Annotated in this window: 49 protein-coding genes and 1 pseudogene (1 of these 50 running past the window's edge); 26 read left to right on the top strand and 24 right to left on the bottom strand. The window is 42.0% G+C overall.

The annotated features are described in order from the left end of the window. Positions 1–133 precede the first annotated feature (133 nt). Both rlmD and GNF10_RS01930 read left to right on the top strand, forming a co-directional pair. Positions 134–1540 (top strand): 23S rRNA (uracil(1939)-C(5))-methyltransferase RlmD, encoded by a 1407-nt coding sequence (rlmD, locus tag GNF10_RS01925; RefSeq protein ID WP_185585003.1) that lies wholly within the window; start codon positions 134–136, stop codon positions 1538–1540. Between the two features lie 391 nt (positions 1541–1931). Then, complete coding sequence (locus GNF10_RS01930; protein ID WP_114084571.1) at positions 1932–2381, top strand: anti-sigma regulatory factor; 450 nt, start codon at positions 1932–1934, stop codon at positions 2379–2381. Positions 2382–2458: 77 nt separating this feature from the next. Here the strand turns inward: GNF10_RS01930 and GNF10_RS01935 are convergent, their stop codons facing one another. After that, positions 2459–2734: a DUF6439 family protein gene (locus GNF10_RS01935; RefSeq protein ID WP_041565907.1), complete on the bottom strand. Its 276-nt coding sequence runs from the start codon at positions 2732–2734 to the stop codon at positions 2459–2461. A 44-nt stretch (positions 2735–2778) separates the two neighbouring features. On the opposite strand from GNF10_RS01935, the gene GNF10_RS01940 reads away from it, so the two are divergent. From GNF10_RS01940 to GNF10_RS38270, 3 genes are all read left to right on the top strand, one after another. Then, a complete protein-coding gene (locus tag GNF10_RS01940) occupies positions 2779–3141 on the top strand; it encodes a hypothetical protein (RefSeq protein WP_185585002.1) in 363 nt (120 codons plus the stop codon). A 2-nt stretch (positions 3142–3143) separates the two neighbouring features. Beyond that, positions 3144–4535 (top strand): asparagine--tRNA ligase, encoded by a 1392-nt coding sequence (gene asnS / locus GNF10_RS01945; RefSeq protein ID WP_185585001.1) that lies wholly within the window; start codon positions 3144–3146, stop codon positions 4533–4535. A 276-nt stretch (positions 4536–4811) separates the two neighbouring features. After that, positions 4812–4940 carry a hypothetical protein gene (locus GNF10_RS38270; protein WP_260445956.1) on the top strand — a complete coding sequence of 43 codons (129 nt, stop codon included), beginning with the start codon at positions 4812–4814 and terminating at the stop codon, positions 4938–4940. Between the two features lie 30 nt (positions 4941–4970). Here the strand turns inward: GNF10_RS38270 and GNF10_RS01950 are convergent, their stop codons facing one another. After that, the gene (locus GNF10_RS01950; protein ID WP_185585000.1) at positions 4971–5432 is read right to left on the bottom strand and encodes a hypothetical protein; all 462 of its coding nucleotides are present in this window, start codon (positions 5430–5432) and stop codon (positions 4971–4973) included. 400 nt (positions 5433–5832) lie between these two features. Here GNF10_RS01950 and GNF10_RS01955 point away from each other — a divergent pair, with 400 nt between their 5' ends. After that, positions 5833–6465: a triacylglycerol lipase gene (locus tag GNF10_RS01955; protein WP_185584999.1), complete on the top strand. Its 633-nt coding sequence runs from the start codon at positions 5833–5835 to the stop codon at positions 6463–6465. A 76-nt stretch (positions 6466–6541) separates the two neighbouring features. On the opposite strand, the gene GNF10_RS01960 is transcribed toward GNF10_RS01955, so the two are convergent. After that, positions 6542–6973 carry a VOC family protein gene (locus tag GNF10_RS01960; RefSeq protein ID WP_185584998.1) on the bottom strand — a complete coding sequence of 144 codons (432 nt, stop codon included), beginning with the start codon at positions 6971–6973 and terminating at the stop codon, positions 6542–6544. 604 nt (positions 6974–7577) lie between these two features. On the opposite strand from GNF10_RS01960, the gene GNF10_RS01965 reads away from it, so the two are divergent. The 5 genes from GNF10_RS01965 to GNF10_RS01985 all read left to right on the top strand — a co-directional run bounded on the left by GNF10_RS01965 (position 7578) and on the right by GNF10_RS01985 (position 18440). Continuing rightward, the gene (locus tag GNF10_RS01965) at positions 7578–8399 is read left to right on the top strand and encodes a TIGR00297 family protein (protein ID WP_185584997.1); all 822 of its coding nucleotides are present in this window, start codon (positions 7578–7580) and stop codon (positions 8397–8399) included. 425 nt (positions 8400–8824) lie between these two features. After that, positions 8825–9607 carry a peptidylprolyl isomerase gene (locus GNF10_RS01970; protein ID WP_185581210.1) on the top strand — a complete coding sequence of 261 codons (783 nt, stop codon included), beginning with the start codon at positions 8825–8827 and terminating at the stop codon, positions 9605–9607. Next, positions 9556–12258: a type I secretion system permease/ATPase gene (locus GNF10_RS01975; protein ID WP_185581211.1), complete on the top strand. Its 2703-nt coding sequence runs from the start codon at positions 9556–9558 to the stop codon at positions 12256–12258. Before GNF10_RS01970 ends, GNF10_RS01975 begins: the two co-directional genes overlap by 52 nt. Before the next feature lie 276 nt (positions 12259–12534). Further along, the gene (locus tag GNF10_RS01980; RefSeq protein WP_260445955.1) at positions 12535–16245 is read left to right on the top strand and encodes a CARDB domain-containing protein; all 3711 of its coding nucleotides are present in this window, start codon (positions 12535–12537) and stop codon (positions 16243–16245) included. Positions 16246–16541: 296 nt separating this feature from the next. Further along, positions 16542–18440, top strand: coding sequence for a S8 family peptidase (locus tag GNF10_RS01985; RefSeq protein ID WP_185607105.1), 1899 nt, complete (start codon positions 16542–16544; stop codon positions 18438–18440). Between the two features lie 182 nt (positions 18441–18622). Here the strand turns inward: GNF10_RS01985 and GNF10_RS01990 are convergent, their stop codons facing one another. Both GNF10_RS01990 and GNF10_RS01995 read right to left on the bottom strand, forming a co-directional pair. Then, positions 18623–20104, bottom strand: a complete 1482-nt coding sequence (locus GNF10_RS01990) for an HlyD family efflux transporter periplasmic adaptor subunit (RefSeq protein WP_185584049.1) — start codon at positions 20102–20104, stop codon at positions 18623–18625. 94 nt (positions 20105–20198) lie between these two features. After that, a complete protein-coding gene (locus tag GNF10_RS01995; protein WP_185584047.1) occupies positions 20199–21074 on the bottom strand; it encodes an SDR family oxidoreductase in 876 nt (291 codons plus the stop codon). A 761-nt stretch (positions 21075–21835) separates the two neighbouring features. Between GNF10_RS01995 and GNF10_RS38275 the strand changes: the two genes are divergently transcribed. Further along, positions 21836–22153: a toll/interleukin-1 receptor domain-containing protein gene (locus tag GNF10_RS38275; RefSeq protein ID WP_260445953.1), complete on the top strand. Its 318-nt coding sequence runs from the start codon at positions 21836–21838 to the stop codon at positions 22151–22153. A 58-nt stretch (positions 22154–22211) separates the two neighbouring features. Then, positions 22212–22748, top strand: coding sequence for a GUN4 domain-containing protein (locus tag GNF10_RS38280; protein ID WP_260445954.1), 537 nt, complete (start codon positions 22212–22214; stop codon positions 22746–22748). A 266-nt stretch (positions 22749–23014) separates the two neighbouring features. Here the strand turns inward: GNF10_RS38280 and GNF10_RS02005 are convergent, their stop codons facing one another. Continuing rightward, positions 23015–23917 carry a S1 RNA-binding domain-containing protein gene (locus GNF10_RS02005; protein ID WP_185584045.1) on the bottom strand — a complete coding sequence of 301 codons (903 nt, stop codon included), beginning with the start codon at positions 23915–23917 and terminating at the stop codon, positions 23015–23017. 122 nt (positions 23918–24039) lie between these two features. After that, the gene (locus tag GNF10_RS02010; protein WP_185584044.1) at positions 24040–24780 is read right to left on the bottom strand and encodes a dienelactone hydrolase family protein; all 741 of its coding nucleotides are present in this window, start codon (positions 24778–24780) and stop codon (positions 24040–24042) included. A 266-nt stretch (positions 24781–25046) separates the two neighbouring features. Here GNF10_RS02010 and GNF10_RS02015 point away from each other — a divergent pair, with 266 nt between their 5' ends. Then, positions 25047–26030, top strand: coding sequence for a GntR family transcriptional regulator (locus GNF10_RS02015; RefSeq protein ID WP_185584042.1), 984 nt, complete (start codon positions 25047–25049; stop codon positions 26028–26030). Between the two features lie 305 nt (positions 26031–26335). Further along, entirely contained in the window at positions 26336–27532 is a 1197-nt protein-coding gene (locus GNF10_RS02020; RefSeq protein ID WP_185584040.1) for an FAD-dependent monooxygenase, read from the top strand. A gap of 14 nt (positions 27533–27546) precedes the next feature. Here GNF10_RS02020 and GNF10_RS02025 read toward each other — a convergent pair whose 3' ends face one another. From GNF10_RS02025 to tig, 4 genes are all read right to left on the bottom strand, one after another. Then, entirely contained in the window at positions 27547–28467 is a 921-nt protein-coding gene (locus tag GNF10_RS02025; protein WP_185584038.1) for an alpha/beta fold hydrolase, read from the bottom strand. Between the two features lie 104 nt (positions 28468–28571). Beyond that, entirely contained in the window at positions 28572–29912 is a 1341-nt protein-coding gene (gene clpX / locus GNF10_RS02030; RefSeq protein ID WP_185584036.1) for an ATP-dependent protease ATP-binding subunit ClpX, read from the bottom strand. Positions 29913–29921: 9 nt separating this feature from the next. Continuing rightward, on the bottom strand, positions 29922–30620 hold the full coding sequence (clpP, locus tag GNF10_RS02035; RefSeq protein WP_185584035.1) for an ATP-dependent Clp endopeptidase proteolytic subunit ClpP: 699 nt from the start codon (positions 30618–30620) through the stop codon (positions 29922–29924). Between the two features lie 310 nt (positions 30621–30930). Then, positions 30931–32376, bottom strand: a complete 1446-nt coding sequence (tig, locus tag GNF10_RS02040; RefSeq protein ID WP_185584033.1) for a trigger factor — start codon at positions 32374–32376, stop codon at positions 30931–30933. 892 nt (positions 32377–33268) lie between these two features. Between tig and GNF10_RS02045 the strand changes: the two genes are divergently transcribed. The 4 genes from GNF10_RS02045 to GNF10_RS02060 all read left to right on the top strand — a co-directional run bounded on the left by GNF10_RS02045 (position 33269) and on the right by GNF10_RS02060 (position 38634). Next, a complete protein-coding gene (locus GNF10_RS02045) occupies positions 33269–34312 on the top strand; it encodes an aspartate-semialdehyde dehydrogenase (RefSeq protein ID WP_185581837.1) in 1044 nt (347 codons plus the stop codon). Between the two features lie 133 nt (positions 34313–34445). After that, on the top strand, positions 34446–35330 hold the full coding sequence (dapA, locus tag GNF10_RS02050) for a 4-hydroxy-tetrahydrodipicolinate synthase (RefSeq protein ID WP_185581836.1): 885 nt from the start codon (positions 34446–34448) through the stop codon (positions 35328–35330). 279 nt (positions 35331–35609) lie between these two features. Beyond that, the gene (locus GNF10_RS02055) at positions 35610–37379 is read left to right on the top strand and encodes a ribonuclease J (protein ID WP_114085542.1); all 1770 of its coding nucleotides are present in this window, start codon (positions 35610–35612) and stop codon (positions 37377–37379) included. Between the two features lie 877 nt (positions 37380–38256). After that, the gene (locus tag GNF10_RS02060; protein ID WP_185581835.1) at positions 38257–38634 is read left to right on the top strand and encodes a Mo-dependent nitrogenase C-terminal domain-containing protein; all 378 of its coding nucleotides are present in this window, start codon (positions 38257–38259) and stop codon (positions 38632–38634) included. 116 nt (positions 38635–38750) lie between these two features. On the opposite strand, the gene GNF10_RS02065 is transcribed toward GNF10_RS02060, so the two are convergent. Next, positions 38751–40619, bottom strand: coding sequence for a caspase family protein (locus GNF10_RS02065; protein ID WP_185581834.1), 1869 nt, complete (start codon positions 40617–40619; stop codon positions 38751–38753). Between the two features lie 200 nt (positions 40620–40819). On the opposite strand from GNF10_RS02065, the gene GNF10_RS02070 reads away from it, so the two are divergent. The 3 genes from GNF10_RS02070 to GNF10_RS02080 all read left to right on the top strand — a co-directional run bounded on the left by GNF10_RS02070 (position 40820) and on the right by GNF10_RS02080 (position 42524). Then, a complete protein-coding gene (locus GNF10_RS02070; protein ID WP_185581833.1) occupies positions 40820–41302 on the top strand; it encodes a hypothetical protein in 483 nt (160 codons plus the stop codon). 167 nt (positions 41303–41469) lie between these two features. Beyond that, positions 41470–41643, top strand: a complete 174-nt coding sequence (gene rpmF / locus GNF10_RS02075) for a 50S ribosomal protein L32 (RefSeq protein WP_012407602.1) — start codon at positions 41470–41472, stop codon at positions 41641–41643. Positions 41644–41918: 275 nt separating this feature from the next. After that, positions 41919–42524 carry a sulfite oxidase-like oxidoreductase gene (locus GNF10_RS02080; RefSeq protein ID WP_185581832.1) on the top strand — a complete coding sequence of 202 codons (606 nt, stop codon included), beginning with the start codon at positions 41919–41921 and terminating at the stop codon, positions 42522–42524. An 89-nt stretch (positions 42525–42613) separates the two neighbouring features. On the opposite strand, the gene GNF10_RS02085 is transcribed toward GNF10_RS02080, so the two are convergent. Beyond that, positions 42614–43996 carry an aldehyde dehydrogenase gene (locus GNF10_RS02085; protein ID WP_185581831.1) on the bottom strand — a complete coding sequence of 461 codons (1383 nt, stop codon included), beginning with the start codon at positions 43994–43996 and terminating at the stop codon, positions 42614–42616. 194 nt (positions 43997–44190) lie between these two features. Continuing rightward, positions 44191–45330, bottom strand: coding sequence for a hybrid sensor histidine kinase/response regulator (locus GNF10_RS02090; protein WP_185607106.1), 1140 nt, complete (start codon positions 45328–45330; stop codon positions 44191–44193). A 523-nt stretch (positions 45331–45853) separates the two neighbouring features. On the opposite strand from GNF10_RS02090, the gene GNF10_RS02095 reads away from it, so the two are divergent. Beyond that, positions 45854–46162 (top strand): NIL domain-containing protein, encoded by a 309-nt coding sequence (locus GNF10_RS02095; RefSeq protein WP_185585217.1) that lies wholly within the window; start codon positions 45854–45856, stop codon positions 46160–46162. A gap of 77 nt (positions 46163–46239) precedes the next feature. Here GNF10_RS02095 and GNF10_RS02100 read toward each other — a convergent pair whose 3' ends face one another. After that, positions 46240–46917, bottom strand: coding sequence for a response regulator transcription factor (locus tag GNF10_RS02100; protein ID WP_012407592.1), 678 nt, complete (start codon positions 46915–46917; stop codon positions 46240–46242). A 329-nt stretch (positions 46918–47246) separates the two neighbouring features. Next, positions 47247–47702, bottom strand: coding sequence for a ferredoxin (locus GNF10_RS02105; protein WP_185585216.1), 456 nt, complete (start codon positions 47700–47702; stop codon positions 47247–47249). Positions 47703–48081: 379 nt separating this feature from the next. On the opposite strand from GNF10_RS02105, the gene groES reads away from it, so the two are divergent. The 3 genes and pseudogenes from groES (at position 48082) to GNF10_RS02120 (ending at position 51023) form a co-directional block, all read left to right on the top strand. Then, positions 48082–48393 carry a co-chaperone GroES gene (gene groES / locus GNF10_RS02110; RefSeq protein ID WP_012407590.1) on the top strand — a complete coding sequence of 104 codons (312 nt, stop codon included), beginning with the start codon at positions 48082–48084 and terminating at the stop codon, positions 48391–48393. Between the two features lie 99 nt (positions 48394–48492). Continuing rightward, positions 48493–50127 carry a chaperonin GroEL gene (gene groL, locus GNF10_RS02115; protein ID WP_012407589.1) on the top strand — a complete coding sequence of 545 codons (1635 nt, stop codon included), beginning with the start codon at positions 48493–48495 and terminating at the stop codon, positions 50125–50127. Positions 50128–50209: 82 nt separating this feature from the next. After that, a pseudogene (locus tag GNF10_RS02120) lies at positions 50210–51023 on the top strand (Rpn family recombination-promoting nuclease/putative transposase). A 175-nt stretch (positions 51024–51198) separates the two neighbouring features. Here the strand turns inward: GNF10_RS02120 and ureC are convergent. The 8 genes from ureC to sir all read right to left on the bottom strand — a co-directional run. After that, positions 51199–52914: an urease subunit alpha gene (gene ureC, locus GNF10_RS02125; RefSeq protein WP_185585215.1), complete on the bottom strand. Its 1716-nt coding sequence runs from the start codon at positions 52912–52914 to the stop codon at positions 51199–51201. 9 nt (positions 52915–52923) lie between these two features. Continuing rightward, positions 52924–53466, bottom strand: coding sequence for a DUF1349 domain-containing protein (locus GNF10_RS02130; protein WP_221643490.1), 543 nt, complete (start codon positions 53464–53466; stop codon positions 52924–52926). A gap of 2 nt (positions 53467–53468) precedes the next feature. Further along, positions 53469–53774: an urease subunit beta gene (locus tag GNF10_RS02135; RefSeq protein WP_185585214.1), complete on the bottom strand. Its 306-nt coding sequence runs from the start codon at positions 53772–53774 to the stop codon at positions 53469–53471. Positions 53775–53795: 21 nt separating this feature from the next. Continuing rightward, on the bottom strand, positions 53796–54098 hold the full coding sequence (gene ureA / locus GNF10_RS02140; RefSeq protein ID WP_109007733.1) for an urease subunit gamma: 303 nt from the start codon (positions 54096–54098) through the stop codon (positions 53796–53798). A gap of 65 nt (positions 54099–54163) precedes the next feature. Beyond that, positions 54164–55003: an urease accessory protein UreD gene (locus GNF10_RS02145; RefSeq protein WP_185585213.1), complete on the bottom strand. Its 840-nt coding sequence runs from the start codon at positions 55001–55003 to the stop codon at positions 54164–54166. Positions 55004–55083: 80 nt separating this feature from the next. Next, positions 55084–56148, bottom strand: a complete 1065-nt coding sequence (locus tag GNF10_RS02150; RefSeq protein ID WP_185585212.1) for a tetratricopeptide repeat protein — start codon at positions 56146–56148, stop codon at positions 55084–55086. Positions 56149–56216: 68 nt separating this feature from the next. Continuing rightward, on the bottom strand, positions 56217–56966 hold the full coding sequence (locus tag GNF10_RS02155) for a 16S rRNA (uracil(1498)-N(3))-methyltransferase (RefSeq protein ID WP_185585211.1): 750 nt from the start codon (positions 56964–56966) through the stop codon (positions 56217–56219). Positions 56967–57183: 217 nt separating this feature from the next. Continuing rightward, a protein-coding gene (gene sir / locus GNF10_RS02160; protein ID WP_185585210.1) for a sulfite reductase, ferredoxin dependent crosses the window boundary here: on the bottom strand, positions 57184–57671 show its final stretch. It continues 1429 nt past the right edge of the window; 488 of the gene's 1917 nt are visible here — the last part of the coding sequence; the start codon falls outside the window, past its right edge; the stop codon is at positions 57184–57186.

Consider the following 57671-nt stretch of genomic DNA (forward strand, 5'->3'; position numbering starts at 1 on the left):
AGGGGAGCAGGGGGAGCAGGGGGAGAATTCGTAACTCCTAACTCTTCATGGGCTAAACCTTAGCTATCCGCTAACAGCACTCTGAACTGTTTTGCCCAATGCCCCATGCCCAATAACAAATGACAAATGACAAATGACTAAAATAATTTGGCAACAGGGTGAATTAATTGAAGTGACGATCGCTAACCTGAGTGATACAGGTGATGGGGTGGGACGCGCTGATGAGCGTGTAGTGTTTGTCCCAGATACTGTACCGGGCGATCGCGCCATTATCCGCTTGGTTCATGTGAAACCAAAATACGCCCACGGGAAGCTCCAGGAGCTATTAGAGCCATCTCCCCACCGTATCCGACCCAATTGTATTGTGGCGGATAAATGCGGTGGTTGCCAGTGGCAGCATGTTAATTATGACTACCAGCTAGTAGCCAAGCAAAATCAAGTTATCCAAGCTTTAGAACGCATTGGTGGTTTTGTCCAACCACCGGTAAATCCGGTACTCGCCGCCCCTTCTGCTTTAGGCTATCGTAATAAATCTACATATCCTTTGGGCATATCGGCAACAGGACAGGTACAAGCTGGTTACTACCAAAAAGGTAGTCACCAATTAATTAATTTAAATCAATGTCCAGTTCAAGATGCGCGATTAAATCCCTTACTTGCCGAAGTTAAGCAAGATATTCAACGACAAGGTTGGCAAATTTATGACGAACAGCGCCATCGGGGAAAAATTCGCCATCTGGGTTTACGCATTGGCCGACACACTGGAGAAATGTTGTTGACTTTGGTGGTGAAAGACTGGAATTTATCAGGAATTGAAACCCAAGCACAGGAATGGTTAAAGCGTTATCCGCAGTTAGTGGGAGTGTCGCTCAATCGCAATGGCGATCGCACAAATGCTATATTCGGATCAGAAACTCGTTGCATTGCTGGAGTCCCCCACCTGCGTGAAAACTTTGCTGGACTGGAATTTCAAGTACGCCCAGATACATTTTTCCAAGTGTATACAGAAACAGCAGAGGCACTATTGCAGATAATTCAATCAGAACTCAATCTTCAAGGGCATGAGTTGCTAGTTGATGCCTATTGTGGTATTGGGACTTTAACTTTACCCCTCGCCAAAAAAGTACGGATTGCTACAGGATTAGAAGTGCAACCAGCAGCAGTAGAACAAGCTATTTTGAATGCCCACCGCAACGGAATTGATAATGTGACATTCCAAGTTGGGGCAGTAGAGAAATTGCTTCCCAAAATGGGCACAATACCAGAAGTAGTAATACTCGATCCGCCACGTAAGGGGTGCGATCGCGCTGTCATTGACAGTTTACGGCAACTGAAACCATCTCGGATAGTTTACGTCAGCTGTAAGGTATCTACCCTCGCCCGTGACCTGAAATTGCTTTGTGAAGATGGGCAATATACCATCACACGAGTACAACCTGCTGATTTTTTTCCTCAAACTGCTCATGTTGAAGCTGCCGCATTTCTTGTGCTATCAGATTTGCACAAGGATAGTAATTCCTTTACAAAAACTGAAATTTGAAAATTTTAGTCTAGTGCATACTAAAGATGCTAAAATTGAATTAAGCTGAAAATAAAAATTCCTTTTCGTTTAAATAAATTCAAGTTGCATAGGTTCTTATAAATATGAATTGGATTGTGTAAATGACAAATCGGCAATTAACTAGAGTATCCCAATACTCGGTCAAATTACTAGCATCTTTTTAAGTTGCTAACATCATTATCAAAACTATTGCAGCCGTTATATATCCAAACAATCTCAACTCATACTATAGGGCTAATGCTCCCTAGCATTTTCAAAATTTAGTTTTAAAGACGCAAGTTTGAAGGCAGCATGACCACCTCAAGTTTTATCAGGGTGCCTGTAATAGCAAACTGATGTCTAGCTAACTGAAAGCTATGGGGTTTCTCTTGTGATTACAATTTCACTCCGTCCAGTTGCACGTTATTGGGGTACTATTAGTTTTGCCTCAACCCTCTACCTTTGTCCAATCTTAGATTTACTGTTGGCAGAAATTCCAGCAAAATTACAAGCAGAACTGCGTCTAGGACTTCAAGAAGCTCTAGTAAATGCAGCTAAACATGGCAATAATCTTGACCCAAGTAAAACAGTTGTAGTCCGTTTTTCCTTAATTGATAATCAATATTGGTGGATCATATCAGACCAGGGTAGTGGCTTTACTCCTTCATCTGCTATTGAAGAAGAGCCAACAGACTATTTACCACCAGATGAATCAGAAAGTGGTCGTGGTTTATGTCTTTTGCACCAAATTTTTGATCAGGTAGAGTGGAACCGCAAAGGCACAGAATTAAGGCTTTGTAAACAAATGGAAACTCGCCGTGGACTATCTCTGCGACGATAAAAAGGGAGTGGGGAAAGTTATTAATTGATTGTTTTTTACTAACTATTCCCTATTCCCTATTCCCCATTCCCAATTCCCTACTTCCCGTGAGTTGGACAGGGAGGCGCGGAAATGGAGCGATCTAACCAACCAATTGCCTGTTCTAATCTAGCTTGAGCTTCTTGTGGCTGATTCTTTAAAAGATACACAATTGCTGCTGCCACTTGTTCATTAGCGCGGGAATTGCGGTTAGACTTGAGGCGATGCCAATCGTTAGGGGAAATACTCAGTCTTTCCATGAGAGCTTGAGCTAGTTCCAGAGTACTAAGTTCATTCAGTTGACTGGTTTTCGGCAGCTGGGTAGATTGGGACATAACTATTGGCACATTTGCATTTACTTCTACTTTACTACTTGTAAATGAAGCCGCCAAAACAATCACAGTCGTCAGCAGAAAATCAAGAACCAGATTTTGAACAAGAATTAGAGGAAGTAGAGCGATCGCTCCTATCCTTAAAAGAGCGTTACGATCAAGTGCAACGTGATCGCCAACAACAGGCACAATGGCAACAGCGCTGGGATCAACTAAAGCATAATAAATCTCAGACACCAGAAATCAAAGCAGAGTTACGGCACATCCAACAGCAGTTAGAAAGGCTAGAACTAAACTTAGAAAGCCAGTTATTTTCTTGGCGTAGCCTCAAAAAACCTTTCTGGCAAGTCGTCCGCTTTGGTGGAATGGGCGTTATCATAGGCTGGATATTAAAGTCTTATGCTGGGTAAATATGGTAAATCGACGGATTGCAGAAATATTGCGAAGTGGCCAACCTGATGAGTCTCTCCTAGTTCAAGGCTGGGTGCGGACGAAGCGCGAGTCCAAAGGGTTTGCTTTTATTGAAGTCAATGACGGCTCATCACTAGCTAATTTGCAAGTCGTCATTAATCAGGATTTGCCAGATTACGAAGCTATATTGAAAAAACTGAATACAGGTGCTGCTGTTGAGGCTACAGGGGTACTGGTGGCTTCTCTTGGTAAAGGACAACGAATTGAGTTGAAAGCCGAGTCTGTGAAAGTTTACGGTGAAGCTGATCCCGATACATATCCCCTGCAAAAGAAACGTCATTCCTTTGAGTTTCTGCGAACCATTGGACATTTGCGATCGCGGACTAATTCTTTTGGTGCAGTTTTCCGCGTCAGAAATGCTTGTTCAGCAGCAATTCACCAATTCTTCCAACAAAGAGGGTTTTTATGGGTACACACCCCCATTATCACCGCTAGCGATTGTGAAGGCGCGGGTGAACTATTTAGCGTTACCAGTTTAGATTTAAAGAATATCCCCCGCACAGAAAACCAAGCAGTAGATTACAGCCAAGACTTTTTTGCGAAACCCACATATTTAACAGTTAGCGGCCAGTTGGAAGCGGAAGTCATGGCAATGGCGTTTAGTAACGTCTACACCTTTGGCCCTACCTTCCGTGCAGAAAATTCCAACACCTCCCGCCACCTAGCAGAATTTTGGATGGTTGAGCCGGAAATGGCTTTCTGTGACTTAGAAGGCGATATGGATTTAGCTGAGGCGTTTCTGAAACACATTTTTAAATATGTGTTGGAAACTTGCCCAGAAGATATGGAATTTTTCAATGAACGCATTGATAAGTCTGTATTGGCGACAGCCGAAAATATTATTAATAATCAGTTTGAGCGCTTAACTTATACAGAAGCCATCAAAGTTTTAGAAAAAGCTGATGTTAAATTTGAATATCCTGTGAGTTGGGGTTTAGATTTACAATCAGAACACGAACGCTACCTAGCTGAACAACAGTTTAAAAAGCCAGTAATTGTTACAGATTATCCAGCGCAAATCAAAGCATTTTATATGCGCTTGAACGACGATGAAAAAACCGTCCGCGCAATGGATATTCTCGCACCCAAAATTGGCGAGATCGTAGGTGGTTCACAGCGTGAAGAACGCCTAGAAGTTTTAGAGCGCCGCGTGTTAGCACAAGGATTAAAGCCAGAAGATTTGTGGTGGTATCTTGATTTACGTCGTTATGGTACTGTTCCCCACGCTGGTTTTGGACTAGGTTTTGAACGACTCGTGCAATTTATGACAGGTATGGGAAATATCCGCGATGTGATTCCTTTTCCGCGTACACCACTAAGTGCTGAATTTTAGTTTAAATTGTAGACCTGGCCATTTATAATCCAATACAGTTCAGATAAGACAATACAGTTCAGATAAGACCAAAATACTTGTAGATACGGCGATTTATCGCGTCTCAAAACCCACGATTTTGTACAAGTAGCGCTTTGAACCGTATTGATTTATAATCGCCAGGTTTTTAAATTTTGGGGATCAACAAAAATCCAGTTAAAAACATTTATCATCAACCTACAAAACCAAACAATTGGTAAAATCCGGCAAAATGCCAGAATCTCAGGAAGAGTAGTTTTGAATGAAAAAGCCTCTACCTTAAAAGATGAAGTTGTAGTGGAGAAAATTAAGCGATCGCTCCTAATTGGGAGAGTTCCTCCATCTACAACTGGCAAAGCTATTTTAACCTTGCGGATTCAGATTTAACTTGTAGATACGGGCAATTTCGCATCTCTATCAATTGTTAGACGTGTTAGGCGTTTTAACCTGACGTGCCATGTCTAGGTAAGCACTCATATTCGCACCTGGACGACGACGACCATTAGAGCTAGTAGTCGAAGGAGCAAGATATTTTGGTGCAAAGGTGGTTTCAGCAGGTGTTTTTGGGCTAGCGGTGGCAGCTGCTTTAGCGGGTTCAGCTTTGACAGCTTTACCATTCTGAGATGCTTCTACTTTGGTCTTTGTCGCAGTTGTGGTTGCTTTAGCAGTCTGAGGTTCAGGGCTTTTTGCAGCCGGAGATATTGCTGGTGTCGCAGCCTTACCGTTTGATGCTGCTGGTTTCGATTGACTGGTTGCTTCGTCCAGTTCTAAGAAGTAACCATTGCTTTGTTTTTTACTGGGTAACAACCCAGTCACGAAACCAAGAATCCCAGTCACGAAACCGAGAATCCCTGAAATTAACTTTTTGATAAAATCCATTACAATTACTCCTGCCTTTTATATTTGGAACTCGACCGTAATTGTTAAAAATTACGAAAAAATGTAACATTTTCTGCTTTGGTGTCAACTCGTTCTGCTGACAACCCTTATAGATTTGTGCTTAATCAACATTGTAGTAAAACTATAGGGCAAATGTTCTTTATGCAAGCACTTGCGACCTTTATACACCGAGAACTAATTATTAAATTTTACTGTAACTAAGAGCAAGATTCTGAAAGCAAGCTTTATAAAAATTAACACTTCTTCGTTTGAAAATTATTGATTGGAAAAAAGCAAGCGGTTTACTTTTAACCAGTGGGAGGAGTGTCATAGATTGTTCGCAGATAGCAACAGCATTCAGTTACATTTTGTACAGACTTCATTCAGCCAGATTTGAGAGATGAATACTGAAAATCAGCAGCGCAATCCTGTGCTATTGGTACACGGCATTGACGATAAGGGGGCGGTTTTTCATAAAATGGCAGGTTACTTAGGATTACAGGGGTGGTCTGTATATTCTTTGGATCTGGTTCCTAATAATGGTGATGTGGGTCTTGATGAATTGGCAAAACAGGTAGCTGATTATGTTACAGACACCTTTGCACCAGAACAAGGGCTAGATTTAATAGGCTTTAGCATGGGAGGAATTGTCAGCCGTTACTATATCCAGCGACTGGGAGGAATTAACCGCATTCAGAGATTTATTACGATCTCTTCACCTCATCATGGAACTGTTGTTGCTTATGGTTCCCAGCGTCCTGGTTGTGTACAAATGCGCCCTGACAGCATTTTTCTCAAGGATTTAAATTCTGATGCTGTAATATTGGAGCAATTAGATTTTACTTCGATCTGGACACCTTATGATTTGATGATTGTCCCAGCGAATAGTTCACAAATGCCCGTAGGAAGCGAAGTAATAGTACCAGTTCCCCTACACCCTTGGATGCTAACAGACCCAAGGAGTTTAGCAGCAGTAAAAGCAGCTTTAACAAAGCCTATTAAGCTGCCCTTTCTCAAAAAAGCATCCAGTTAGTAGCCAAGATACTTACTTACCACCCTGAATCTATTCATCTTTAATTACGAATTACGAATTACGAATTACGAATTACTTAAGTTCTATCCCCAATTTGCGTATGTTCGTAACTCCCAAAAATTGCCTCTGGGTGACGATAATACTTGAATTCCATAAGGTTATAAAAAGGATCTTCTAAAAAGAAAGTGCGATGTTCAAGAGGAGAACCGACAAAGCGATTTTTGGTTTCTTCACGAAAAAGTAGCTGTTGTTGTTGTGCCCTTTCTAGTAAGTCTTGCCAGTCACGTTCTTGAGTAAAAATTAGTCCAAAGTGTCTGGGATATATACTGTGTTGCGGTATCAAGGGTTCTTTGGTTACGTGAGCCACTAGTTGATGACCATAGAGATTTAGAATCAGCGCGTGATGGTTTTCACGACCAGGAATACAGCCCAATCCATCCACGTAATATGCTTTTGTTTGGGCAATATCAGTCACAGGGAAAGCAAGATGGAATAAAGTTTGGCTCATAGCTTCGGGGAAATATGTTAGTAGTTGATGCTATCTACAATTTATTCTGTTAAGTTTTGATTGTCGTCAACTTGAACACAGTTTTAGCTGACAATAATTTATATCCTTGATCTTTATAACTAAAACTAGGAACTGAGTACCATTCAGTCACTGCAACTTGTGGCTAAAGACTTCGCCCTATATTTATATAATTTACACTTAATTCTTTAGGTGACTCCTTTCTCTTGTGCAGGTATACTCATTTATGTTTGCCTGGGCAGACACTCAGTAACGGAGATTTCCAAGCTGACAACTTTATGATAGATGGTGTGTTGAAAACTTAATGCACCATAATAAAGTGCTTTGTATCAGTTACTAGAAGAGTCCACTCAACTAAACAAAATTTTTGCATTTTGTTTAATCCACCTCCTTTAATAAATATTGCAGTCTATATGTAAAACGTTGTTTGTAGTTTTACACTCAGCTTTGAGGGTGATGGGATGCAATTTAGTTAACAATACAAACATATTACTTTAACTAGAGAGGTTTCAGGAACTAAGCACTAAGCATGACAAATTCGTTATTCTGTTCATGTTAAGACAAAATTACTCATGATTAATTGCTGATGTCATCCTTAATTGATTCTGTTAATCCCTGGTTGGTGGCAGTAGTATTAAACACAATTCTATTGGGTTTAGCTTGGATTGCCCCGAAAAAGCTACTTACGCCTGCTGGATCATTTCATGCGTGGTTTCTGGCCATCCTAATTTGGGTAACTCTAGGCTGGCAAGGATATACAGTAGTAATGTTTTATTTTCTGGTTGGTTCTGGTGTTACCCGCATCGGTATGGCGCAGAAAGAGGCTGAAGGAATTGCCGAAAAGCGTTCTGGGGCAAGGGGCCCGGAGAATGTCTGGGGTTCAGCTTTGACCGGGGCGCTGTGTGCCTTGGGAGTAGGGATAATAAATTCGGGATTTCTCGTACCTAGTTCCCAATCTTTAGTTCCCAATACTTCGGCAACGCTCAGTACAAGTCTCCAGTCTCTATTATTACTAGGCTATGTAGCGAGTTTCAGTACCAAACTGGCTGACACTACTGCAAGTGAAGTTGGTAAAGCGTATGGTAAAAGCACCTTTCTAATTACCACACTCAAACCGGTGCCTCGCGGTACAGAAGGAGCGGTCAGCTTGGAGGGGACTTTAGCTGGTATTGTGGCTTCTGTAGCGATCGCATTTGTTGGTTGGGGAGTTGGTTTAATCGATCTATTAGGAGTCGCTTGGTGTATACTGGCAGCATTTATTGCCACTAACTTAGAAAGTGTGATTGGGGCAACACTGCAATCTAAGTATACCTGGCTGACCAATGAGGTAGTAAATATTTTTAATACATTAATCGGTGCGATCGCGGCTGTGCTACTTTCCTGGACATGGGTAAATATCATTAAGTAGATTGAGCATTGGGCATTGGGCATTGGGCATTGGGAATTGGGTAAAACGGTTCTTCTTCTCCGAGTTCTGAGTAAAGAAGTGAGATTCTCAACTCAGCACTAAGAACCGGTCTAAACGCCCCGCTACTGCTAACAGCACTCAATACCTAATACCCAATACTCTTGAGGGTCAGTGGCAGAAAATAAGCAATCTGCTTTACTACTGCACTACCTCTGAAATTTTCAATCCTGTTTTGTCCTCGCTAGACTGTAAACATAATCATGGAAAATTATTGTATTGAGTAGCTATATAATTTTTTGACCATTTAGATGTAATTAGTTCATGGAATCTTTATCATTTTTATTTATCAACGACCAGATGATCTCTATATGATGATTTAATTTAAAAGTCCTATAAGTGTTTAACCATTTTCACATAATTAATTCATGGAATCTTTATCATTTTTGACAATTAATGACCAAATAATTTCTATTGAGGAAGCTGTAAAGTACCTACAAGCCTCTGGAAAATTGGGGCAGTTCATTGGAGATATTCTCCGTCAGCACGTAATTGAGGAAGAAATCCGAACACGAGACGATATTGAAATTGGTACAGCGATAACCGAACAGTCCATTATTGACTTTAGACTGAAAAATCAACTAACTGACCCTAAAAGTTTTCAAGAATGGTTAAAGAGCAATAACACAGATTACGCTGCATTCCATACATCAGTTACTTTTGGTTACAAGTTAGAAAAGCTGAAAGCTGTAGTCACGGAAGCAAAAATCCAAGAATATTTTATTGAACGCAAAATCTTTTTGGATCGGGTGGTACTTTCTCGGATAGTTGTTAATAATCGAGAATTGGCAGACGAACTACAAACCCAAATTGAAGAAGGAGGTAGTTTTGAGCAACTAGCTAAAGAGTATTCACTTTCAGATGACCGAATTGTGAACGGCATGATGGGAATAGTCAGCCGAGGAAGTATGCCGGATATATTACGAGCAGCTATTGATGTGGCAAGTCCTGGACAATTAATAGGACCAATAGAAATCGTTGGCAAAGACTCTCCCCAAGGAGAAGGACCTTATGGTTTGTTTCGAGTAGAACAATTTCTGCCAGCGTCTTTAGAAGATACTCAACTCAAGCAAGCACTACAAAATGAGTTATTTGAGAAATGGCTAGCAGAGAAAATTCAAAAACTGACAGTCAAGCTACAAGTGAGTTAAAAATTCTGGATAATGAATCTTTACGGTTAAAAGTGCTAGCTTCTTTGCCTTGGAATCAGCCGCCGCTATGCTGGCTGACTCCCGAACAACAATCCCAATTGGAAAATGAGTGTCAAACTCGTCAGTATCGTTTGGGAGAAAAAATTTGGTCTAACGATGTCGGTCGTTACCAATTCTTAATTGTGGCTGGAAAAGTTCGCTTACGAGAAGAGGGAGTTGGCAAACCTTTGGCAGCCCTAGAAGTGGGGGATTGGTTTGGTGATTTACAAAAGTTGTCTGCGGATTTTAAAGCTGTAGCTGCTAGCAAAGAAGTAATAGTAGTGTGTTGGGATACAGCCCTGTGGACAGAATTTTCTAACCCACAAATTCAGGAATTTTGGCAAGTCTTACCAGTGGATATGGAGGAAGAAAGAGAGACATTTTCCTTCTCTTCCAATCCTTCAGTAACATCATTTTCAGATGGGACTTCCAGCCCTCATAGCCTCCAGCCCCAAAAACGACTCCCAGCCGCGAATTTAATCATCTCAAATTATCCATTTGTTGCTAGCTGGAACACTGCTGCTGCTTGTTTAACAATGGTGGCGCAACAGCTAGAAAACTCTGTGCAACTGGAATGGGTGCAACGTCAACTCAGAGGACAACGCCCAAAACAGGTTGTGGAAGCAGGAGAAAAGTTAGGGTTAGTGTTGCGGCGGTTACAAGTGAGTTGGGGTGAGTTGCGACAACTGTCATTTCCAGCTTTACTGTTGTGGAATTCTGACTCACCCCAGAGTCCATCCTGGGTGGTAGCTTATGGAGTTAAGGGCGATCGCTTAATTATCGCTAACCCTCTAAATCCCGATCGCATTTGTGAAAGCTTACCGCAATCCATAGTTGAGGCATCGTGGGATGGACAATTGTGGCAAGTAGAACTCATATCTAAACAAGAAACATTTAACCTCAGTTGGTTCACCCCAGCAGTTTGGAAGTATAAGGGATTACTAACAGAAGTATTATTAGCATCTTTTACCTTGCAGCTTTTGGGGTTAACAACACCACTAATTACGCAAGTAGTTATTGATAAAGTGATGGTGCAGGGGAGTTTGCCGACTCTTGATGTCATGGCGATCGCACTTCTTTGTGTAGCCATATTTGAGTCCGTACTTGGCATTCTGCGCCTATTCATCTTTACCCATACAGCCCGTCGTCTGGATTTAAGTTTATCAGCACAGCTATTTCGCCATCTGATGCGCCTGCCTTTGGCTTATTTTGAGTCGCGGCGCGTCGGAGACACAGTAGCACGAGTCCAGGAACTCGAACAAATTCGTCAGTTCCTCACAGGTACAGCATTAACTGTGATTCTAGATAGCATCTTTGCTGTGGTGTACCTAGCATTGATGTTTTACTACAACGTCCCACTCACCTTTGTGGCTTTAGCAGTACTGCCACTGTTTGCGACTTTGACGATAGTTGCAACACCAATTCTGCGTAACTGGCTCAACGAAACTTTTAACCGGAGTGCCGATAGTCAATCCTTTTTAGTAGAGACAATCACGGGGATTCATTCCGTTAAAGCCCATGCAGCAGAACCAGTAGCCCGCGATCGCTGGGAGGGCTTATTTGCTCGCTTCATCCGCACAGGTTTTAAAGCCTCTACCACCTCCAATATCAGCAGCAACATTGGTGACTTCCTCACTAATTTTTCCACCATGCTGATTCTCTGGTTTGGAGCCAAATTAGTTATCGAACAAAAGCTCACAATTGGACAACTAGTTGCCTTTCAAATGCTATCTGGCAGAGTCACGGGCCCACTTTTGCGCTTAGTACAGTTATGGCAAACCCTCCAACAAGTGCTACTTTCTGTAGATCGCATTGGTGATATTCTCAACGTCTCCCCAGAAGCTGAACTAGGAACTGGTCTAGTTTTACCACCTCTGAAAGGACAAGTCACCTTCGAGCAAGTATTTTTCCGCTACCGGCCGAACTTTGAAGCAATTCTGCGGGGAATATCTTTCAATGCCGAACCAGGGCAATTTGTCGGTATTGTCGGACGTAGCGGTTCTGGTAAAAGTACCTTGTCTAAGCTATTGCAACGCCTCTATCAAATTGAATCAGGACGCATCCTCATTGATGGTTTTGATATAAAAAGTGCTGATTTAGCCTCACTGCGGCAACAAGTTAGTGTAGTTCTCCAAGAAGACTTTTTATTCAACGGTTCTATTTTGGAAAATATCACTCTCGGTACTCCCGACATTACCGCAGAACAAGTGGTAGAGGCGGCAAGACTAGCAGTAGCACACGACTTCATCAGTCAATTACCCTACGGTTACGAAACCAATGTGGGTGAACGCGGTACAGCTTTATCTGGCGGACAAAGACAACGTATTGCCCTCGCAAGGTTATTTCTTTCCCAAGCGCCGATTTTAGTTTTGGATGAAGCTACCAGCGCTTTGGATAGTGAAACCGAACAACAAGTACTACAAAACCTGCAAAAAGTTTCCGCTAACCGTACTGTGTTTCTGATTGCTCACCGCTTTGCCCCTCTCAAACGCGCCGATTTGATTTTGGTATTAGAACAAGGTGTGATTGCCGAACGTGGTACTCACTCAGAGTTATTGCAACAAAAAGGTTTGTATTGGTCACTATATCAACGCCAGCAAGCAAACATTTAGTAGCTTTAACAAGCTTTTAACTTGTGTTTATTTGATGCCTAAAAAGCAGTTTAAATATAGTCTTTGGTGAATGAAGTTATACTTCATTCGCCTTTTTAATTTCTTAAGTATGCAGAAAACTGTAATCTTACTTGCTAATTACGTGATTTTATAGTTAAGTGTATTTGTAGCACCTGTCTTACAAATAAATATCTCCCGGCTCAATCCCTTATATATCAAGGATTTGAGTACTTTTTTTGGTGCGAATTCACTTGAATATACGAGGTGAAACTACTAATGTTTTTTACCAAAAACTGTAATTCTATTAATGAAAATTCTGGTATAAAAGCCACCCTTATATCATCAAATAAATCTCATGTTTTTGATAATCAGAATAATGACTCTAGCTTCAGTCTGAGTAGTGTAAATAGTTTTAGAGCCAGCGATCACAGTAGTTATATTTCTACGGAAATCGACCCTTTCGGAGGTAAAAAAAATTATGCCAAGAAGAGTAGTCTAAGCAACGGAAATCAAGCGATCGCTGCTATTCAGCCAGACCTGATAGCACGTACCGTTTCAACTCCCAGTTCTGCCGCAGCTGGCAGTAGCATTCAACTGAGCTATGAAATTGAAAACCAAGGCAATGCCAGTGCTGGTTATAGCTATACCAAGTTTTATTTGTCTCTGGATCTCTCTTTAGGGAGTGAAGATATATTTTTAGGCGATGACTATGTTGATAACATCCTATCTGGTTACTATCGGTCAGAGTCAACCACACTCACCATCGGCAATAGCGTCGCCGCAGGTAGCTATTATTTGGTGTATCAAGCCGATGGCTATAACTATGTTGCCGAAAGCAACGAAAACAACAACGCTGTTGCTGACGTAATTAATATTACTAAACCAGACCTGATAGTACAAAATACCTCAAATCCCAGTTCGGCAGCGGCTGGAAGTAGCATTCAACTAAACTATCAAATCAAAAACCAAGGCAATGCTAGTGCTGTTGCTAGTAACACCAAGTTTTATCTCTCCCAAGATTTAAATATCGGAAATGAAGATGTGTACTTGGGCTATGACTACGTTAGCGGCATTGCTGCGGGTAGTTATAGTTCTGAGTCAACCACACTCAGTTTTGGCAGTAACATCACTGCCGGGAATTATTACTTAGCATACATAGCCGATGGTGATGGGAATGTTGCTGAAAGCAATGAAACTAACAACGGTATTGCCGGAGTAATCTCCATTACTCCAACTCAAAAATCAGACCTGATAGTTCAAAATACCTCAGCCCCTAGTACAGCATCAGTTGGTAGCACCATTCAACTAAGCTATCAGGTGAAAAATCAGGGTGTTGGTGGGGCTGTTGCAACTACCACCAAGTTTTATATATCCAAGGATAATGCTTTTAGTAATGACGATGTATTGTTAGGCTCAGATGGCGTTAACACCGTTGCCGCAGGCGCTACAAGTTCAGAAACAGCATCGCTAATCGTTAACAATGCGATCGCTACAGGTAACTATTACTTGCTCTATCAAGCTGATGGTGCAGGAAATGCAGTTGAGAGCAATGAAACCAATAACTTTGCTAGCAAAGCGATCGCCATTACCCAAGCAGATTTAATAATACAAAACGCTGTAGCTCCCGCTACAACAGCCGTTGGTGGCACCATTCAATTGAGCTATCAGGTCAAAAACCAAGGTGTTGGTGGTGCTGCTGCAACTACCACCAAGTTTTATATATCCAAGGATAATGCTTTTAGTAATGATGATGTGTTGCTCGGCTCAGATGCCGTTAACGCCATTGCCGCAGGTGCTACTAGCTCAGAGACAGCATCGCTGATCATCAACAATGCGATCGCCGCAGGTAACTATTATCTGTTGTATAAAGCCGATGCTAATGGCAATGTTGGTGAAAGTAACGAAACTAATAATATTGTCAGCAAAGCGATCGCTATTAATGGCCCTAAACCAGACCTGGTAATACAAAATATTTCGGCTCCTAGTCTTGTTGACCCTGGTAGCTTAATCACAGTCAATTATCAACTAGCTAATCAAGGTACTGCCAGTGCTGGTTCTAGTACCACTAAGTTTTATCTGTCTAAAGATGCGACGTTGAGCAGCGATGACACATACTTAAGCTATTCCCGAAGCTACTTATACTCTGGATTGGGCGCTAGTAAATATAGTTCAGAGTCTTACTCTTTAATACTCAGTAGTAATATTACTTTTGGAAATTACTACCTGCTATTACAAGCTGATGGCAATGGCGAGATTTTTGAAAGTAATGAAAACAACAATGTCACAGCCAAAGCAATTACGGTTGCTGCACCAGACCTATTAATACAAAATCCTTCGGCTCCTGCTAGCGCCAACATTGGTACAACAATCCAACTAAGCTATCAGGTGAAAAATCAAGGTAATGGTAAAGCTGGTGTTAACACGACACGCTTTTATCTTTCTAAAGATACCAGCCTCAGTAGTGAGGACATTTCGGTCGGTTCGGATATTATCGGTATCTCTGACATTGCTCCCTCTGCTGTAATTTCCGAGTCTGCATCCCTATACCTTTCCAGCACTATTACTCCCGGTAGTTACTATCTCCTATACCAAGCCGATGGTTTTGGATCATTGAAGGAAAGCAATGAAAATAACAACGTTGTTGCCAAAGCAATTACAATTACTGCACCAGACTTAGTAATAGTAGATACTTCAGTTCCAACGAGCGCCGCCATTGGTACTACACTTGAATTTACCTACAAGATCAAAAATCAAGGTAATGGCAATGCTGGTAGCAGCAAAACAGCTTATTCTCTTTCCAGAGACACAATTTTAGGCAATGATGATGATATATCGATAGGCTACGATAGTGTTGCTATCCCAAGCCTGACACCCTCTGCTATATTTTCAAAGTCCATATCTTGGACTATTGACACCACCATTGCAGCAGGTAAATACTATTTGATGTTCAAAGCCGATGGATTGGGAGATGTTGCCGAAAGCAATGAAAGTAACAACTCGGTTTACCATACACAAGCAATTACTTTTACTCCAATTAATGGTGGCGGGTTTAACTCAACTACAGGTTATGGCTTAATTAATGCCGCCGCCGCAGTAGCGAAAGCTTTAGGTCAGAGTACCTTTGCTGATGTGGCTGACTTGGGTGGTGATAATTGGGGAGCTGACTTAGTGAAAGCACCGGAAGTCTGGGCTAAGGGATACACAGGTCAGGGTGTGATCGTCGCTGTGATAGATAGTGGAGTAGATTACAATCACTCAGATTTGAGCGCTAATATCTGGAAGAATACCAAGGAAATCGCTGGCAACGGCAAAGATGATGATGGCAATGGTTACATTGATGATGTCAACGGCTGGAACTTCGTCAGCAACAACAACAATCCATTAGACGACAACGGTCATGGTACTCATGTTGCTGGCACTATTGCTGGGGTGAAAAATAACTTTGGTGTCACTGGTATTGCCTATAATGCCAAGATTATGCCAGTGAAAGTTATGAATAGCGATGGTCAAGGTACTAATAGTGCGATCGCAAATGGTATTCGTTATGCAGTCAATAACGGAGCTAATGTCATTAACCTCAGCTTAGGTGGTTCTGCAAGTAGTGAGATACAGTCAGCTATTCAATATGCTGCCAGCAAAGGAGCAATTACCGTCATGGCAGCAGGTAATGATGGTAAATCAGAACCAGACTATCCTGCTCGCTATGCTACCCAGTGGGGACTTGCGGTTGGAGCAGTTTCTTATAATGGCGTACTGGCTGACTTCTCCAACCGCGCTGGAACAACTCCACTTACATACGTTACAGCTCCAGGAGTCGATATTTACTCGACACTTCCAGGTAATAATTATGGTGTCAAAGATGGCACTTCTATGGCAACTCCTAATGTTGCTGGGGTAATAGCTTTGATGCTCAGTGCTAAGAAAGGTTTAACTGATGCCCAAGTGCGTCAGATTGTCACAACGACAGCAGCAAATAGCTTGGGATAGAATCATCCCTTAAGTGTAGTTTATCAAAGATAAAATCCATTTCTATAAGCGGCAGAATGAGCAGCAAACGCCACTCAGTCTGCCGCTTATTTTATAATTAAGCTTATTCTAAATAGCTGTTCACAAAAAGCATGATTATCATCATATTTTTTTGGTAATAAAATTAGCATTTTATTATTAAATTTCATAGTATTTATTAACAATACGGCTTATCTACAACTTAGAACTTTTGTTCAACAAAAGTTCTAAGGATTTTAGCTGTTAAAAAGCATTTCTATTTTTGAGAAAAAACAATTATGCTCAATGATAATACTAATAACAATTTATTTTCTACTAATAAAAGCTTAAATTTTACTTCAATCTCTTCATTAGATACATTTAATACTAAGAATGACACCAGCTTTAACTTAAACGGACGTAGTAGCTACAACTCAGCCAATTCTCATGTGCAGTTACTAAATAATAGTAACTACAAAAATAGCAGTAACGCTACGACTAATACTTTTACGACGCAAAGTTATAACTCTACTAATGGCTATGGCTTGATTAATGCAGCAGCAGCAGTAGCTAAAGCTACTAATCAGAATACCTTTGCTGATGTTCCCGATCTTGGTGGTAATAATTGGGGAGCAGACCTTGTTAAAGCACCAGAAGTTTGGGCACAGGGATATACAGGTAAAGGCGTTGTTGTCGCTGTTATAGATACTGGGGTTGACTATAACCACGAGGATTTAAAAAATAATATCTGGACAAATACCAAGGAAATTGCAGGTAACGGTATAGATGATGATAGCAATGGCTATATTGATGATAATTACGGGTGGAACTTTGCTGATAAAAACAACAACACCCTAGATGACAACGGTCACGGTACTCATGTTTCCGGCACGATCGCAGGAGAAAATAATAACTATGGTGTCACTGGTATTGCATACAATGCCAAGATTATGCCTGTCAAAGTTTTGAATGAGTCTGGCTCTGGTTCTTATAGCTCGATATCTAAGGGTATTCGCTACGCTGTGGATAATGGAGCTAATGTGATTAACCTCAGTTTAGGAGGCACATCTTCCAATCGGACTCTGGAGTCAGCCATTAACTATGCCAGTAGCAAAGGAGTGATTGTCGTGATGGCAGCAGGTAATGATGGTGAATCAGAACCAGACTATCCCGCCCGCTATGCCTCCAAGTCGGGAATTGCTGTTGGGGCAGTAGACAGAAATAATAATATGGCCGATTTCTCTAACCGCTCTGGAACAAATCAAATCTCTTATGTCACAGCCCCAGGAGTCAAGGTTTATTCATCACTTCCGAATAATCAGTATGCCACTTATAGCGGAACATCTATGGCTACTCCCCATGTTGCTGGTGTAGTTGCCCTGATGCTTAGTGCTAACCCCAGCCTGACTGATGCCCAAGTACGTCAGATTGTGGCAGAAACATCAGAAAACAGCACCCAAAGTACAAACTCTAGTTTAAATATTTCTAATGTTAGTTCTTTGGCAAAGCAAGTGATCTCTACGACAGGCTACGCAGACACAGCAGCAAATAGTTCAGAAAGTACAACCTCTAGTTTAAATATTTCTAATGTTAGTTCTCTAGCAAAGCAAGTGATGTCTGGCGACAACCTGCTACATATCGGCGCACAAACAGCAAAATATCTCACACCAGAGAAAATTTCTAGTTTAAATAATTCCGATGTCGCTTCTCTAATTGGGCAGACTATTAAAGAAACAGCAAAATATCTCACACCAGAGAAAATTTCTAGTTTAAATAATTCCGATGTCGCTTCTCTAATTGGGCAGACTATTAAAGAAACAGCAAAATATCTCACACCAGAGAAAATTTCTAGTTTAAATAATTCCGATGTCGGTTCTCTAATTGGGCAGACTATTACAGAAACAGCAAAATATCTCACACCAGAGAAAATTTCTAGTTTAAATAATTCCGATGTCGGTTCTCAAATTGATCAGACTATTACAGAAGCAGCAAAATATCTCACGCCAGCCGAAGGTAATAATGGATTAAGCAATTCAGAATTATGGTCACAATTCCAAAATTTTGATAAAGTTCTGGGCAGTATCAATATAAATAGCAATGATGATCAGAAAGATGAGAATAATCTTGATTTTTGGAAACTACTAGAGGGAATGCAAAAACAAATGGAGCAGTATAAAAAATTCTTAGGCATCGGTTAGAAATTATAGCGATTTGTAGTTCAGTCAAATACTATTCGGTTAGAAAAATCAACCAAACCACTTGTCTATTACGAATGAATTTAGGGGTTTAGCATTGCTAAACCCTTACGTTTTAGGTGTGGTTTATGGGATACGTAGGCATCGCTTTTGAAATAGCTACAAGAACAAGAGAGGCTACAAACCTACCTAACAGAAAATGCCTCATTAAAGCGCCGCGTCACAGGCTCAGTAATAAATGTCAGAATTGACTTTTTACGAGTGACAATTTCACCTGTAGCAGACATACCTGGTGTAAATTCTACTTCTTGACCACGCACATTAACTGAATGTTTATTTAGCTTAATTCTTGTAGGAAAAACTAAGCCCAATTCTTTATCAATAATTGCATTTGGACTGACTTGCATAACTTCGCCCTCCACAATCCCAAATTCCTGGAAGGGGAAAGTCGCCATTTTCACTTTTGCCTTCATTCCTTGACGAATAAACCCAATATCGCGGTTAAGAACTTTCACCTCTAGAAGCATTTCTTCGCCTTCTGGCAAAATTGACAGCAATTCTTCACCAGATTGGACTGGTCCCTTGGTGGCTTTGACTCTGTAAATCGTACCTGCAACGGGAGCCTCAATCGTTTCTAAAGCTTGCTGCTTCCTCGCCTGCTCTAATTGACCTTGAACAGTTGTCAGTTCTTCTTTACGCTTGTTGAACTGCGTTAAAATTTCACTTTGGCGTTCTGATGCTACACGCTGGGACTGGCTGCGGGCAGAGTTGTAAGCTTGTTCTGCTTGGCGAATTTCTTGGGTTTGAGCAGCAATATCTTTTTCTAATGATGTGACTTTATCTTGAGCCTCTGTTATTCTATTCTGGGCGTTAGTCACTTCATCTTGCGATCTGGTAATTTCTGTCTTTGCACGAGTCAATCTTTCTTGAGCATCCAAGTAATCGACACGAGGTACAGCACCAGGAGTAATTAGGGTGCGTAAGCTTTTTTCCCTTTCTTGTGCAAGTGCCAAATTACTTTCAATTTTAATTCGGATGCTGTCTGCGTTGGCAAGGTTGGTTTGGGCATTAGCAAAGCTGCTTTTGGCATTAGCTAAGTTGTCTTGCAATCGAGTCAAGCGGACTTTGGCTTGATTGATGAGTGCTATTTGGCGATTTGCTTCTGCTTCTGCTCCTGCTTGACGCGCTTGGTAGTCTTGCAGACGGGAAGTTAAAAGTTCATCTTGTAGTTTTGTCCCAGTTGTTTTGCCTCCAAGACGTTCTGCATCCAAACGTTGTAAATCGTCTTGAATCAATCTAGTTGATTTGGCTAGGCGGGAAACATCAGTTATTTGCAAGTCCGGGTCTTTTTGAATCAGAATTTGACCTTTGGTGACGCGATCGCCTTCTTTGACTTTCACACCGACAATTGACCCCCCACCCAAGGATGTCACTGGCCTAACCTGTGTGGAAGCAATTAATTCCCCTGGCGCTGTTGCTACTTCATCTATTTGCGAGAAGTACGCCCAAGCGATCGCTCCAAATACAATGGCGCTCATCGTTCCCGCTAATAATCTCGTGTACAGGGGTGGCAATTCCTGTACTGCCTTCCCCAACTCATAAGTGAGTTGTTCCTCTGGTTGGGCGAATCGCTCTTTTGTCTGACGTGCTTGAGCAGCATTTACCATATATTTTTATCCTTTTTTATTTGTCATTAGTCATTTGTCCTTTGTCATTTGTTCTTGGTGATTCACTAATGACCGATGACTAATGACGGTTAATTCAAACTGTTAGATAGCGCCGCAAAAAGGTTTCTAATGTCTCCAATTGGAAGTTAAAAATCGCTTCTAAATTGGCGATTTCATCTTTTGTACAGAAAAATTCATTTGCTAGCAATGTGCGATAAGTTCCCAAAGCTTTTTGGACTTGGGGATTAAATAAACCCAATGCACCTTGTAATCCATCAATAAAAAATAGTGGTGAATTAATTATTACTGGCTCTTTGGCGAAAATCCGACCAAAAATCCGGGGAATATCTTCTCGTAATAAAATTTCTGGGCCTCCCACTGGTAAAATCTGGTTACGAGCGCCTGCAACTGTCACAGAATCGACTATTATCCTTGCCAAATCATCGGTACTGACAATTGAGCTACGGTTTTTGCGATCGCCAATCAGCAGATACAATCCCGTTTCCCGAAATCGTTCTACCAGTGGCAGCAAGTTAGATGCTAATCCAGATGGGCGTAAAATTGTGTAATTTAAGCCACTAGCTACCAAATATTGCTCTACGGCTCGTTTAGCTTTGAACACAGGCGCGTCTTCATATCCGCGATCGGCTCCCAATACCGAAATGAAGACAAAATGCTCTACGCCATTGGCTTTTGCTTGGTCAATCAGTTCAATATTGGCACGGTAATCTAAGGATAAGGCATCGCTATCAGAACCGTGGGCGCTGATAACATACTTGACACCCTGAGTAGCTTTTTGAATATCTTTTTCCCGCAGCAAATCACCGATAAAGATTTCTGCACCCCGGTGTTCTAACTCGCTGTAGCGCGAGGTAAGGCGAACAAATGCCCGCACAGACTGTTCTCGTTGCCGTAGCAGTCGCACAACTCTGCGACCAATTCCTCCCGTTGCTCCAGTTACTAGAAACATATAAATACCTAGATTGAATAGTTGCAGCGTTTATAGTTGTCAAAATGCTCGATATATGCTCAAGATATCCTCACGCCAACTAAGCCAATTGGTCACACCTTATTTATCTTAATACTCTAAAAATGATCCCCCACATCTTTGTAGATGCAGGGGATAGGTTAATAAAATTAGTCACGAATGCGTGAATTACTGCAATGAGTCAGCAATCAAGCAGGTTGAAAAAGCAATATGCTCATTTTGCTTGCGGAAAACACTGAAATGAGCAAGCAAACTGGGGCTTGAGAAAGCAAACTGGGGTTTGAGAAAGTAAACCGGGGTTTGAGAAAGTAAACCGGGGTTTGAGAAAGTAAAAGCTGCTTTTGCTTGCGGAAAACACCAAAATGAGAAAGCAAACTGGGGTTTGAGAAAGTAAAAGCTGCTTTTGCTTGCGGAAAATACCAAAATGAGAAAGCAAACTGGGGTTTGAGAAAGTAAAAGCTTCTTTTGAGTAAGTCAAATGTCATTTTGCTTATTAAATTCGACGTAACTTAAGTAATTATGTTAAGAAGATTTGTAGTTTGGGTTGAACGGAGTGAGACCAAACAAAGCCGTTAAAATGTTGTGTTTCATTCCTCAACCCAACCTACATTAGAGTTATTTTTTAGACAAAACCTCGCAGTATTTGGGTGAGTTAGAATCGTTGAAGAAGGATTTAAAGCAGTAAGTATAATGTGTTAGCAATTATTGCCGATATAGAGAAGTGGATGTGAGGAGACTTATAGATGAGTGACGAAAATCAGTTTGATGTCTTCCTTTGCCACAATAGCAAAGACAAACCTGAAGTTATAGAAATTGCTCATGAATTAACAAGACAAGGAATTAAACCTTGGCTAGATAAATGGGAACTTCGTCCTGGTTTAGGATGGCAGGTTTTACTAGAAGAACAAATAGAAAATATTAAATCAGCAGCAGTTTTTGTAGGTAAGCAGTGGACTTGGCCCTTGGCAAAGTCAAGAGATGAGAGCTTTTTTAAACGAATTTGTAGAAAGAAACTGTCCCGTAATTCCCGTTTTGCTTGGGAATACACCACACCAGCCTAAACTCCCAATTTTTCTTAGGGGTAATACCTGGGTTGACTTTCGGACAGATACTGAGGCTATGGAGAACTTAATTTGGGGTATTACTGGAAAACCGCCAGAGCGAAAACCAAAGCTACAGCAAGTAATTCAAGCCGATGACCTCAGTTCTGAGAAGGGAGTAAACTACACGCAATTGCGAGATTTGCTAGCAGCAGGCAAGTGGAAAGAAGCGGATGAAGAAACTTTCGCTGTCATGCTCAAGGCATCTAGCAGCGAAAAGGAACGCTGGCTTGATAGCGAATACATCAAAAATTTTCCCTGTACTGATTTACGTACCATTGACCAACTTTGGGTAAAATATAGTGGTGGGCGCTTTGGTTTTAGCGTTCAGAAGAAAATTTATCTGAGTGTTGGTGGGAAGGCTAACAGTGAATATTACAAAGAACAAGTCGTGCAAAAATTTGCTGATCGCGTAGGATGGAGAGTGGAAGGAAACTTTGTAGATGACTCTGATGTAGTTTTTAACACTTCAGCAGCAGAGGGACACCTCCCAATTTGGAGGGAATATGTGTATTTGTGGGATATCTTTTCTCTCGTTGAGACTTGCGAAGTTTAAGATTTAAGTACTTCAGACTTTTAAAAATATTTGTAACAGACTTGTTTTCTACGAGTTAATCAACATTTCAAATATCCGATACCTGGCAGCCCCGTTGGGGAAATCAAAAGTCAAAAGTCAAAAGTCAAAAGTCAAAAGTCAAAAAATATAAAACTTCCCCCTATATCTTTGTAGATACAGGGGGATTATTAACAATTCAAAATTCAAAATTCAAAATTGTTTTAGATGATGATTTAAACGCTTTGTGCAAGCAGCCCACCTCAAAACTATTCAGCAGCTTTGTTATTAGCCCTATTAGCACGCGCTTCAGCCGAAGCCATCACCTCATCCATATTCTCTAGCACTTCACCAGGGAAGTTTTCCAAAACTCTGGTAGAAAGAGCAACCCGCCCTTTACCTTCATCCAAGTCAATAATTACAGCCTTAATTGGCTGACCAACTTTAAATACCTTTTCTAGAGAATCAATGAATTTTTGGCTTACCTGCTTGATATGAAGCAAAGCCCCCATACCATTTAAATCAACAAACACACCAAAAGGCTTGATACCAGTAACCTTACCTTCCACTAGTTGACCTAGTTCTAATAAGCTGAAGTTGCTAGAACGAGTTGCTAAACGCTGGGAAAGGATGAGTTTGTTGGTGTTTTTATTGATTTCCAAAAAGCCCACAGTCAGATTTTGACCTTTGAGTGCTTCTAAGTTATCACGCTCTGCCAGGTGCGATCGCGGAATAAACCCCCGTAAAGAAAGAATATCGACGGTGACACCACCTTTATTTACACCCATAACCCGTACTTGCACAGTCTGAGCATTTTCCTGCATTTCCGCCAATCGTTCCCAGATGTGCTGAATTTCCAACTGCTTGCGAGAAAGAGTGACTTGACCTTCTGCATCCTGATCTCGGATAATCAAAAACTGCATATCCTCTTGCAATGGCAGCACTTCCGATAAATCGGTAACTGCTCTCAAAGAAGCCTCATCGCGTGGTAGAAAAGCTGACGACTTGCCACCAATATCGACATAAGCCCCATCATGGTCAAGTTGGAACACTTTGCCATGTACAACCTGTCCCTTTTGAAACTGGTAGTCGTGTTTTTCTAGCGCTTTGGCAAAATCGTCCATCGTAAATGACGAATTGGCTGTTTGAGAAAGTTTCGATTCGGAATTCATGACTTTTGAAGATTAATTGTTATTTGAGATGGTGCAACTGGAGTTTTGATTGTCATTAGTCACTTGTCATTTGTCATTCGTCAGTTGTCGTTTATTATTCACTAATGACTAATGACTAATGACTAGTTCAGTTGACTAAAGAGTTGTTTGGCTTGCTCCCAAGCATCAGCAGCAGCTTTAGGATTATAACTGGCACGAAGGTCACAGAAAAATCCGTGATCAGCTCCATCGTAGCGAAACACACGATGAGGAATTTTATATTTTTCTAACTCTGCTCCAATCTCATCTACTTGTTCGGGTGGAATGCTAGCATCTTCTGTACCAAAGAAGGCATAGACAGTACCTGGAATCTCTCTGGTGCGGGTAACAGTGGGAGCGCCACCTCCTGGCGTACGGGTGGTAATTCCAGCACCGTAAAAGGAAGCTGTAGCTTTAATATCTGGTAAAGTGGCTGCAAGATATGCGACATGACCGCCAAAGCAAAAGCCAATACAGCCAAAACTATCTTTTTTGACTTGAGGAAGATTTTTGAGGTAGTCAATTGCTAATTGAATATCGCTTAACAACTCTGATGCTTGAGTTTGCATAGCGTAACCTCTGCCTGTTTCAATATCTTCAGGCGTGTATCCGGTTTCAAAACTAGGAGCAGTGCGTTGAAAAAGTGCAGGTGCGATCGCTACATACCCAAGTTTGGCAATCCGTTCTGTAACATCCCGAATGTGAACGTTGACACCAAAAATCTCTTGTAATACAACGATTCCTGGGTAAGATCCAGGTTCTTTTGGTTCTGCCAGATATGCTGACACTTGAATATTATCTTGCAAAAGATTAACCGTTGTGGTAATTATTGCTTGCTCTGCCATAATAATTTTTACCAGTGTTATGTGATTAACGGTGTGTTTGTTTGATATAACTATGCCAGTATGCCGAGGTTATTTCCAATAGAATTACCAGATACCATAGTGAGCGCATTAAAAATTTCTACCAGAAAAATTTTATTTGTAAATCAAATATTTTGATATGTAGCAAATACAGCTCGTCACTAAAGGAGTGCTATGTATAGAAGTAACACTTAATACCCAAAACTCAGCATTTATCACTCAGCACTTAGTATTCAGGAGGTTTGGTGGTGATTCAATTCCGTATTCAGCCAGACAGCGAAATTCCCGCATCAACCCAGCTGTTTAATCAAATCCGCTTTGCGATCGCTTCTCGGCAATATCCCCCTGCTTACAAATTGCCAAGCACAAGGGCGCTGGCAATGCAAACGGGATTACACCGCAATACCATTAGCAAAGTTTACCGTCAACTAGAAGAAGACGGATTTGTTGAAAGTATGGCTGGTTCGGGAATTTATGTTCGTCCCCAAGGTCATGAGGGCGGTAGTCGGCTACAATCACCAATTCTCAAACAAAATCCTGACGCATATCAAGTTGTCCAGAAAGCACTTGATGATCTACTCACCCAAGGATGTACACTCAATCAAGCCAGAGAGCTATTTTTAGCAGAAATCGACTGGCGCTTGCGTTGTAGTGCGCGAGTACTGGTTGCAGTTCCATCCTATGACATGGGTGCTGGTGAATTGATGGTCTATGAACTAGAGCGATCGCTAAAAATACCAGTGCAGTTAGTAGCAATGGAAGAATTAACAGCAGTGTTAGATAAAACTACCTCTGCAACAGTAGTCACAAGTCGGTATTTTATCAGTAACGTGGAAGCGATCGCAGCTCCTAAAGCTGCACGGGTAATTCCTTTAGATATCTACGACTACAGCAAAGAACTCAGCCTCTTAAAAACCTTACCAAAAGAAAACTGTGTAGGCATAGTAAGCCTCAGTTCCGGGATTGCACGAGCAGCAGAAGTCATCCTCCACGGTCTGCGGGGAGATGAACTACTAGTGATGACTTCGCAACCAAAAGATGCCTATAAACTTCAGGCTATGGTTAAACGGGCTGAGGTAATTATCAGTGATCAAGCCAGTTTTGCAGCAGTGCAAGCAGCCGTACAAGCATCTGATGAAGATATTATTCGTCCACCAAAGCTGATTAAGGTTGAAAATTATATCGGCACTAACTCGATTAACTTGCTAAAACGAGAATTGGGTTTGAGTTAATTATAACTTTGCGTAAATTCATGGCGAATTGAGGGTTGAAATTTAAACGCAAAGGATCGCAAAGGTTAGCGCTGAGGAACGCAAAGGTTTAATGAAGGCAGTTTTTCGCTACGAACTTGTGAAATTCTGTATTAAGCATATCTCTCAAACTCTCATTCCTCTGTGCCCGGTTATTGAGCGACTTGTACTGAGCGTAGTCGAAGTAAGTCGAAATACTGCGCCTCTGGGGTTCGCTATTTCATAATTAATATCAAGATAATTCGACCAACATCTCTGAGAGCAACTGATGCGGGAGGGCTAAGGTAGTGCAGATTGTGATTGTAGGCGCAGGCCCAACAGGTGTAACCCTTGCCCTGCTCCTTACACAACGTGGTATTGCTGTAACCTTAATTGAAGCAGCAAAAGACTTTCATCGTGTTTTTCGCGGCGAAGGATTAATGCCAAGTGGGTTAGATGCGCTAGAGCAAATGGGCTTATCCGCGTTGTTGGAGCATATTCCGCATCGACAACTCGACGCATGGGAATTCATTCTGGGAGACAAGCAGTTGTTTCGAGTTGATGAACCAATGGGAGCAAGCCGACCCTGTACACTGGTTTCACAACCACCGCTACTTAATGCACTGATTTCGCAAGCTCAAACCAATGATGGGTTTGAATTTATCCAGGGTGTTCCAGTCAAAGATTTACGTTGGAGTAATCAACGTGTCGCAGGTGTAGTATTGAGCAATGGAAGAGAACTAACTGCTGACCTAGTGATTGGGGCAGATGGTAGAAACTCTCTTGTACGGCAACGTATAGGATTGGAATTGGTACGCCAGCCCAAAAATATTGATATTCTTTGGTTTAAGCTTGCCGCCAGCCCTGAGTTTGCAGCCGACAATGTATTTCGTACTATTGTAAATGGCGATCGCGTATTTACCATCTTTCATGGAGCAGAATCAGGAAAACTGCATCTAGCTTGGGTGATGTCCGCAACCGAAAACACTGACTTCAAGCAAGCTAACTGGGCAGAGACTTTTGCTTCACTATCACCCTCATGGCTAGCAGAGCATTTCCGTAATCATGCAGACACCATTGAATCCCCCATTCGGCTTTCTGTTGTGGTTGGTTATTGTCCACAATGGCATGCACCAGGGGTATTACTTCTGGGTGACGCTGCACACCCAATGTCTCCTGTTCGTGCCCAAGGAATTAATTTAGCATTCCGTGATGTGATTGTCGCTGCTAATCATCTTGTGCCGTTGTTGCACAAAGAAGCCGAACACCAGGACATTGACATAGCACTCTCGCACATCCAAGCAGAACGTGAGCCAGAAATTATCCGCGCCCAACAACTCCAGTTACAGGAAGCTAAACAAGGCGAACTACTGCGAAAAAATGCACTGTTGCGATCGCTGTTGAGTCAACTTCCTCCCTTACTCCGTAAAATAATTAAAAAGTCTTGGTTAAAACGACAATATAAAATGCGCCAAGGCATCACACAGGTTCATTTAACTGTGTAAAAAGCTGCCAGAAGTTATTTAACTTGTGGCTGTGGAATATTAATTTGCAAAAACTCTTGCACCACTTGCATATAAGTTGGAGCATCTTCCAACATTGGGAAATGTGCTGTGTTGGGCATCATCACAAACTTAACTTTGTCATTCAGTGCAGCTGCTTTACGCCCCATCTCGGCTGGGATAATTTTGTCATACTCTCCCGCCACAAGCAGAGTCGGCACTGTCAGCTTGGCAAACTCAAGCGGCATCACTTCAGATTGAGCCTTACTAACAGAAGTAAAAATTGTCCCTAAAGCTGCATCGTAATCTGCTTCGAGAAAATCTTCTAAAAAAGCTTGACGCTCAGAATGTGGTATCGAACTATATAAAAATCTCGCCATAAACATCCGGTCAACAAATGGAATTTTGCTTAACCACTTGGGACGGAATTTCACCACATAGCCGCCGAATTTATGAAAGGCACTAAAAGATTTTTCGTCGTACTCAAAAATGCCGCTACAGGTTAAAATTCCTCGTTCCACTCGTTGGGGGTAGCGGTTAAAAAATAAAGTAGCAACAGACGCGCCCATCGAGTGAGCATTGATATAGACACGCTGAAGATGCAGCCCATCTAACAAGGCTGCCAAATCATCAGCGTATTCTTCTAATTCATAAGTTAACTCTCTGATTGCCTCTGATTCTTCATTCGGGGACTCAGACTCAGCAACAGCTTCACTTGCTTCGGCAATGGTTGGCTTCCCACCAGAGCGGCCAAATCCCCGCATATCGTAGAGTAAACAATCAAATTGCTCCGATAAAGCATTCGCGGTATTTTGCCAATATCTAGCCGAACCAGCCCAACCGTGCATAAAAACCATCACTGGTTTTGCCAAAGAACCAGATGGTTTTTTCACCCATTCGTAGTAATGGTCAACGCCACGAACTTTAATATAAGGCATTAGTCATTAGTCCTTTGTCAGTTGTCATTAGTCATTTTCCCTTATTACATGGTTATTAGTCTTTAGTTTTTGACTAATAACCAATGACTAATGACTAATGACTATTAGGCTGACTCTGGTTTTGGTAGTGAAGATGGATGGATTATCAGTTCCGCAGTCGATCGCTTCTCGACCATCTCCCGTGTTACTGTACAACGTGTCACATCCTTACGGGATGGTAACTCATACATTACATCCAGCATAAGTTCTTCGACAATGCCCCGCAACGCTCTTGCACCAGTTTTACGGCGGTAGGCTTCTTGAGCGATCGCTCGTAAAGCTTCTGGTTTAAAATCTAACTGGACATTATCCATCTTCAGCAGTTTTTGGTACTGCTTCACTAAGGCGCTGCGTGGCTGGGTGAGAATCGCCATTAGCGCTTCTTCATCTAGCGGATCTACTACTGCTACCATTGGCACGCGCCCAATAAATTCTGGAATCATGCCAAATTTTACTAGATCGTCCGGCGCTAGATGGCGGAGAGTATCTGCTGCCCGTTTTTCTTTCGTTTGGCCTTCTCCAGGTTGCACAAAGCCTATTGCTTTTTTGCCAACTCTCTGATCCACAACCTTTTCTAAGCCTACAAAAGCACCACCACAGACGAACAAAATATTACTTGTATCAATTTGGATACAGTCTTGATAGGGATGCTTGCGCCCTCCTTGGGGTGGTACATTGGCGATCGTTCCCTCTAACATTTTTAGCAAGGCTTGCTGCACGCCTTCGCCAGAAACGTCGCGGGTAATTGACGGGTTCTCACTCTTACGAGCAATTTTGTCAATTTCATCAATGTAGATAATTCCTCGTTGCGCTTCCTCTATATCCAAATCTGCGACTTGCAACAGTCGCAGCAAGATATTTTCCACATCTTCTCCCACATAACCTGCTTCCGTCAGCGTGGTAGCATCAGCCACGGCAAAGGGTACATCGAGGATTTTCGCTAGGGTTTGCGCTAAAAGAGTTTTGCCGCAACCAGTCGGGCCAATTAACAAAATGTTGGACTTTTGCAGTTCTACAGCATCATCCGCTCCACCTTTGCCACTAGCTTTAGACTGAATGACTGCCAACCGCTTGTAGTGATTGTAAACAGCTACTGACAGGACTTTCTTGGCTTCGTCTTGACCAATAACGTGTTCGTCTAGATACTTTTTAATCTCTCTTGGCTTGGGTATTTGATTAAACGAAATACTAGAAGATTGAGTACGCCGTTTTTGAGGTGGTTCTGCTCTTGGTGCCGGTTGTGCTGCCGCACCATTGGTATCGAGTAACTCTTCGTCTAGTATTTCATTACACAAGTCAACGCACTCATCGCAGATGTAGACTCCCGGCCCTGCGATTAATTTACGCACCTGCTCCTGAGACTTGCCGCAAAACGAACATTTTAAATGGGAGTCGTACTTAGACATACCAGCCTCTTATTTCAGAATGGTGACGTTTTCCCCTGCTGTGGGAAGATTTTGCCTGGAAATGACCTGATCAATCAAACCGTAGTTTTTCGCCTCTTCTGCCGACATGAAAAAGTCGCGCTCAGTATCTGCTTCAATTCTTTCTAAGGGTTGACCAGTATGATGAGCCATTAACTGATTCAACTTAGCCTTAACGTAAAGAATTTCTCTGGCTTGAATTTCAATGTCAATAGCTTGACCTTGAGCGCCACCAAGTGGTTGGTGAATCATAATCCGGGAGTCAGGCAGAGACATTCGCTTACCGGCAGCCCCTGCTGTTAACAAAAATGCCCCCATACTCGCGGCTAATCCAAAACAGATGGTAACAACATCAGGGCGAATTTGCTGTATTGTATCATAGATTGCCATCCCTGCGTAGACCGAGCCGCCAGGAGAATTAACATACATTTGAATGTCTTTCTCTGAGTCTTCGGCATCTAGGAATAACAACTGAGCCACAATTGAGTTGGCTACGGCATCGTCTATTGGTGTTCCCAAAAAGATAATCCGCTCTCGCAGCAGGCGGGAGTAGATGTCGAAAGCCCTTTCTCCCATACCAGACTGTTCTACCACCATCGGCACGATGTTGCTAGGGCTGTTCAACTGGGAGTTAATGTTTATTCGACTTTGGTTGCTGATGGGGTAGTTTCCCGACTGCGATACAAACATACAGGCTTTCTGTGACGATAATTTAGGACAAATGTTTCAGCAGCTTATGCTGCCTTTTCGACGAATGGAATTTTTATAGCTACGTGTTAACCATTATGCCTCATATAACTTGCTCTCGTGTAACACAGTATCAAGCTCAGTCCATAACATGTGTCACAATTTGCCAAAAATTCATTAATTCTTTAAATTATTTTGACTTTATCCCAGTGGGAATTGAGGATTGGTTATTTTTGTCCCTGCTCCCTTACCTTACCCATTTCACCAGTACTTTAACTCAGGACTGGTGAACTTATGGTTTTGGGATTTTGTACTATCCTTCTGTGACTTCTGTAGAAGGTTCGCTGCTTTCTTCCTCTGTCTGAGATATCTCAGCATCTGCATCTGCATTTGATTCTGCGGCTTCCGTTTCCTCTGCGGGACTTAAGGAGCCTTCGGGTACAAGTTCAACTGAGGAATGTTCTAAGAGCCAATCGATGGTTTTTTCGGTTAATAGTTCGTTTTCCACGATTGAGCGCAGTCTATCTTCATCAACCTCTTTTTCCTCTGGGTACTGTTCCAAAAGTTCTTTGACTCTGGCTGCGATTTCTTCTGGTGTTACCTCAATAGATTCACGTTTACCGACTTCCCGCAAGGACAAAGAACGTTTGATGCGTTCGATAGCCTCAGTACGCGATCGCTCCCGCAATTGAGGAATAATATCTTGAGTAAACAACTTCCTCACATCTAATCCCTGCTGAGACAGGCGCATTGCGGTTTGCGTTAACATTGCATCCACTTCTTGCTCAACCAAGGTTAGTGGTAAGTCAACTTCTACGTGCTTAAGCAGTTCCGTTAACAACGCTTCCTGCTTATTTGTTTTTGTTTTGTCATCCGCCTCTTTTTGATATCGCTCTACCAAAGAAGCGCGTAACTCCTCTAAGGTTTCAAAATCGCTGATTTCCTGGGCGAAATCGTCATTTATTTCTGGTAGTTCCTTTTCCTTCAGTTCTTTGAGCGTCACTGTGAAAGTTGCTGCTTTTCCAGCTAAATCCTCATTAGCATAAGGATCTGGGAACTGAGCCGCAATTTCTCTAGTTTCTTCAGGATTCATCCCTATTATTCCCGAGATAAAGCCTGGGATAAACTTATCTTCCTGCAACTCAACTTGAAAATCAGTTGCTTCGGCTCCCGGAATAGGTTCTAGTTCAGCTGTTTCGTCTTCACCCTCGGCTCTGGCAAATGAGCCTTTAAAATCGACTACGGCAATATCACCAATTTGGGCTGAACGTCCTTCCACAGGAATTAATGTCGCTAATTCTTGACGTTCCTTCTCAAGGCTACTATCCACTCGTTCTGGATCGTACTTGACTTCTTCGGCTTGGAAAAGCAAATCAGTGTACTGCACTAGATTTACTTCTGGTTCTACATCGACAGCGGCCGAAATCGTCAGAGGTTTTCCAGGTTCATAATTATTAATCAAATCCTCAAAGGAGGAGCGCAATTGCGGCTGACCGATTGCCGGGATAGCTTCTTGTTTAACTGCTTGCTCAATGCCGTCTTGAATTAGTTCTTCCAGCGCTGCTGCCTTGATACGAGTTGTACCCAGCCTTTGTAGTAGTATCGGCCGAGGTACCTTGCCTTTACGAAACCCAGGAATATTGGCAGTACTCGCTAAGTTTTTAATGACCTGTTCGTAAGTTTGCTTGGTAATTTCCGGCGTAATCTCTATTTCCAGTCCAATTTGGCTGGCGGGAAGTTTTTCCTGGGTAACTTTCATGCTTCGTCTCTAGTTTTCTGGTATTTTAATCTCCGAGTACACACAAGACGCAATAATTTTTCGCGTTTATGGCTTGATGTCTCTTAGGGAGGAGGGGGAGTTTGTCACAAGGCTTTATGACATCCAAGGATGGATTGTGTGTCCTGGCACAGAGATCCAGTTTACTGCCAATGGCCAAGGACTTGACAATTTACCGTCATAACAATTATTGACACTCCCAGGGCTAAGAACGTCTGGGGTTTCTTGCCTAATATTTGTAATAAGTGCTGAATCATTGCGGATTGGGAAGATTGTTATCCCTATTCCCCAGTTCGTAATTTTCAGTTAGCCGGAATTTAGCACTGGAAAGTCAAGAATTCATTATTCGGTGGGCTAAGACCGTGATATTCTGATTTTCAGTCAGTAGTTTATTACTTCAAAGTTATAGCATTGAGTCTAGCTATATTTTGGTACAGGAGTAAACAGGCTGCCTAGCCGCATAGCTCGATTTTATAAGTTGCGAATTTTATACCATTTGCATCATAGTACATTCATCGTGCTGGCAACTCACTTTACAGCCAAGACGTTTATTCACCTTACAGGTCAAATGTCTAAGTGCAGATATTATGTATTTTTCTGCTAGATGGCGCTTTGTTGTACAATACTATAATATAGTTTAGATAAAATGAATAATAAAGTTTGGATGGCGAGTTGTTGTAAAATGCAACATCACTCATTTTATTGAATAACCTAAGTAAATAAATTTATTAAATCTATTAAAGATAGACTAAATTAGAGAAAATCTCAATCTATTCAAAATTCATTTCAAGACTGCGATAGCTATTTAAATATAAATAAATTGTCAATCGTTCCAAAAAATTGCAGATAAGTCTCTATAAAGGAGGAAGCAAGTTTGTCGAAATCCTATCGTTTAGCTATTTTGGGAGCTACTGGTGCAGTTGGCACAGAGTTGCTGGAATTATTAGAAAGCCGTAATTTTCCGATTGCTGACTTGAAGTTATTGGCATCAGAGCGCAGTGCTGGGCGATCGCTACGGTTTAAAGGGGAAAATATCCCAGTAGAGCCAGTGAGCGATCGCGCCTTTGAAAATGTCGATATAGTACTAGCTAGTGCGGGTGGTTCCACATCTAAGGCTTGGGCAGCAGTTGCCGTGGCAAAGGGTGCAGTAGTAATTGACAATTCCAGTGCCTTTCGGATGAACCCAGAAGTTCCCTTAATAGTGCCAGAAGTTAATCCACTAGCCGCAGCTAATCACCAAGGCATTATTGCTAACCCCAACTGCACAACGATTCTGATGACTGTGGCAGTATGGCCATTGCATAAAGTTAAACCAGTGCAACGTATCGTGGCTTCAACCTACCAATCTGCTAGTGGGGCAGGGGCTAGGGCAATGGCAGAAGTCAAAGCCCAAACAAGCGCTATACTACAAGGACAGCCGCCAGTTGCTAAGGTATTGCCTTACCCATTGGCATTTAATTTATTTCCTCACAACTCACCATTAAATGATTTGGGTTATTGTGAGGAAGAAATGAAAATGGTTAACGAAACCCGAAAAATATTTGGGACGCAGCAAATCAGAATTACTGCAACCTGTATACGGGTTCCCGTACTCCGCGCCCATTCAGAAGCGATTAATTTAGAATTTGAGACTCCCTTTAGTGCAGAGGAAGCCAGAGAGATTTTAAATTCCTCCCCTGGAGTAAAGTTGGTAGAAGATTGGAAAACTAATCATTTTCCGATGCCAATTGAAGCAACTGGTAAAGATGAAGTTTTAGTGGGAAGAATTCGTCAAGATATTTCTCATCCCTGTGGCTTGGAATTATGGTTGTGCGGCGACCAAATCCGCAAAGGCGCAGCATTGAATGCAATACAAATCGCCGAGTTACTAGTAGAAAAAAATCTACTCCAACCTTCTAAGGCTTACGTTTCAAGCTAGTCATTAGTAAAAATAAACAACTAATGAAAAAGACTAAATGTGCAAATCGCTGTTGAAAGTAATTTGCAGATAGGTTATCACAAGAGGAAACCACCAAGATATAAAAACATGGGTAATCAGGAGTGAAAACAGGGTGGGAGATTTTGGCAATGTTTTAACCGCTATGATTACGCCGTTTAAAGCAGACGGTAGTGTAGATTATGGTGTAGCGGCAGAACTGGCAGCGCATCTAGCTAATAACGGTACAGATACATTGGTGGTGTGCGGCACAACAGGAGAATCGCCTACCCTAAGTTGGGATGAGGAATACCAGTTGTTTGTCGAAGTATTGCAGTCTGTGGCAGGCAAAGCCAAGGTGATTGCTGGTTGTGGTTCAAATTCTACCAAAGAAGCGATCGCAGCCACCCAAAAAGCGTCTAAAATAGGAGTACATGGTTCCTTACAAGTTGTTCCTTATTACAACAAACCGCCACAAGCGGGTTTAGAAGCGCACTTTAAAGCAATAGCACAAGCCTGTCCCGACTTACCATTGTTGTTATACAATGTCCCAGGTCGTACCGGACAAAACCTTCAGCCAGAAACAGTTGCCCGGTTAGCTAAGGTTAGTAATATTGTCGGGATTAAAGAATCCACTGGTAGCATAGATCAGGCTAGTGAAATTCGTCGCTTGACACCAAAAGAATTCCACATCTATTCTGGTGATGATTACATGACTTTGCCCTTGTTAGCGATCGGGGCAAAGGGTGTGGTAAGTGTCGCTTCTCATCTGGTAGGAAACCAACTACAGCAGATGATCCAAGCTTTTAATGCGGGAAAAATTGAGGTAGCCACCGAGATTCATCTCCAACTCTTCCCGTTATTTAAAGCTTTATTTCTCACTTCAAATCCCATTCCAGTGAAAAAAGCGCTGAAACTCCAAGGTTGGGAGGTTGGTTCAACTCGTCCACCGCTATGTGAAGCTGATTTAGAAGTAAGTCAAAAGTTAGAAACGGTTCTGAAAGAACTTAGTTTAATCTAGCGACCATCTGGTTAAGCTTTAGTAATCTACCGCTTTCTAAAGATACATATAAAGAACGACCATAATTGTTCATAAGTTGCAATTTAAAAATCTGTGCTAGGGCTGATAGACATACTATAAATTCTTCAGTGTACAGTCGATTTTATTGAATAAAAAATTGAAATCTTCAATTAAAACTTGATTGCTTTGGGACTGAATTAAGAGACAAATGATGTTGTCTTAAATACAAGTTCGTCAACTATCAACTAAATAAACCACAAGTAACAATCTAAGGAGAAAATGGCTAAAAACGAAGCTAATAATTCCGCCTTGAAAATTATTCCTTTGGGCGGTTTGCACGAAATTGGGAAAAATACCTGTCTTTTTGAGTATGACGATGAAATTATCCTGTTAGATGCAGGATTGGCTTTTCCTACAGAAGCGATGCATGGAGTAAATATTGTTCTGCCAGATACGACCTATCTGCGGGAAAATCGCCACAAAATTAAAGGGATGATCGTTACTCATGGTCATGAAGACCATATCGGCGGGATTGCTTTTCATCTCAAGCAATTTGATATCCCTGTGATTTATGGCCCCAGGCTAGCAATGGCAATGCTAGAGGGTAAATTGGAAGAAGCAGGAGTCCGCGATCGCACAGAAATCAGAACAGTTTTACCACGTGATGTAGTGCGGATTGGGAAAAACTTTTTAGTGGAATATATCCGTAACACCCACTCCATCGCTGATAGTTTCACTGTTGCCATTCATACTCCCCTTGGTGTAGTCATTCACACAGGGGATTTCAAAATTGACCATACCCCAGTAGATGGTGAAAAGTTTGATTTGCAACGACTAGCAGAACATGGTGAAAAAGGCGTTCTTTGCCTGCTAAGTGATTCCACTAACGCTGAGATCCCAGGATTTACACCTTCAGAACGTTCGGTTTATCCAAACCTGGAGAGAGTATTTAGTCAAGCCACTGGGCGATTATTTGTCACAACCTTTGCTTCTAGCGTGCATCGCATCAATATGATTTTGGATATCGCCAAGAAGCAGAACCGTGTAGTAACGGTTGTAGGGCGTTCTATGCTGAACTTGATTGCTCATGCCCGCAATTTAGGTTACATCAAGTGTGAAGATAATTTGCTGCAACCATTGCACGCAGTTCGTAATCTCCCTGACGAAAAAGTTTTAGTCTTAACTACAGGTTCTCAGGGTGAAACGATGGCAGCAATGACCCGCATTGCCAACAAAGAACATCCTCACATCAAAATCCGCCAAGGAGATACAGTAGTATTCTCTGCTAACCCAATTCCCGGAAATACGATCGCAGTAGTCAACACCATTGATAAATTGATGATTCAGGGTGCAAAAGTGGTCTATGGTCGGGATAAAGGGATTCACGTCTCCGGTCACGGCTGTCAGGAAGAACAAAAGCTGATGATTGCCTTAACTCGACCCAAGTTCTTTGTGCCATTTCACGGCGAACATCGGATGCTAGTGAAGCACGCAGAAACGGCTCAGAGTATGGGTATTCCCGCAGAAAACATGATTATCATTCAGAATGGTGATATTGTCGAACTGACTGAAGATGCTATTCGCGTTGCTGGTAAAGTGCCATCTGGTATCGAATTGGTGGATACTACCAGTTCGGGTATGGTAAGCGCCAAAGTTTTACAAGAACGGCAACGTATGGCTTCAGAAGGCATTATCACGATCGCAGCTGCAATTGATTGGAATGGTAAACTGTTGGCGAAACCAGAAACTCACCTCCGGGGTGTAGTTACAACTGTAGAGCGATCACTGCTACAAACCTGGGTAAAACAACGCATTGAAGAAATCCTCACTGTGCGCTGGACAGAATTTGCTCCTGGCGGTGAAGCAGCAGATATAGACTGGGGCGGATTGCAAGGAACTTTAGAACGAGAATTACAACGTTCTATCCGTCGAGAATTACAATGTCAGCCATCTGTGACTTTATTGATGCAAATCCCTGATGAGCCACCTGTAAAAGTTGCTGATGGGAGAAGACGACGGACTCGGACTGCTGCTCAAGTAGCATCATAGAGAATTTAAGGTAAAAATCTCATACAGAGAGAAGTTTGAGCAGTGGCTTTCACCGCTCAAACTTCGATGGGCGCAAAGACACAGAATTTTTCTGAACGTCTTTGCGCTTTCTTTTGTCATGGGTATAGAGCTTGCCTATAGTTCAATACAGTTCAGTTAAGCATCTCTCTCTTCTCTCTGCGTTCTCTGCGCCTTGGCGGTTCGTTAAAAAGTTGACTTTGGTAATAGAGTTTTAACCTTAACTGAACCGTATTGGCCTATAGTTCTTCGATCTAACTTGTTAGGTTGCTGTCACTGAAGGCGTGCGTACAGCATACTGCCAGGATGGATTGCGTTGTAGAGTACAAAAACACCCATAAGCAAGTTCTATCTGATTTTAATGCGTCAGACTATATAATTCTCAAATTGCCACTGCCAACGTAAGTTTTGTGAAATGCAATCGATTCTACTCGCTAAAAAATCACTATTTCTACGGTATTCAGCCAGCGATGAACAAGACACACTTACGTGAGAAAGTGGGAACACGGAAAGGAAAAATGCCTTCTAGGATATTACTGATGTTTATACTTAGCAAAAATTCTTTTAGAAAGACCTTATATTAAGTTCTGTAAATGTTACACTAAAACCTATCCAATGACGGATGTCTTTATTAAAATTTAAACTGTGTCAAGTTATGAACAAGATCGTAATATTACACTACCGATCCCCAGAAATTTGAGATTAACTTGACGTAGTAATAAATTAGGTTCTGACTTAAGTGGCTAACAGGTATTACATTATATCGCAGTCAGAACGCGATTTTTCCGGGAAAGTTCGTTGCCACGTTGTATATATTCATCAAAAAGGTGAATAACCTCAATAACACAGAGGATTAACCATGAAGGTATTCGACAATACCACGAAAAAGATTTTTCTGGCAAGCTGGGTATCAATCAATCAAGCAGAGACTACTGACCATAAAGTAAGCCAGCTTAACCATTCTCCTTCCAAGCCTTACTGGGATATTCTCCAACCCCTACGGCAACGATTAGAAAACATTCAAGTCCGCGATCGCCAACTAGCTCACCGTTTGTGCAAACTAATCCCATCTCAATGTCCCTTTGAGCGCGATATCAAAGTATTTGGGAAAACCTTGTTTCACATTCCACCCATGTGCAAGCTCAACCCCTTATATGAAGAAGTGGTTGGTTTACGTTTCCGAGCGTTATGCTATCTAGCCGACGAGTGTGGCGAAGATGTATCACAGTACTGCTAATACTGAGATATGAGCGCTGAGGAAAAAGTTGGAGTTAGGAGTCAGGAGTAACAGGTCGGGGATCAATAATATAACTCCTAATTCCTAACTCCTAAGCATTTTTTATTATTTTTTTACTATTTCTTTTGCCATTTTTGAATGGCATCTTGAGCATCTTCATAAGCGGCTGTTTCCTCTGGCACTAACGCAGCAGTTGCAATTGCGGCACTACGATCTCCTTCGGCAGCGCGACGCTTGGCCATGTCTAAAATTTTCTCACTCCATTTATTGATCGACTTTTGGGCACTATCAAAGCCTGGTTGACCTGCTGGTACTTTTTTGGCAACTTCGATCGCCCGATTGTAAGTAGATGCTTGTCCAGACTTAATTAAGGCATTAGCTGCATCTAAAAGAGTGTTGTTACTCACATACTGCTTGCCCTCTAGCCGCCACAGGTTAATTGCTGCTTGTGCTTTGGCGTAGGGGGCTTCATCTTTAGTAATTAATCGAGCGGCGGCAATAGCGCTAGCATACTGTCTTTGTTTAGCACGACCCTCTGCTAAATCTAAAATCATTCGACTCCAAATCTTAATATTTTCCTGAGCTTGTTCGTACAGTGGTTCACCAGGTTTAATTTTCCGGGCTGTAGCGATCGCCATACTCAAATCGCTAGCCTGAGTTTGTCTGAGCGACATTTTCGCCAAGTCTAATACTGCTTGATTCCGCTTTTTCGACTCGGAATTAGAGATTATTTGGGCGCTAGATTGGTTGTTAAGTCTAACTACTGAAGTACTATCACTTGGTAAGTTCTCGATCACCTGGCGATCGCTAGCAGTAGCATTAGGCGATGCAGTTGATATTTGCTTAATTCTAAAAGTTTCTTGATTGCGAAGAAAAACTACAGCAATTAAACCTGCTACTAGCAAGCTGCCTCCGCCCCACAAGATAAACTGTTTCCAAAAAGGGAGACTTGGCTGATTTGATGGCAATCGAGAGACGTAACCTTTGGAGGAATTGGGGATAAATCTTCCCTTGGGATTGGCTCCTAAAGAAGTTTCCGCCATTGGCTGGGAAACTAAACTAGTAGCTGATTGCTGGACTGGTTGAGATTTAGGCTTCTCGATCTTGTGTTGGGAGGAATTCATAGTTGTTTCTCCCCATCTCCCCCGTTGTGCTGAAGTTCTGGGGTAATCGTCAAGAGGAGGGGCTGCAAGAGCAACAGCAAAAGATTCTTCGGGATAAATCACCGGATTTGCTTCAAAATCACTTTCCATTGCCAATTCTGGCAAGATTATCTGCGCCCTTGATGGGATAATAGTTGCAGGGTTTTGGACAGGTCGCCAGTGGTGGTGACATAATTTTGGCATGAGCAGACTTAGGTAACTTTCTAAATCTGACAGGTTACTGGCATTGCCAGAACGCAAAGCTTCTAATAAAGCTGCTGTAAAGAAACCGTGACCTAATTCGCTACTTTCGTGGGAAAATTGCTCTGGTTGACAAGAAAGAATTGTCGCTAGTTGTAGTTCTTGGGCTAGTTCTATTGTTTCTTCACCAACGGGAGCATCTGCTTGAGTGCCAAAAGCGCGGTTGATATCGAGTAGTAGCAATACATTCAAGTCAGCAAGTTGGAGACTTTGCATTAGCGATCGCAATTCGATGCCAGTCTTTTGCACGAGTTCGGGGTTGCCCTCTGCTGGCATTAAGTAATCTTTGCCCTTGTAATTGACTCCATAACCGCTAAAGAATAACCACAGATAGTCTTCCGGTTGCCAACTTGTCGCTGCCAAATCCTCAAGCAGCAGCAGAATATTCTCTTTCGTTGGATAAGTTGATCGATCTCCAATTGGCGGCGAAGTATCCGTCATTAGCAGGCAATGTTTGGGGAGAAAGCCTGCCTCTGTCACCAAAAAATCCTCTAGTGCCTCAGCATCGGCTTGGGCACAACTTAAAGGTTGAAATAACTGATAGTGATTGATGCCAATCGCGATCGCCCAGTAATTTGCCATCCCGCTCTTTGTCAGTTATTGTTTGCTGGTCTTAAAATTGCGGTTGGCTTTGCCAAAAAAACAAAGCTAACCTATGTCTTATAGTCTAGGTGATTCTCATCGAATCTTAAGTTAGAATGTAATTTTTATTACGTTATCTAGTCGGAAAATACCTTTTACCTAATTTCAATAACAGATCATCACTAAGGAGATAGAAGGTCATGAGCAAGATTGCTGCTCACCTACCATCATCGATCACTCCCTTTTCAGTTATTAGCCAAATTGCCAGAAGAATCCGGATAGTTCCTTTATTAATTTTGCTCATATCCACTGTTCCTGCGTGGTTTTTGACGGAAGCGATCGCGCCCCAGGTTGTGCGAGCTTACACCGCTAGAGTCGATCTAGCTATTGACCGCCTGCCGGAAGAAAACTATGAAACCGTTCTACGGAGGGCGGAAGCGGCCGCTAGAGCCGCCGCCCAAAGGAGCTTCGATCAAGATATCTTGGTGACAGATGTTTCAATCATTGTATCCGTACAAAATTTTGGAGCGATCGCACCAGTTTTGGCATTAGATGTAAGTCGTCCCCAATGGCGATCGCGTCCCGATGCTCAAAATTGGGCTACTTACTTCAAAACTGCGCGATCGCTACTTTTCCTTGACAATAGCTCTACAGCAGCTAGCAGTGTGCCAGCGAAAAAATGAAGGATTGAGCTAGACACGGAGACGTAAAGAGTGGAAGAATCAAAGAATTCCCTCTGTCCCCGTGTCCTACTTCGGCCTCAACCGATCAATTCAACTTACCTGTTGTTCTTCGCGTCAGTGGATGGCCTAGAATAAGAAGGTTGTCAAGAATCACGATATCTGCTGACATGGCTGTTCCTAAGAAGAAAACTTCCAAATCAAAACGAGATAAACGTCGAGCTACCTGGAGGCACAAAGCCGTCGTCGAAGCTCAGAAAGCCCTCTCTCTGGGTAAGTCAATTTTGACTGGACGTTCTACATTTGTGTATCCAACGGCTGAAGAAGAGGAAGAAGAATCATAATTTCCCAGTCAGGCAAAGCATAAACAGCACCAATCTTCTTACTACTGGATCAACGCTTTTTATTAGCTTTCCTGATTGCATTTTGAATCATAGATACTCTATACAAGCTCATTAGCTCGATAAAAATTGGTAGTGAGTAATTGGGAACATCCATTACCCATTACCTATCACTGATGAGTGATAATCAAATCATATAAAAGTAAAACATCTGGTAGTGTTGGCAATTCAGCAAGAAAGCTTGTAAACACTTTGAGAAAACTTATTTTTCTCCAACTATGCTAGGAAAATTTTTTCACAAACCAGGGAAAGAAGAGGGGGAACGTGTTCCTCCTGGTCAACACTTAGCTAAAGGTTTCCCCGTACTAACTTACGGTGCAACTCCTCAAGTCAGCATTGAGGAATGGGAATTTCGAGTTTGGGGTTTGGTAAAATCTGCTACCTTTAGTTGGTCAGACTTTATGGCGCTACCTCAACACGAATTCACGGCAGACTTCCACTGTGTAACGCGCTGGTCTAAGCTTGATGTCAAATGGACTGGCATTAAAGTTACAGATTTCATGGATCTCATTGAGCTAGACCCGAAAGTAGCCCACATTATGGAACACTGCTACGGCGGCTACACTACAAATATTCCTGTAGAAGATTTCATCCGGGAAGAAAACTTCTTTGCCTTTAAAGCCTTTGGTGAAGACCTTCCATCTGAACACGGTGGCCCGATGCGGCTAGTTGTTCCCCACCTCTACGCTTGGAAAAGTGCTAAGTGGATTAATGGTTTAGAGTTTTTAGCTGGTGAAGAACTTGGTTTTTGGGAGCGCAATGGCTACCATCGCCGTGGTGAACCTTGGGCTGAGGAGCGTTACAGCAACGCTTTTGGATTTTAGATTTTAAATTTCTTCTTGAATCCAAAATTCAAAGTCGAAAATTGGCATAATTAGGAGTTGTGGATTTTTATCCTTAACTCCTAATTTTTTTAACCCAAAAGTTTCTTTATGAGTGGCAATTTGCCTTCATAAGGAGCGTATCGCCATTTTAAATCGAGCCAGAAAGAGTTTTGCAATACACTTTTGTTGTGGGAAAAAGTGTCAAAACTAGCTTTGCCGTGATAGTTGCCAATGCCGCTATCTCCTACCCCACCAAATGGTAAAGACGAGACACCAACCTGCATCACTGTGTCATTGATGCAGACCCCACCAGATGAAGTTTCCTGCAAAACTCGCTTTTGTAGGTTTTTGTTTTGAGAAAATAAGTATAACGCCAGAGGTTTAGGTCTAGAGTTAATCAACGCGATCGCTTCGGTAACGTCAGTATATTCAATAATTGGTAAAATTGGCCCAAAAATCTCTTCCTGCATTACAGGATCTTCCAAAGAGACATTATCAATCACTGTAGGAGCGATATAACGCTCTGAAGATTGATTTTCTCCACCGATGATAACTTCACCATCTTTGAGAAAATTCACCAATCTATCAAAGTGTTTTTGACTGATAATTCTGGCATAATCAGGACTACTGACAGGATTATCACCATAAAACTCTTTTAGGCATTTTTTCAGCCCATCTATTAAATCTTTTTTGATTTTTTTATTAACTAAAAGATAGTCAGGGGCGATACAAGTTTGTCCAGCGTTAATAAATTTACCCCAAGTGATTCGTCTGACAGTGTGTTCAAGATTAATATCAGTATCTACGATACAAGGACTTTTACCACCCAATTCTAAAGTCACTGGTGTGAGATATTTGGCTGCTGCGGCCATGATAATTTTGCCGATAGCTGTGCCACCAGTAAAAAAGATATGATCGAACTTTTCTGCAAGTAGTTTTTGACTTGCTTCCACATCTCCTTCTACGACTGCAATATAAGCTGGGTCGAAATGTTTGGCTATAATCTTAGCAATTACACCAGAGGTATGAGAAGCAATTTCTGAAGGCTTGATAATTGCACAATTCCCGGCTGCTATCGCACCTACTAACGGTGAGATAATTAACTGAAAAGGATAGTTCCAAGGGCCAATGATTAAAACAACCCCTAAAGGTTCTGGATAAATTTTTGCTGAGTAGGAAAAAAAATCAAAGGAAACTGCTGCTTTTTTGGGCTTAGTCCAAGTATTTATATGTTTTATAGCATAATCAATTTCCTTAATTACGCCTATTTCTGTAATGTAAATCTCCAATTCTGGTTTATGTAAATCCGCTTTTAATGCCTCGATTATTGCTTGTTCATGCTCAATTATGGCTTGCTTGAGATTTTTAAGTTGTTCAATGCGAAAAGCGACATCTTTAGTTTTACAAGTTCCAAAAAACTCTCGCTGATTCTGGATAATATCGCCAATATTAGATAATTCAGTGGTAATCATTGTTTGGTATTCTAAAAAACTATTTGTTTAATGTGGCGTTGCTATCTCAGCATATTTAATTCGTCATTTTTTGGCGTTTAAATTTCTGATTAGAATATTTAATTGAAATTATTGGGAGATATTAGTAAAGTCATAATTTATGAAATATCAGGATAAAATGCCCCGTAATTCATAAATTATAATTGCTAATTTTCTCATGTTGTGGCGGGTAAAAGGACAATAAATACACTACCTTTCCCCAATTCAGAATTCAGCAAAATAATGCCTTGATGTGCCTCGACAATTCGACGAGCAAGGTAGAGTCCTAAACCACTACCAGAACTCTTGTGACTACCTTGACGAAATCGTTCAAATATGGTGGCTTGTTCTTCAGTGGGAATACCTGGGCCAGTATCCGCGATCGCAATGCTAATATATTCAACGGGATTGGATTTTCCAGATAACTGAGATTGACTAATTTTGTCTAACTGGCGTTGAGAAGTGAAACGAATAGTCACAGACCCAGAGTCGGTAAATTTGATCGCATTGCCGATCAGGTTTGTAAATAAACGATGCAATTCTAAGCGATCGCCCATAACTGTGTTTGACTCTTCAGTAAAATCCAAATTTAGCGACAGTGTTTTAGCTTGAGCTAGTGGTGCTAATTCTCCAGTCACCTCTTCTAGCAAACGTCCTAAATTAACTGGTTGAAATGCCAAACTTTTGCGACCTGCTTCAAAGCGATAAACTTCCAATAAGGTATTGACCATAGTAAGCAGGTTGATATTACTACGGGCCATGATGGTGATTACTTCCTGCATTTGTGGTGATAATGTTCCCAATGCACCTTGTTGAAATAGCATCAACATGCGATCGGCCGCCACTAAGGGAGTGCGTAAATCGTGGGTGAGACGAGAGACAAAATCTTCTCGCTGGCGGGCAATTTCATCACGTTCATCCATACTATGCTTCAAACGTAGGAGCGATCGCACTCGTGCCAGCAATTCATCTACAGTTACAGGTTTGCGGATAAAATCATCAGCACCCAAGTCTAATCCGTGAGCAACGTTGGGTGCATCGTGGGCAGTAATCAGCAATATGGGGATATATTGCGGCAATTTCATCTCTCTACGAATGTGCTTAGTGACTTCGTACCCATCCATATCTGGCATCATTAGATCCAGCAGCACCAAGTCACAAGGAGAAGCTTTCAATTCTGCTAAAGCCGAAATACCATTTTCTGCGGTGCTAACCGTGTAACCTTCTTCTTCCAAAATAGTTTTGATCAAAAACACGTTATCAGGAGAGTCATCAACTACCAGAATTTTGCCAGAACGAGAAGATTGTGAAGTCATATAGATGCAAGGTACGGAATAAAAGTAAATTTTTAGGGAAACTGGTTTATTGGTATAGTTCTCTTAAGTAAACTTCCTCTAAAGGAAATTGTTTACTAAGAAATTTATATAAATGTGTTTTAAAAACTACTTTACTTACCTTTTTAGCAGATAGCTACAAGCTAATTGAATTATGGCTCCTAATTTCTAGTAATAGAGTTCCCTAAAACTCTGAAAAAGTAACATATAATACTTAGGACACCTCCCTGCAATAATATTTTTTTATACACAAATAAATTAGGGTTACAACAATTGTTGTAACCCTGCAAAATGCTATATTCAATCTGCTCGAAAACCACTATAGAATAACAATTAACCTCATAACTACCGAATTATGAGCAATTCTTTACATTTACTATATCTAGATTAATGGTTTGCAAAGGTAAATACTTTCTTGCTTGCCTACGTGGGATAAGTGACGCTAGTGTTAAAAGAAATCATGCAAATCAAAATCCTCATCCCAGAAGTCGAGTAGGAAGCTAGAATGGCAATTCCAAATAAAGAAGTAAAATCTAATACAGATATTTTAGATAATAGACGCACCCAAACTCGCATCCAGGTTCGTATTCCTAAAGACTTACATGAGGAACCAGTCATTTCACGACTGGTTTCTCACTATGGGATCACAGTTATTATTGCTGATGCTCAGGTAAGCGCAAACGTGCCACAATATAGCTGCTTCGACCTGGAACTGCGAGGTACTGTTTCTCAGATTGAAAGTGCCCTAACTTACCTAGATGAGCTGGATTTAGAAGTTTTACACCAATCCAGCGCTGAAGAAGATGGTTGGTAAATTGAATTCTCAGTCCTGAGTTATGAGTGCTGAGTCAAAAACACTCAGCACTCAGCACTCAGCACTCGTTACTGATTTTAGGCCATTTGATTTTCAATCGCCCACCGCGCTAGTTCAGTGCGGTTATGGAGATTGGTTTTGCCCAACATATTGGACACATGGCTTTCAACTGTGCGCTGACTAACATTTAGTTCTTCAGCTATTTCCCGGTTAGCTAAACCCCTAGCGACAAACTGGACTACTTTCAGTTCGGTTGGGGTTAATTGCACATCGAAGGGAACCTGGATGCGGGAACCGTTTTCGCCTCCTTTTGCTTGGTGTTCTTTCCAACGGATAGTTTGTTTCAGTGAGGATTCAACTTGGGCTACGAGTTCTTCTGGTTCAAAGGGCTTGACCATATAAACATCAGCACCTTTATTCAGACCCTTAACTCGGTCTGCGCTTTGTCCCTTAGCTGAAAGGAAAAGAACCGGAATCCAACTGGTGCGTTCGTTTTGCCGGACTTGTTCCACAAAAGTATATCCGTCCATTTCCGGCATCATCACGTCGCAGATAATCATGTCTGGAACATCTTGCTCTAAAATTTCCAGAGCTTCACGTCCATTCTCGGCGGTGATGACTTCGTATCCCCGGAATTCTAAGTAATCCTTCACCAGCAAGATGAGGTTAGGGTCATCATCAATCAATAGAAGTCGTTTGTGATCTTTCATGCTGGGCTCTTTCATAGCAGTGGCACTTGTCGCGCTTCGGTCCATCAAAGTCTTGAATATTTATCCTCTATGGTGGGTTATTTCGAGATGTTGTCCTTTTTCCTACTTAACTTGCCTTTGCTGTCTCGAAGTCTCAAAAATGCCGAGCATTTTCAAGAGACTAATAGCTCGATAGCAAAAGTCCAGCAAGGATACGTATAGCAGTAGTATCTATAATGCGCTATTATATATCGCATTGAAAGTGGCGGGCGAAAAAACACTGATTAAATAATAATCCTTCTGACTCACAAGTAAGTATTGGCTTAAAGATGACCCTACCTCAAAACCAACCCGCACTTTCTTAAAGCTTACTGCTGTTCCATATCCTTCGGTTGTTAAGCCTCTATGAGGTGTTCACAAGAAACTAGGGAAGTTTCTGGCAAAGGATGGTTGAAAAACGCATATTCTTTTACCACCTTATTGCCTATTAAGTGTTCTTGGATGATCCGCTCAATAACTTCTAGGTTTGCTTGGCGATACCAGGCACCATCAAGGTAAACCACCATTATGGGTCTAGAACAACAAACGCGCAAGCAGTTGGCTTTAGTTCTGTAGACGCATAAGGAATAATTCTGTTGCGACTCATCAAGTTTTAACTCTTTAAGTCGCTCTTTTAAGTATTCCCAGGATTCAAGACTAGCTCGTTTTGAGCAGCAATTAGCAATTGTCTGTTCAGCGCAAATAAAAATATGTCGCTGAATTTTTGCAAGTCCGAAACTTTCTACACAATTACTCAGGGCTTTATATTCTAGATTAGTGGCTTTGGGGATTTGATGGCTTGACTGGATCACTGTATTGTTACTTATCGAGCAGCTCCCTGATTACAGTTCTATAACAATTTCCAAGCTTTGCAAATAAAGTTGAGTGAGAAGAGAATGGGGCATTGGGCAACTTGTACTGAGCAGAGCCTCTCGAATATAAGTATTGGGGATTGGGAAAACTCTTCACTACTCCCGACTCCCGACTCCCGACTCCCTATGACCATATAAAAATATACGTAACTTACAGAGCAGAACCCGAAGGATATAAATAATTAGGCATTAATACTTAAGTACATCAACGATCTTCTAGTTCGGGAACCCGTACTCAATGAATTCTTGCCATTGGATGCCAATTTTAGGTAAATTAGCACTCAGGGGTTGAGAGTGCTAATCTCTGGAGAAAATAATTATGGCAGCCTTATCTTTAAGCGTTTCTACAGTTAAACCTTTGAGCGATCGCGTTTTCGTAAAAGTGAACGCCTCAGAGGAAAAGACCGCAGGTGGTCTGTATTTGCCGGATACCGCCAAGGAAAAGCCCCAGGTAGGGGAAGTAGTTGCCCTTGGTCCTGGCAAGCGTAACGAGGACGGTAGCCGTCAGGAATTGGAAATTAAAGTCGGTGATAAGGTGCTGTACTCTAAGTACGCCGGCACTGACATCAAGCTCGGCACCGAAGAATATGTACTGCTTTCTGAAAAAGATATTTTAGCAGTCGTTATTTAGTGGTCATTAGTCATTGGTCATTAGTCATTAGCCAATGACAAAGGACAAATGACAAATGACGAAGAACAAAAGACAAATGACAAAGGACAACTAAACATTATGGCAAAGCGAATTATCTACAACGAAAACGCCCGTCGCGCCTTAGAACGAGGCATTGACATCCTGGCTGAGGCTGTAGCTGTTACCCTTGGTCCCAAAGGTCGTAACGTAGTCCTAGAAAAGAAATTTGGCGCACCACAAATTGTTAATGACGGTGTAACGATCGCCAAAGAAATCGAATTAGAAGACCACATTGAAAACACTGGCGTAGCTCTGATTCGTCAAGCTGCTTCTAAAACCAACGATGCTGCGGGCGATGGTACTACAACTGCTACCGTTTTAGCTCATGCGATCGTCAAAGAAGGCTTGCGGAACGTTGCAGCTGGTGCTAACGCGATTTCACTGAAACGTGGTATTGACAAAGCTACTGCCTTCCTCGTAGACAAAATCAAAGAACACGCCCGTCCAGTGGAAGATTCCAAAGCCATTGCCCAAGTTGGTGCAATCTCGGCTGGTAATGACGAAGAAGTCGGTCAGATGATTGCCCAAGCAATGGACAAGGTGGGTAAGGAAGGCGTAATTTCCCTAGAAGAAGGGAAATCTATGTTCACCGAGTTGGAAATCACTGAAGGGATGCGCTTTGACAAAGGCTACATCTCTCCTTATTTCGCTACCGACCCTGAGCGGATGGAAGCGGTTTTTGATGAGCCTTTCATACTGCTGACCGATAAGAAAATTGCTTTGGTACAAGACCTCGTACCAGTGTTAGAGCAAGTAGCTCGTGCTGGTCGTCCTTTGGTGATTATCGCCGAAGATATTGAAAAAGAAGCTTTAGCAACCTTGGTAGTAAACCGTTTACGCGGTGTACTCAACGTGGCTGCTGTTAAAGCTCCTGGCTTTGGCGATCGCCGCAAAGCACTACTAGAAGACATCGCTGTTTTAACTGGTGGTCAACTAATTACCGAAGATGCTGGTTTGAAGCTAGATAACACCAAGCTGGATAGCCTGGGTAAAGCTCGCCGGATCACCATCACCAAGGACAGCACCACAATTGTTGCCGAAGGTAACGAAGCTGCTGTTAAGGCTCGTGTCGAACAGATTCGTCGTCAAATCGATGAAACCGAATCTTCTTACGACAAAGAGAAATTACAAGAGCGTCTTGCTAAACTCTCTGGTGGTGTCGCTGTCGTGAAAGTTGGTGCAGCGACTGAAACCGAAATGAAAGACAAGAAACTGCGCCTAGAAGACGCTATCAACGCTACCAAAGCTGCTGTGGAAGAAGGTATCGTTCCTGGCGGTGGTACAACTCTGGCTCACCTTGCTCCTGAATTAGAAGTTTGGGCAAAGAGCAATCTTAAAGATGAAGAGTTGATTGGTGCTTTGATTGTTGTTCGTGCTTTACCTGCACCTCTGAAGCGGATTGCTGAAAACGCTGGTCAGAATGGTGCTGTGATCGCTGAACGCGTCAAAGAGAAAGAATTCAACGTTGGCTACAATGCTGCAACAAACGAATTCGTCGATTTGTTAGCTGCTGGTATTGTTGACCCTGCGAAAGTGACTCGTTCTGCTCTGCAAAACGCTGCATCTATCGCTGGTATGGTGTTGACAACCGAATGTATTATAGTTGACAAGCCTGAACCAAAAGATGGCGCTCCTGCTGGCGCTGGTGCTGGTGGCGGCGACTTCGATTACTAATACTTTGTAATTGTATAAGTTGAAAAACAGCTGCTTCCTGATGGAGGTGGCTGTTTTTTTGTGTCACAAGAAGGGGAAAAGGGTGAGTTACGACAACGGTTGTAAATATTTAGCTGAACAGTACCCTGCTGATATTGTGGGTTGGTTGCTTGGGGTAGAGGTGCAACAAATTGAAGTCTTAAAAACGGAACTCACGCTTGAACAAATTCACGCAGATTCTGTGACATTTTTGCAAACAGCTAACCAAATTTTGCACATTGAATTTCAAACTTTGGCGAAATCTAATCCGGCGCTTAATTTCCGAATGCTCGATTATTCTGTGAGGTTGAAGCGCCAATACCGTTGTCCTGTAGTACAAGTGCTAATCTTTTTACAAGAAACTACTAACGAAATCGTTTTTACTGAAGAATATCGTGACAACACAACGATTCACCAATATCAGGTTGTTCGTCTTTGGGAGCAAGATTCAACACTATTTTTAGCTAATCCGGCGCTGTTACCTTTAGCAAGTTTGACGCGAACTGACTCGCCACAAACTTTACTGGCAGAAGTGGCTGAACAAGTCGCTACAATTCCAGATAGAGAGGAGCGACAAAATATTGCGGGTTGTGTAGAAATTCTGGCGGGTTTGCGGTTTGACAAGGATTTGGTTCGGCAATTTTTACGGGAGGATATTATGAAAGAGTCTGTAATTTATCAAGATATCGTTCAAAAAGAAGCGTTTAAATTAATAAGTCGTCTACTTAAACGGCGTTTTGGTGATATTGATGGATCAATTGGTTGAGCAGGTTCGGAATTTATCTGCTGAACAGTTAGAAGAGTTGGGAGAGGCATTGTTGGATTTTTCGGAAGTTGCTGATTTGGTAGCTTGGTTAGAGCAGCAGGAGAGGGACTAAAATTTTTACAGAAGGATACATAAGGATATTATTAAATAGTCTGCAATCTATCAAGATATTTTGCAGCAATAAAACTAGGTTAATAAAATATAACCTGATGTCTACTAAATCAGCATTTTGAAGAAATTGACGCATCGATTTGGCAATCGTAATCAGTAAGTTGCTTGGTCACGAATTAAAACAAAAAGTACCTCTGTGCCATTGGTAAAACTGTCGCAGGTTCACAAATCAGCAACTCACCATTTGCCCTGACTTGGTATGTTTCGGGATCTACTTCAATGTGGGGTAGTGCATCATTCAGCTTCATATCACGCTTGCTCAATTGGCGTGTTCCAGAAACTGCTACTGCTGCCTTTTGTAAACCTAGCTGGCTAGGAATTTCGTTCTCTAAAGCTGCTTGTGAAACAAAAGTTAATGATGTGGCATGACGCGCCCCTCCAAAACTACCAAACATTGGGCGCATATAAACTGGTTGCGGTGTGGGAATACTGGCGTTAGCATCGCCCATTTGCGACCATGCAATCATTCCGCCTTTAATCACTATCTCTGGCTTCACGCCAAAAAAGGCGGGATGCCACAAACATAAATCTGCTAATTTTCCCTCTTCCACTGAACCTACATATTGAGCAATTCCGTGAGCGATCGCAGGGTTAATTGTATACTTAGCAACATATCTTTTTGCCCGAAAATTATCTGCTTTTTGCTCATCTCCCTGTGGGTTAAGAATTCCCCGTTGCACCTTCATTTTGTGAGATGTCTGCCAGGTGCGAATTATCACTTCGCCTACTCTTCCCATTGCCTGAGAGTCGGAGGAAATCATGCTAAATGCGCCTAAGTCGTGCAAAATATCTTCGGCGGCAATGGTTTCTCGGCGGATGCGAGACTCGGCAAAAGCCACATCTTCAGCGATCGCAGGATCGAGGTGATGACATACCATCAACATATCCAGGTGTTCATCTAATGTGTTGAGTGTGTAAGGGCGTGTGGGGTTAGTGGAAGATGGTAAAACGTTGGCTTGACCGCAAACTTTGATGATATCTGGTGCGTGTCCGCCGCCTGCGCCTTCGGTGTGGTAAGTGTGGATGACACGATTTTTGAAAGCTGCGATCGTATCTTCGACAAATCCGGCTTCGTTCAGAGTATCAGTATGAATCGCTACTTGCACATCATAAGTATCGGCAATGCTGAGGCAAGTATCAATTGCTGCGGGTGTAGTTCCCCAGTCTTCATGGAGTTTTAACCCCATTGCACCGGCGGCTACTTGTTCTACAAGTCCTTGGGGTTGACTGGCATTACCTTTACCCAAAAATCCTAAGTTGACAGGGAAAGCATCAGCAGCTTGCAGCATTCGGTAAATATTCCAAGGGCCGGGGGTGCAGGTAGTGGCATTTGTACCTGTAGCTGGGCCAGTACCGCCGCCGATCATGGTAGTAATACCAGAAGCGATCGCAACTTCAATCTGTTGGGGGCAAATAAAATGAATATGGGCATCAATCCCGCCAGCAGTGAGAATCATTCCTTCACCAGCTAAAGCTTCGGTTCCGGGGCCAATAATAATATCTACATTGTCTTGAATATAAGGATTTCCGGCTTTACCAATTTTGAAAATCTTGCCATCTTTAATGCCAATATCCGCTTTGACAATTCCCCACCAATCGAGAATTAAGGCATTAGTAATTACTAAATCTACAGCACCATCGGCGTTAGAAATTGGGGATTGTCCCATTCCATCTCTGATAACTTTTCCGCCGCCGAATTTTACTTCGTCGCCGTAGTTGGTGAAATCTTGTTCAACTTCAATAAATAATTCTGTATCTGCAAGTCGGATGCGATCGCCTACTGTGGGGCCGTATGTTTCGGCGTAAGCGCGGCGATCCATTCTGTAACTCATAACTATTCCTCACAAACTGCGAATTTGGAATTGTTCAAACCTCATCTGAAAACCATTCCCTTCAGGTGAGGCACACATTACACCTACACTTACTGTTTCTGCTGGAGTCAAATAAGCGAGCCGCAGCATTGTATATTCAGTTCCATTCAAAGAGTATTCCACCTCTATTGCTGTGCCGCGTCGAGTTACACGCACCCAAATTGCAGACGGATTTTGCGGCATTGGAATAACAGACCAATCCGAGTAATTACGTGTTACTACTGCGCTAACTTGTTGCACGCCGTTGACAAATTCAATGCCACATTTCAACCAATTCAGCTTATCTAAACGTACCATCAGGCCAGCTTGATCGTATAAATCCTGATATTGTCCGGTGATTTTCACTTCGGCAACAAAGTCACCTTGAATCTTTTGATAAAAAAAGTGACCATTATCTCTAATAAAACCGTAGTGAGTTTCCCGCCAGAAATCTGTTTTTGCGCCGGAAGTGATAGCGATCGCTTCATCTTTAACTTCCCAAAGAGGCGGTTCATTGTACCATTCGATTTTCATAGCTACAGAGAACCGTTAATTTTGGCGTTGAAACCGTAGACTTGACGAGTACCAACTAGAGAAACTAATACAACTTCTTTTTCATCGCCTGGTTCAAAGCGGACTGCGGTTCCTGCGGGAATATCGAGACGCATTCCTCTAGTTTGTTCTCTGTCAAAGTTTAAGGCGGTGTTAACTTCATAAAAGTGATAATGGGAACCTACTTGTATGGGGCGATCGCCTGTATTTGACACTTGTAATTTTATAGTTGGACGACCAACATTTAATTCAATTTCACCTGCTGGTGTGATAATTTCCCCAGGAATCATAATAAATTCAAACTTACAAAATTAACGAATTGGATTATGTACTGTCACTAACTTTGTGCCATCAGGAAAAGTAGCTTCAACTTGCACATCATGTACCATTTCTGATATCCCTTCCATGACATCATCCCGCGTTAATAGTGTTGTACCATAACTCATCAATTCAGCCACAGTTTGTCCATCTCTCGCTCCTTCTAAAATGGCAGCAGAAATATAAGCAACTGCTTCGGGATAATTCAGTTTCAAACCCCTTTCTTTACGTCTTTCTGCTAATAAAGCAGCAGTAAAAATTAATAGCTTATCTTTTTCCTGCGGCGTAAGTTGCATTCTTACCTCCTCTGTGTTCTCTGCGCCTCTGCGGTAGACCGCGGCAAGCCGCTATGCGTCTACGTTCAAACCTGCCACACTCTTGGTATACAATTACCACGATTCAAAAAAGAAACTCGTAACAACTGCCAAACATCAATAAACCAGTTTCTCACCTCAGAAGTAGAAGAACCACGATATCGGCACAATAATCCATGTTGTAATCGGCTAACACCCGCTTCTCCTTCCCCATTCCATAAACTTCGTGTTTTTTCAACAATTTCTGCTGAAACTGCACCACCAACCCAAACTAGACTACCTACTATTGGTTTTCCAGCCAAGCCGTGGGGACTGTGGAAAATGTCTTCGCTACCGCGTAAGCATTGCCGATCAATCCATAAAGGAACGCCTTGCTGCCAAATTTCTGTATGCGATCGCCATTCTCCAAGGTAAAATTTTTCTCCTCTAGCACTGCGACCAAACCGGGTAATTTCCCAGCCTAACCAACTGCCCCTGGTTGCTAATTCTACCCGTAAATCTTGCCGATAAATCGCGTCGTTAAATAAAATTGTCTCTTGCGGCAACCATTCTAAACAAGCACCAGCGTCAACTTGCATCTGGATGTTTTGTCTAGCTTGTAAGCCATTGCTGCGATATATCTTACTTGCAGCAGGTGTAGTAATTAACGCTTGGGCTTGGGGTTGGAGGTGGATAGTAGAGGATAAGCGATCGCCTCCTACCATTCCCCCAGCTGTATGTAAAATTACGCTATGACAAACTTTTTCCCCTTCTGGATAAAATGGGCGTTGTACCTTCAAGGGCGCTTGTTGGTGATTGTAAATTAACTGGGTTGCACCCTGGCGATCGGCATAGACTAAATTGAGTTTTCCATGCCAACCTTCTGCTATTTGTGAGTTACAGGTCATTTATGAAGTAAACATTAAATTTCAGATGGATTACATTTCATTAATTCACTATGCCAGTGTTTTACCTGCAATTTATCATTTTATTTAAGAAACACCAGTCCACTATATAAATGAAAAGCCGAGTCCCAATTAGTCTGTTCCCTGCGAAACAAATGAATATGTGACTTGATATGACCCAACATTTCTGTTTGATCTAATGTTGTATCTGCAAATGATGTGAAATCTGACCAAATTTTAACTTGAGGTAGTTGCTGGTCAATCCAACTTGATAAACTATTCCAATTAATTCTGATTGTATTTTGGCTAGCTTGGGGAATGATTTTTAAACCTTGCTGGAATTCATAGCCGTTATCATCAAATCGGAGAATACAACGCCTATCTGGTAAGTGTAAATCACAAAATTGGGCATAGTCTTGTGTTTGAGTTTTCCATTCCAGTTTACGGCGGGCATCAACATCTACAACTTGTTCAAAAATGGGCAATAGTCCCACTACTCTGGCTGTGACTTCTGACCAGTCAAAGGTGAGAGAACCGAGTTGATTTGTGTCATTACAGCAAACAACAGTAGCTTGTGGGGTAGATTCTTGAAAATGTTTAACTTGATAAACTTGAATTTGCTGAATTTGAGCTATTGTTGCCCAAAAACAAGGAATACCAGCCTGCTGTAACTGTTTGCCGTAAAATTTTAGTTCTCCCACTTGCCCAGTGCGATACAACCTCCAGCCACGACTTGGCATTAATAGCCTTGCGGTATAGGGATCTAGCTGCATAATCTGGGCAAATTTTCGAGATGCTTCTGTTTTCATTTCGTTACTGAGTGGCTCTAAAACTAGTACGCCAAGTTCGGTGTTATTAGGTTCAGATTTTGCTTGGGAAATGGCTCTTTGTCTTTCTTCAATCTCAATTTCTTGTAGTCGTTGCAAACCTTGACGTGCTAGCGACACTATTTTGGTATTTGTCGTATCTTGCAGCAGTTGCCGATAAACTTTTTCCGCATCCTGATACTTTTTGGATACTTCATGCAACCGACCAAGATAAAATTGCACCCAAGGATTGTCTGGTGATTCTTTTAGCAGCTGTTTGAGTAATTTAGCAGCTGTTTGATAATCTTTATGGTCAAAGGCGATCGCAACTTGCTCAATCATCACTTACTTTAAATACAGGATGGAGTGATGTCTCGCGCAAAATCACTTTTGCGTGAGCTATAAATCATTTATACTTCACAACTTGCGGTAATTAAGGATAATGCTACTACTGGGGCTGTAACTGCTCTCAGAATGCGGCGACCAAGGGAAACAGGTTGAAATCCAGATGCGATCGCATTCTCAACTTCTTGTGTTGTCCATCCCCCCTCTGGGCCAGTAGCAATGACAATGGTTTTTTGTCCTTTGTCACTTGTGATTTGTCCTTTGTGCTGTAAGCAATGTTTTAAATGGGGAAACTCACCACGCGCTTCACAAATATATTGCTGACTGTTGGCAAATGACAGATGACCAATGACTAATGACAGACCAGTATTAAAAGCAACAGGCTCTAAAATTGTTGGCACAAAAGAGCGCTCTGATTGTTCGGCGGCTTCCGCAGCGATGCGCCGCCAACGTTCGAGCTTTTGAGGGCTAGGATCAAGCAAAGTGCGATCGCTCAATACTGGTGCAATACAAGTTACTCCCAACTCTGTACAACACCGCACCACTTCATCAAATCCATTGCCTTTGGGCAACGCCACCATCAAGGTAATTGATACAGGTAATTCAGTTTCCACCAGAAGTGATTCTAAAACCTGTGCTTGCTCCCCTGCTAGCTGCGCTAACCACCATTTTCCCTTACCATCCATTGCAATAAAGCGATCGCCTTCACGCAAGCGCAACACACGCCCCAAATAATGTTGTTGTTCTTTGGTGAGTAAAATTTGCTCTTGTTGAAATTGGGAGGGTGCGATCGCAATTCTTTGCAGTTGAGACATTTTTCTTAATAAATTACTGCCCTGCTGTAGAAATATGCCGCCATAATATTACTTATTTATTCTTCTCTTTCTTCCTTTGTGTACTTTGCGTCCTTTGCGGTTCGTCATAAAAATTAAGTTCTTCCAGCGCGATAGAAGTAAAACTTATGCAAGATAAGTCCAAATGGACACAGATAAGTCCATCTGTGTCCATTCATAGTTTAATTACCGATTCGGCTTACGAAAGATTCTGGAAGTAAGCCTCTAGCGCCTCACTCACCAACTGAGTCATCGGCTTACCTTGGCTTTCTGCTACTTCCTTCAACTTGCCATAAACCTCTTCTTTCAAATTTACCCGATGGCGCGATTTGTTTGCACCATTGGCTGCTTGAGGGTCGTAGGTGCTAGTAAATTCGCGGATGGCATCAAAACCAACGCGATCGCAAAAATCACCGAATTTTTCCTTCGATTTCCGAGATTTTTTAAAGTAAACAAAAATCGGCTCTAGAAAGCTGTCTAAATCATTATGGTGTAGCTTCTCTGTGTAAGGTTGTGCCAGTCGAGTCTGATTTGGCGAACCACCTAACCATAATTGGTAAGATTCTGGGGCGCTACCGACAAAACCCAATTCTGCTAAGTAGGGACGAGCGCAACCGTTAGGGCATCCTGTCATCCTTACCACAAAATGTTCATTTTGCAAACCAACTTTATCTAAAAGGGCGCGAA

Origin of the sequence: Nostoc sp. UCD121 (assembly GCF_014222285.1) — a bacterium.
Taxonomy (GTDB): Bacteria; Cyanobacteriota; Cyanobacteriia; order Cyanobacteriales; family Nostocaceae; genus Nostoc.

Bases quoted from the DNA above. Each gene is read 5' to 3' on its own strand.
- rlmD (WP_185585003.1), top strand. From the start codon at position 134: ATGACTAAAATAATTTGGCAACAGGGTGAATTAATTGAAGTGACGATC.
- GNF10_RS01935 (WP_041565907.1), bottom strand. From the start codon at position 2,734: ATGTCCCAATCTACCCAGCTGCCGAAAACCAGTCAACTGAATGAACTT.
- GNF10_RS01940 (WP_185585002.1), top strand. From the start codon at position 2,779: ATGAAGCCGCCAAAACAATCACAGTCGTCAGCAGAAAATCAAGAACCA.
- asnS (WP_185585001.1), top strand. From the start codon at position 3,144: ATGGTAAATCGACGGATTGCAGAAATATTGCGAAGTGGCCAACCTGAT.
- GNF10_RS01950 (WP_185585000.1), bottom strand. From the start codon at position 5,432: ATGGATTTTATCAAAAAGTTAATTTCAGGGATTCTCGGTTTCGTGACT.
- GNF10_RS01955 (WP_185584999.1), top strand. From the start codon at position 5,833: ATGAATACTGAAAATCAGCAGCGCAATCCTGTGCTATTGGTACACGGC.
- GNF10_RS01960 (WP_185584998.1), bottom strand. From the start codon at position 6,973: ATGAGCCAAACTTTATTCCATCTTGCTTTCCCTGTGACTGATATTGCC.
- GNF10_RS01965 (WP_185584997.1), top strand. From the start codon at position 7,578: ATGTCATCCTTAATTGATTCTGTTAATCCCTGGTTGGTGGCAGTAGTA.
- GNF10_RS01970 (WP_185581210.1), top strand. From the start codon at position 8,825: ATGGAATCTTTATCATTTTTGACAATTAATGACCAAATAATTTCTATT.
- GNF10_RS01975 (WP_185581211.1), top strand. From the start codon at position 9,556: ATGGCTAGCAGAGAAAATTCAAAAACTGACAGTCAAGCTACAAGTGAG.
- GNF10_RS01980 (WP_260445955.1), top strand. From the start codon at position 12,535: ATGTTTTTTACCAAAAACTGTAATTCTATTAATGAAAATTCTGGTATA.
- GNF10_RS01985 (WP_185607105.1), top strand. From the start codon at position 16,542: ATGCTCAATGATAATACTAATAACAATTTATTTTCTACTAATAAAAGC.
- GNF10_RS01990 (WP_185584049.1), bottom strand. From the start codon at position 20,104: ATGGTAAATGCTGCTCAAGCACGTCAGACAAAAGAGCGATTCGCCCAA.
- GNF10_RS01995 (WP_185584047.1), bottom strand. From the start codon at position 21,074: ATGTTTCTAGTAACTGGAGCAACGGGAGGAATTGGTCGCAGAGTTGTG.
- GNF10_RS38275 (WP_260445953.1), top strand. From the start codon at position 21,836: ATGAGTGACGAAAATCAGTTTGATGTCTTCCTTTGCCACAATAGCAAA.
- GNF10_RS38280 (WP_260445954.1), top strand. From the start codon at position 22,212: ATGGAGAACTTAATTTGGGGTATTACTGGAAAACCGCCAGAGCGAAAA.
- GNF10_RS02005 (WP_185584045.1), bottom strand. From the start codon at position 23,917: ATGAATTCCGAATCGAAACTTTCTCAAACAGCCAATTCGTCATTTACG.
- GNF10_RS02010 (WP_185584044.1), bottom strand. From the start codon at position 24,780: ATGGCAGAGCAAGCAATAATTACCACAACGGTTAATCTTTTGCAAGAT.
- GNF10_RS02025 (WP_185584038.1), bottom strand. From the start codon at position 28,467: ATGCCTTATATTAAAGTTCGTGGCGTTGACCATTACTACGAATGGGTG.
- clpX (WP_185584036.1), bottom strand. From the start codon at position 29,912: ATGTCTAAGTACGACTCCCATTTAAAATGTTCGTTTTGCGGCAAGTCT.
- clpP (WP_185584035.1), bottom strand. From the start codon at position 30,620: ATGTTTGTATCGCAGTCGGGAAACTACCCCATCAGCAACCAAAGTCGA.
- tig (WP_185584033.1), bottom strand. From the start codon at position 32,376: ATGAAAGTTACCCAGGAAAAACTTCCCGCCAGCCAAATTGGACTGGAA.
- GNF10_RS02055 (WP_114085542.1), top strand. From the start codon at position 35,610: ATGGCTAAAAACGAAGCTAATAATTCCGCCTTGAAAATTATTCCTTTG.
- GNF10_RS02060 (WP_185581835.1), top strand. From the start codon at position 38,257: ATGAAGGTATTCGACAATACCACGAAAAAGATTTTTCTGGCAAGCTGG.
- GNF10_RS02065 (WP_185581834.1), bottom strand. From the start codon at position 40,619: ATGGCAAATTACTGGGCGATCGCGATTGGCATCAATCACTATCAGTTA.
- GNF10_RS02070 (WP_185581833.1), top strand. From the start codon at position 40,820: ATGAGCAAGATTGCTGCTCACCTACCATCATCGATCACTCCCTTTTCA.
- rpmF (WP_012407602.1), top strand. From the start codon at position 41,470: ATGGCTGTTCCTAAGAAGAAAACTTCCAAATCAAAACGAGATAAACGT.
- GNF10_RS02080 (WP_185581832.1), top strand. From the start codon at position 41,919: ATGCTAGGAAAATTTTTTCACAAACCAGGGAAAGAAGAGGGGGAACGT.
- GNF10_RS02085 (WP_185581831.1), bottom strand. From the start codon at position 43,996: ATGATTACCACTGAATTATCTAATATTGGCGATATTATCCAGAATCAG.
- GNF10_RS02090 (WP_185607106.1), bottom strand. From the start codon at position 45,330: ATGACTTCACAATCTTCTCGTTCTGGCAAAATTCTGGTAGTTGATGAC.
- GNF10_RS02095 (WP_185585217.1), top strand. From the start codon at position 45,854: ATGGCAATTCCAAATAAAGAAGTAAAATCTAATACAGATATTTTAGAT.
- GNF10_RS02100 (WP_012407592.1), bottom strand. From the start codon at position 46,917: ATGGACCGAAGCGCGACAAGTGCCACTGCTATGAAAGAGCCCAGCATG.
- groES (WP_012407590.1), top strand. From the start codon at position 48,082: ATGGCAGCCTTATCTTTAAGCGTTTCTACAGTTAAACCTTTGAGCGAT.
- groL (WP_012407589.1), top strand. From the start codon at position 48,493: ATGGCAAAGCGAATTATCTACAACGAAAACGCCCGTCGCGCCTTAGAA.
- ureC (WP_185585215.1), bottom strand. From the start codon at position 52,914: ATGAGTTACAGAATGGATCGCCGCGCTTACGCCGAAACATACGGCCCC.
- GNF10_RS02130 (WP_221643490.1), bottom strand. From the start codon at position 53,466: ATGAAAATCGAATGGTACAATGAACCGCCTCTTTGGGAAGTTAAAGAT.
- GNF10_RS02135 (WP_185585214.1), bottom strand. From the start codon at position 53,774: ATGATTCCTGGGGAAATTATCACACCAGCAGGTGAAATTGAATTAAAT.
- ureA (WP_109007733.1), bottom strand. From the start codon at position 54,098: ATGCAACTTACGCCGCAGGAAAAAGATAAGCTATTAATTTTTACTGCT.
- GNF10_RS02145 (WP_185585213.1), bottom strand. From the start codon at position 55,003: ATGACCTGTAACTCACAAATAGCAGAAGGTTGGCATGGAAAACTCAAT.
- GNF10_RS02150 (WP_185585212.1), bottom strand. From the start codon at position 56,148: ATGATTGAGCAAGTTGCGATCGCCTTTGACCATAAAGATTATCAAACA.
- GNF10_RS02155 (WP_185585211.1), bottom strand. From the start codon at position 56,966: ATGTCTCAACTGCAAAGAATTGCGATCGCACCCTCCCAATTTCAACAA.